Origin of the sequence: Streptomyces sp. NPDC051940 (genome assembly GCF_040680895.1) — a bacterium.
Lineage (GTDB): Bacteria > Actinomycetota > Actinomycetes > Streptomycetales > Streptomycetaceae > Streptomyces.
In genome coordinates, this window is record NZ_JBFAXR010000051.1 from 1 (window position 1) to 56366 (window position 56366).

Here is a 56366-nt window from a genome sequence, read left to right on the forward strand (position 1 = left end):
ACTCGTGGCCACCCTGGCGGCGGACTGCCTCGGACCCCACGAACTACACCTCGACCCACTCCGCGTGTATGCCCACACGGCCGGCGCATGAAGTCACCTTGCCTGCCGAAGGGCTGCTGCGATCTCGTTCACCGTGCGCTCGGTCAGGGCCCACCATGGGCAACGATCACCGGGCGAACGGGTAATGATCCTCAAGCCCTCGCATTGCAACTGATCAGACGCACTCGTGAACACCCCAGGATGCGATGCACGGCGGCCGGCGCGACCGTGACGCCGTGCAGAGGCTGAAGATCGGCCGCGAGACGGGCGGGCCCGTGCTTGGCCCCTACGCAGCGCCTCCACCAGGTCGGCGATGTCCTCCGCGGTGCGGGCCGGGATGGTCGCCGGACGGGAGGAGTGGTCGCGCAGGCGAGGCAGAGGAAGGAGACGTTGAAGGAGCTCCGCAGGGGGCCGAGCACCGACCGGGCTCGGATGATCTGGACAGGCTCTGATGAGGAGGCTTTGGAGGAGCTCAACTGGAGCTGCCTGCCCGAGGATGAGCCAGGCGCGGAGCCAGCCGACGGCATCAGCTCCCACGCCGTCGTTCCGCGAGACACGGAGCACCCGCCCGAGGTCCGCACCTGTGCGGATCTTCGCAGCGAGAGCCGGTCCCGGCTGACGGCAGCGCTGACGCGGCTGGCCGCAGACACGGCAACCACCGGTGTGGCCACCGTGGAGATTGCCGACGCCCTGCGGCATCACGAGGCGCACACCCACGATCCGCACGACATCATCTTCCGTGGCTCGCTGACCACGCTGAAGACGTGGCTGGATGAGTACGAGGAGCGGGACGCGGGAGCTCGGGAGCAGGTGGAGGTGAAAAGGCAGGAGCGAGAGGACGAGCAGACCTACCTCCACGATCTCGTCGAGGAGTCACGCCAGGCCCTTGCAGAGACCCAGGAGTCCATCAAGGAACGCGTGCACAGTACGCTGGAGCGCATCAGTAACCAGCTCAACGTGCTGCACACAAGAGATGGGTACGCGGCGGACCTGCTCTACAACGTGAGCGCTCGCCGAGGGCCAGTGGATCTGCCATGTCGTGCCCCGGTGGCTCCTTGCTGGCCTACGATGCGCCCACCAACACCGCCCAGGAGAAGCTGTTCTCCATCCACCTCGTCCTGGCTGCCCTGCTGGCTGCGCCCGACGCGCGGGGCCGCGTCAAGCTCACCTTGAATGACCTCGTGGCCAGCCGATCCTGAGCGAAGCGTGCGCATCCGCCCACTGTCGCTGGCCCGACTTGCCTCTGCAGTAGGCGCGTCGACACCACATCCGACAGTGCCGGGTAGCCTCAGCGACACCACGTGTGACTGCAGGCGTAAGCCGGGGAGGACGAAGTATCCATGCTCGACTTGGAGGACCGCGTCAACCGGGTGTTCAACCCCGATGTCCGCCCCCTGGTACTCGAGGCGCACCGTTGCTATGCCACTGGCTCGACGCGGGCGGCCATTGTGCTGACCTGGACAGCCGTATGCGCCGACCTGATCCACAAAGCTCAGATCCTGGCCGACGAGAACGAGCCGGACGCCCGCGCGCTCGTCGCCGATGTCGAGCGCGCGCAACAACCCGCCGAGCCCAAAGCTGTGTCGATCATGCTGGAGGTGGAAGGGGCAATCCTCGAGACCGCGGAGAAGCTGGAGCTCATCGACCGCACCCAAAAGACGCAGCTGCAGCGGCTCCGCGAAGACCGGAACGTGGCCGCCCATCCGTCGCTACGGCTGTTCGGCGAGCTCTACGAGCCGACGCCCGAGTATGCCCGCGCCCACCTGGTGGCGGCCCTGGACGCGGTCTTGATACATCCGCCCAGCCAGGGTCGCACGGTCGTGACAAGCTTTTGCACCCACGTCGCCGATCCGAACTTCACCTTCGACCAGCAGTATCTGAGCTACGCATTCTTCGATCGGGTACGCCCCTCTGTCCGGTCCAAAGTCGTCGGCTTCGCCGCCAAGTTTGCGTTGCTGCAGATCGCAGATGACAGGGTGACGATCTCTCCGGCGGAGCTCGCCGACCGGATGGGCCGCTGCCTTCGCCACTTCGCCGAGCGCGACGCCGACACCGTCACCCAGGCGCTGAAGGCTCACATGGATCGCCTGGTGGAGGCCGATCCGACCGTCCAGCTGGCAGCACTGGCACGACTCGGCAATCTTCCTGCCTTCTGGGGCCCACTGCCGGGCCCCCTGCGCACCCTGTTCAACACCCGACTGGGTGCAATTGGGCGGAGCGACCAGGTAGGACGGCTCACGCCGGACGAGGCCCGCGCCTTGTCCCTGGTGACGCACCCCGAAATCCGCGCCAGCCTGCCCGCCCTCGAGGATGCCTTCGCAGCGCTGCATGCCAGCCATCGAGCGCAAGTGATCGGGCTGCGTCCGGACCAGTACTACACAGCCCACCTACCGACGCTGCTGACGGATGTAGGCGGCTTCGATCAGGGAAAGTACGTGGCACGCACGGCAGTTCTCCCCTGCGCCGCTCTGCTGAGCCTAAGTGACCTCACCGACGTACTACGGGCCTGGTACGACAACAATCAGTGCTGGGGCCGTGGCATGACTCGCTACCTGGTGGACTTGTATCAGGACACAGCCCACCTGGGTCCCGAGCGCGACGCGATCTGGCGGGCCTTCCTCGAAGAGCTACGGCCCTACGAGAACCCGTTCAACGAGATCGCCACCGGTACCGGCCTCCTCGCCCCCACTGCCGAGCCGAACTCCGAGGACTCCAGCACCGCCCGCCCGGCCCAGACCCCAGTCCCCGCGCCGGAATGACTGCGGCTGCGCACCTGCCGTCTCCTACCTCGCCGTGCCGAGCCTCACACCAATCCGACCGGGCCCAACAGGCGGGTGATCCGGCAGGTGGGTCTGCCTCAGTGGAGGTTAGTGTTCGGTCAGCACGCGTCATCCAGGGGGGATTGTGGGCGTGGGTGGCATCGCTCGACAGTTGATCGGTAAGGCGACAGCCCTGGTGGGGCTTCTAGTCCTCGCAGTGGCCGGTGCGCTTGTCGTCGATATCCAACAGATGCTGTCACCCACCCTGGTGGTGACCCCCTGTGAGGATCGGAACAGCCACTGGATGGCGAGAGACTCCCAGACCTCCTGTGTGTGGGAGAAGGCGCTCCGCCAGCAAGACAGCGGGCAGGAAGGCGGCGCGTCAAGCACAACCGTCCAGATCGACGTCAAGGAACGGAAGCGGCTGCTTGAAGCCAGCGTGGCAGTAACCCTGCCGGCCAACGGGCCGGTAGCCGATGCGGTACGTAGGGGCGAGGCGGCTCGCCGTCCGGACGAGTTTGTCTATGAAGTTGTCGGCAGCATTGCTTTTGCCAACGTGTACGTCGCCTGGGGCGCTCCGACCATGAGGCCTGGCGGCGATGGTGAGGTGGTGGTCGCCCTAACCGGCAGCCCTGCCCCCTACGGGTGGGGCGGAATGCGGTCGGCGGCCGCGGTAAAGGTGGAAGTCAGCCCGGCCCGCTACCCGACCAACCTGGCCGTGACCGCCACCGAGCGGGTGGTCATTGCCTCGCGCATGCCCCGGGCGGGGACAAAGGTGGACGGCACGAAGCTGACGGCTCGTCTCCCTGGGGACGGGAAGCTCTGGACTGTAACCTTGGGCTCCTCGCAGCCGCGCGCAGACATCGTCGACACAGCCCTGACCACGCCCGCCTGGTGGAAACGGGCAGAACCTGTGGGACAGGCAGTTGTCACAGGATGGGGTGCGTGCGCGAGCATGCTCCTGGGAGCCTTTCCCTGGATGCTGCTCCTCCTCGCAGGACACGCTAAAGCCTTCCGGCCGTTGAACCGACGTCCCCAGTGGGGTCGGTATGTGCGTCTCACCGGGCTGGTCTTGGCCGTTCACCTGTCGGTCGCTGTGGTGCTCACGGCTCAGTTCGACTACCCCGTCCAGCTCGCGTTCAATGCGGATGGGGCCTTCTTCCAGTTTGCGGACTCTTGGTTGCCCTGGTCACCGGACAGGAACGTCGGCGTCGACGGCATGACTGTCCTTCTCCTCACCGCCGCCGGGACACTGCTTCCGAGTGCCATCCGCCGTACGAGGCCAGCCCTTCTCGCCCCGAAGCGAGCATGGATCACTTCAATGTGGGGTCTGCCGTGGCTGATCCTCCTCCTAGGCTGCGCCGTGCTCGTTGCGACAGCCGGTCCATTCCCGAGCGGCCTGGCCGAGACAGCTGTCGGCGCCCTCACTCTGTACGGGGGCACTCTGGCCGCCCTCGCCGTTCTTACCGGCTTGGCACGCCCCCTTCTGCGTGTAATCCGCGCCCCCGACGGCCCCCCGCCCCCTCCTCTGGGCAATCTCGTCATCTGCGCGGTCGTCGTGGCCGGATTGGCGACCTACCACCACTACTTCGGCTACATTCCGTGGGCGTTGCGCTGGGTACTCCTGCTGCTGGCGGGTGCTACAGCACTCCTCTGCCTGGCCTCACTGTGGTTCCAAACCGTGACCGGGCGCCCTCTCGGTCGGCGCAACCTTATCGGGCTGGCGCCAGCCGCTCTCGCTCTTACCGTGCCGTGGTATCAGGCGGACTACTCGTACACCGGCTGGGAGCTGTTCGTCTCCTTCGCTCAGGGAGTCGACGGGCTGCTGGCACTGCTCCTGGTTACCGCCGGGGTGCTCACGTTGCGCCGCATCGGGCGCGGCCCTGTCGCCTCGATGGCACAGTTGCAAGGCCACCGTGCCATCGGCGTCGCGGTCGCCGTGATCGTGCTGTCTAACGCCTACTCCTTCTACCGGGTACCCACCCTGTGGGGTCTGCTCGCGGCCGTGATCGGCGGCTTGTTCCTCCTGCCGTCCGGGCAAGTCGCCCGGGCCGCGGCGGTAGTGAGCCAGGATGCCGCATCCCATCGTCGGGCACTGGGCGGCACCATCATGGCCGGCGCTGCACGGCGCCAACTCCATGTCGCGCGGCGGACCTCACGCGAGAAGACAGCAGAGGAAGGCGGCAGCCTGGCCGCACAACAGCGGGTGATACGCCGACTGGAGCTTGTGGCGTGGCGTGACCGCGATGCGGCGACCGGAGGATCGTCGCCCACCACACGTGAACGGGCGCTGGGTGCGCTCGCCAGCCGCAGCCCCTGGCACAGGGGCATCTGGGGAGCTCGCTGGGGACTTGTGTTCGGACTTCCGTGGACGGCATTCGACCTGGCAGGAACAGCAAGCCTGACCCACGGCGACCCCTATGCGCTTCTGACCGTGGTGGGCACCCTCCTGCCCACAGCCCTGCAGTGGACGGGCGTGGGACTGTTCTTCGGGTACTTCTTCCCTCTGCTGGGCGGGCAAAGCGGTCTTACCAAAGCAATGCGGCTGACGACTGCGGCCGTGGCACTCACCGTGCTGGAGACGGCACTGGTTGCACACACCGGTTCCACCTGGCCCACGACCACGCTTGCTGTCGCTCAACTCCTGGCCTTCTGCATGAGCCTGGGCCTGCTGGCCGATCGCGACTCGCTGGCCCGGGCACGCTACCCCTGGGCACGTCTGGCGGATGTGCACAACCTCGGTTCACTCACCGCCTGGGCATCGTCGGTCGCAGCCGCACTCGCCGCGGCAGTGGCAGCTCTGGTCCTCGCCGGGGTGCAGCCCTTCGTTACAAACCTGGTCGAGCCTCCCGCCACTAGCCCACAGCCGAAACCCCCCGCGAGTACCGCCTCGCCCTGACACACACGCCGATGGCGCTCACCTGTCATGCCCGGCGGGGTCAATCAGCCAGCACCGCACATCCCGGCCAAGGACGGATGAGCGCACGGCACACTCACGAAGCTCAGTAGGACAGAGAGACGGACGAGCCTGACTCGATCCTCTCAGGGAATCGAGCCTCCATGACCCGGAACGTTCATCACACGCGTTCGCTGCGGCCGTCCACGTTTCACTGATCACAAGGGCTGCCATGCTGTCCACACAGCAGTTCCGCACCGCCAACCGGGTGGCGGTTATCGCACCTCTGACCAGCACAAACTCTGAACCGCTCCGGGTCTGGTGGAGGCTCCGGACTGCCCCGAGTTTCGTGGAGTTGGCTTGCTGGATTTCTTACGCTACCGGCGCCTGGCGGAGTTCGTACTCGACCGGGCTGAGCACGGCCACACCATTCCAGCCTCGACAGCCAGGTTCCGCACCCCCGCCGACGTTGCCACATTCCTCGCGAACAGCAGACTAGGGTTTGCCCTCGTTTGTGGACATCTCTTGAAGATCGGATCGTGGGGTCCGAGAAGGAGGTGTCGAGGTGGGTGCTGTCCGGTATCCGGAGGAGTTCAAGCGGGACGCGGTCGAGCTGGTGCGGTCCACCGGCCGCACGGTCGGATCCGTTGCCAGGGAGCTCGGCGTCAATCCGGAGTCGCTGCGGTTGTGGGTGCGCAAGGCGGAGGGGCCGGCCGGCGGTGGGGACGGTGAGGTGGTGACCCCGTCGGAGCGGGCCGAGCTGAAGCGGTTGCGCAAGCAGGTGAGGGAGCTGGAGCTGGAGAAGGAGATCCTGCGGAAGGCCGCCCAGTATTTTGCGAAGGAGATGGGTCGATGATCGGCCGCTGGCGATTCATCTCCGACCACCATTCGGAGTACGGCATACAGCGGCTGTGCAGAATTCTCGGCGTTTCCCGGTCGGGCTTCTACCGGTGGCGTCGGGCGGCGCCGGTCCGGCAGGCGCGTGAGGCCGATGAGGCGGCGCTCACGGAGCGGATCCGGGCCATACACGGTGAGGCGAAGGGCGCGTACGGGGTGCCGCGCATCACCCGCGAGTTGCGCGCGGACGGCCCGGTGGTGAACCACAAGCGGGTTGCTCGTCTCATGCGGGCGGCGGGGATTTCTGGTCGGCATCTGCGGAAGGGCAAGCGCACCACGATTCCCGATGCCCGCGCGCCGAAGGCCCCCGATCTGCTGGAGCGGGACTTCACCGCGCCGGCGCCCAATGTGCGCTGGTGCGGCGATATCACCTACCTGCCGGTGGGGAAGACGTGGATGTATCTGGCCACGGTCATCGACATTCATTCGCGCCGGGTGGTGGGCTGGTCGATGGCCGAGCACATGCGCGCCGACCTGGTCGTCGACGCGCTGGAGGCCGCCGTGGCCACCCGCGGCGGGTCCGTGGACGGCGTCGTGTTCCATTCGGACCGCGGAACGCAAGGCGGATTCAACCGGTCGTCGCAACACCTCGTGATCAGCGAGGTGTTGGATGGTTCGTCGTCAGCAGGCCGCGGATCGGGCGGTACGCCCGAAGCTGAGGTCCCCGGGGCATCCGAAGTATCAGCGTCACGTGGAAGCGGCGTTCTGGGACGAGATCGCCAGGGGGCTTCTCGCCGAGGAAGCGGCCGGGGTCATCGGTGTGGCGCCGGCGGTGGCCACGCGCTGGTACCGGCAGTGTGGCGGCATGCGACCGTTCGATCCGAAGCCGCATACGGGCAGGTACCTGTCGTTCTCTGAGAGAGAGGAGATCGCGCTCCTGAAAGCCCAAGGCAAGGGCGTACGCGAAATCGCCCGGGAAGTCGGCCGTGATCCGGGGACGATCTCCCGTGAGCTGCGCCGCAACGCGGCCACCAGATGCGGGAAGCTCGACTACCGAGCATCGGTCGCGCAGTGGAAATCGGACATGGCCGCACGGCGCCCGAAAACGGCAAAGCTGGTCGACAACCCCCGGTTGCACGCATACGTCCATGAGCGACTGTCCGGACGGATCAGCACGCCCGGCGGCCAGGCGATCGCAGGGCCGGCGACGGGCGAGTGGACAGGGCGGAACAAGCCGCACCGCAAGGACCGCGCGTGGGTGCAGGCATGGAGTCCGGAGCAGATCGCCAACCGAATCAAGCTCGACTTCCCGGATGATGAGTCCATGCGCATCAGCCACGAGGCGATCTACCAGGCGCTTTACATTCAGGGCCGCGGGGCACTGAAACGGGAGCTGATCTTGTGCCTTCGCACGGGCCGCGCGCTACGCGCCCCGCGTGCTCGTTCGCGTCGCAAGACCTGGGCGCACGTGACGCCCGAAGCGTTGATCAGCGAACGGCCTGCCGAGGCCGAGGACCGTGCCGTTCCCGGCCACTGGGAAGGGGACCTGATCATCGGGCTGGAGCGGTCCGCGATCGGTACGGTCGTCGAGCGGTCCACTCGCTTCACGATGCTGATTCACCTGCCGCGCGAGGAAGGCTACCGGCACAAACACACGATCAAGAACGGTCCTGCGCTGGCCGGTTATGGCGCGATCACGATGAAGAACGCACTCGCCAGCACCATGTCGACGTTGCCCGAGCAGCTAGCACGGTCACTGACTTGGGACCGAGGCAAGGAGATGTCGGCGCACGCGCAATTCAAAGTCGAGACCGGCATTCCAGTGTTCTTTGCCGATCCTCATAGTCCGTGGCAGCGCGGCACGAATGAGAACACCAACGGGCTCCTGCGCCAGTACTTCCCGAAAGGAACCGATCTCTCGAGGTGGTCCGCCGAGGAGATCGAGGCCGTCGCCCACACCCTCAACACCAGACCCCGCAAGACACTCGGCTGGAAGACACCGGCCGAGGCGTTCGACGAACAGCTAATGTTGCTCCAACAGGCCGGTGTTGCAACGACCGGTTGAATCCGGTCAATACACGTCCGCGGCTTTCGCGTCGGCCTGCCGGAAGCGCGGCATACGCCGGTCGATGGGTCGCGTCGGATCGAGTTACGACAATGCGATGGCCGAATCCTTCTTCGCGAGCATCAAACGGGAACTCCTCTACGGCGAGCGGTGGCTGCGGAGTTGCGAGGCCCGACTGGCCGTGTTCTCGTGGATGGCTTGGTACAACAATCGCCGACGGCATTCCGCACTCGGCCACATCAGCCCGGTCGAGTTTGAAAGGCGCTCGGTCACGTCAGGTAGCCTGAACCTGGCTGCATAGTTCGCGGATGTCTACGTAACGGGGCGAAGCCCAGACCCACCGAGATCAAAGCAACATGTTGATTCTCTGCGAGCCCTTGGACCGCACACGCAAGTGCCCGGGCTTGCCCGCAAACACCGAGGCCGACCTCGATGGCGACGTGGCCGCACACAATGCAACGCTCGGGCCCCTCGCCCCGCACCCTGCTGGCGACCGCGGCGCTCGAAGGGATGCCCGAGGCCGTAAGCGCAGTGCGTAAGGAGGAGCTGATGCAGAGTTCCGAGGCTGGTACACACCGCTTACTTCACCAATCCAGACGTACGCAGACTGATGCTGCTTCATATCGGCCGGACACAGACATCGGCCCACCCCGATGCGACACCCGAGGACGACGGGCTGATCGCATGGCTCACCGACCGGCAGACCGTGATCCAAGAGCGCTTCGCGGACCTCCTGACCCGTGCCTTTGGCCCAGCCCCTCACAGCACGGTGCTGGGCGCCACACCTGAGGACTAGACCGGTCGTTCGATGCTGGGCACCCCGCCGAGGGGGGCCCTCGACGAAGGGCCCGGGGCTCCGCCTTGCGACAGCGGCGTCCCGGGCCCTTCGTCTGTTTCCGGGCCCTCCGACGCCGTGATCCGCTACGGTCCGTACGAGCAGGAGCACTGCCGGCCCGGTCGCCCAACAAGCCGGGGCCCGGCGAGGGCCACGCTCGGCGAAGCGACGACATCCGGGGGGTGTGATGGCGTCCGAAGCCCTATTTGGTTTCGTGGGCGTCGTGCTCGGATCCCTGACCACTGCCGTGGTGACGATCTACAGCGAGCGTGTCGCAGGCAAGCGCGAGCTGGCGCTCCGCACGGAACAGCACGAGCGTGAACGCCAGACCGCGCGCGACACCTTTCAGCGCGAGAGCGTCCTCGCCCTGCAGACGGCCGTCAGTGACATGATCAAAGCGTGCTACGACGAACTCGACCGAGTCCTTGCCGTTATGGCCGACACCGGCACTTGGCCGGCACGTGAGTGGGCGACCCCGACCGCCGTGGGCTGGTCGGATTCAGTGCTTCGCCTCGAGTCTTCCCTGGGGCGTGTCTTCGACGAGGAGCTCCGCACACTTGCGGCGCGCCTGCGCGACGCTGCTGGGCAGTCCGTCTGGGCGCGGACCCTGGATGAAGCGAAGTCGGCTGGCGCGCAGATCGAACCGATGCAGGTCGAGTTCAATCGCGCGGTGACCAGGGTACTGACCACGCTGTACTGACCTACTAGTGATGAGGGCAGCGAGTCATCCCCACCCGCGGCCGAATCCGCTCTGGTTGCCACATGGTCGGGAGACTCTCCCGAACGCATATGCGGTGCGCTCGCCTCGGCCGCCACTGATCTCAACGAAGTAGGTCAAGCACAGGCCAACGTGCCGAGCCGGCTGCAGACGTCACAGCCGACCAGGCCGAACCGTCGCCCGCGGCTTGAGCGGCCAGCTCTGTAGCGCCCAGCACGACGATGGCACCACCACTGACGCCCACCGGAGCGATCCGCACGTCCCCGCACCCCTGGACACCCTCGCCGACCTCATAGACAACGACCGCCCGGCGACGGCACCGGCCGCAACTTCTCCCCCGCCCTTTGCCCCGCCTCATTGCCCAGGAAGGCCGCGGCCGGGCGGGGGAGGTCTGGTTCCTGCGTGACTGCAAATGCACCACTCCCCCGCTGCAGATGCATGGGCGCAGTACGAAGGGAGCGACATCATCAAAGGGCAGGTTCTCGCTCGCGAGTTGGTGGTCGGCATGAGAATGACACGGCCCTTCGTCACTCGTGCCAGCAACGACGAACGCTGGGTTCTGCCATCGAAGTTTGATCGCGCAGGTCGAAGGATCGGGCGAGCGCCGGATTGTCAGTCCAGGGCTGCGTTGAAGGTCGTGCGGTTGGTCGAGGTGTAGGTGTGCTCCCGCTCGGACCACCGGATGCGCCCGGTGATCTCGTGGTCGTCGGCGAGGTGCGGGGACGGGCGCGTGAGGTGGCTGCGCCACCACCGGGCGTTGCGCAGCTGGCGATCGAGCGTGGCCTCGATGAGGCGGGAGCGGGAAGCGGCGTCGAGCCCGTAGGCGTCGGCGAGGATGCGTACCTGTGCGGCCTGGACGGCGGTGGGTGGAGCGTCGGGCTTGGAAGAGATGCACCAGGTCCACGCCATGTAGCCGAGGTCTTCCAGCGGATCGCCGGGGGCGGCGGTGTCGAAGTCGATGAAGGCGACCGGGACCTCGCCTGCGAAGACCGTGTTGTTCGGGCCCGGGTCGTGGTGGCAGACCACGGGGTGCTGACCGGCCAGGCGACTCGCGCGGGTGGCGTCGTGGAATGCGCGGAGCAGGGATCCGGCGGCAGCCACCTGGGGGTCTGTCCAGCGCTGGAAGCGGGCGGGCACCCGGCCGGGGAGGTAGCTGAGGACATCGCGGCCGGCTCTGTCGAACCCGAGATGACGGGGAGCGCCAGTGAAGCCCTGCCGTCGAAGGTCGCCGAGCAGTTCGGCGACGAACGCGGACGAGGCGGTGGCCGGCCGACGGACGGTATCGCCGACCCTGACCACACCTGGAGTGATGCGTCCGCCGGACAACGGCACTTCGTTCTCCATGGCCATCCCCTTCGCGCGCGGACCATCGGTCAATCTTCAGTGACAAACGGTCAAGGTTCGGTGTCAGAGGACAAGCGGATGGGCTGGCCTGGGGCTTCTCGGCCCGATGCGGGCCCGTGCTGCGTCGGTTCAGTCACTGCGGCCGACGTGCTCGATGTGGATGGTGAGGGCCTGCTGGTCGACCCGGTACAGCACGCACCAGGGGCCGCGGTGCAGTCGGTAGTGGTGGGTGCCCCAAGGCCGGGCGCCCTTGGCGTCCGGGCCGTCGGCGAGCGCGTCGGTCGCAGCGAGCAGGGAGCGTATGTTGGTCGGGTCGTTCTTCGGGTAGTCGGCCGCCTCGTCCAGGGCGCGCGGCTCCCACGTCACCGACCAGGTCGTCACCGATCACCCTCGGCGGGGCCGGCCGCTCGCAGCAGCTGCACCCGGGCGTCGGCGTGTGGGACGGGCTCGGCGGTGATGCCCAGCGCGCGGTCGCGCTCCAGACAGGCGATCGCGAGGGCGTCCTGCAGCTCGGCGAGTTCCGCCGGCGAGACCAGCACCGCGGCGGGCACGCCCCGGTCGGTCAGGGTGATGTGCTCGTGCTGGGCGGCCCGGCGGGCGAGCTCTCCCAGCTTCCCCCGCGCCTCGGCGATCGGATATTTAGCAGACATGCATCTACCGTACAGCTGCTGTACACAGGAGGGGCCGGGTGGTCAGGGAGGAGCGGCACGGGATGCCGTGGGATGACCGCAGCCGAAGCCCGCGACCCCGGCCATGCCCGCACGTGGGTGGTGCTCGTCGACGGCTCCCGCCACCAGCTCGACCTCATCCACGCCGAATCGTCGGCGCCCGCCGCGCCCATGGCCGACAGCTAGACAACGAGTTCGCGGGGGAGGCGGTCTAGGTTCGGGGCGACGATACCGGCAGGCTTCTTGTCTCCGGTCCAGGACAGGGTGGCGGCAAGCTCTGGGCGACCGTCTGAGACGACGGTGCTGGAGACGACCTTCTCCACGAAGATCTTCACCAGGCGGTGGCCATACTCACGCACCCAGCGCCGAATGTTGCGGGTCTGGTCCTCCAGCCCGCAGCCTCCTCAGCTTGCTTCGCGGTGGATACCCGGACATCCACCATCATTCGCAGGTGATCGCCTCCAGCGCTGTGACCTGCTCTGTCACAGCTATTGGCCTGGCCGTTCTCGTTCCTTTGAAAGGCGAGGACTCGTCCGGGCACCGGGCCCGGCTCATGAAGTTCCGCTGGAAGACGAGGAAGATTCGCAGCATCGTGGTGCCCCTGCACGCAACGGCGGGACCTCATCTACCAGTACGCATTCAACTCACACGGCAACGCGTCCCACAGGCATGCCAGCCGACCGACTGCACCACCCTGGCCGGACACAGCACAACGGACGGTTGCTGCAGCGCAGTGGCGGCCGCGGCGTCATGTCTGAGGACGGAGGGCGATTGATGGCGCCGGTGTGAAACGGTCATCATGCGACCAGAGTTGTGAAACAGCGAGATGACCGACAAGAGCCTCTGTATCTATGTAACTCCCCCATGATGCGACACCTCGGCTGTCATCATGTGCCGAGGGGGCCGGTGGATGGCACGATGCCGCTGGCCGGGGGGTATGGGGAGGCACGATGGCCGCCGAGTCTTCAGCGGCGTTGGATGTGGGCGCGTTACTCACATCGGATCTGTTGATCACGGATCGGAAGATCGCCGGGCATGCACGCCGCGCCCTGCTCTCACCAGAGCAGCCTGCTCTCGTTTACCTGCAGAAACGCGTTGCTGCTGAGGACGTCGAGGTTCTGTTCACCCTCCGCGACGAGGAGACGGACGTCCATCGGCTGCTGGCCCCTCGAGGTGCTGCGGCATCCCACGTCCGTGCTCTCGGGGACCTTAGCCCGCACGGCGTGGATGAGCCGGCCGCCGCCCAGGCGCTGCGGGCCTCTGCTGCTATGGCACTCGCGCTGGTGGGCGATGTGGAGGACGCCCCGCGCCAGTTACGAACCGGGCTGCTGTGGTTACGGCACTGCCAAGCCCACCTTCCGCTCGACGGATTAGAGACGGCGGGTCTACTGGGCCAAGCTGCGCCTGGACATGCAGCACGGATCCGTCGGCTGCTGGCGGGGCTCGGTGAGGAGGAGCGGGACCTCGCCCTGCCGGTCCTGCTGTGGCTGCTGACCCTGGACGGGGCGTTGCCCGAACCGCGCAAGGTAGCCGAGGCAGGCGTGCTGTTCGACACCCGGCGCGGCCACGGAGCATCTGGGACCCTCACGGTCGCCGTTGTGCCCGACGGACCACCCGCACTGATACCCGACCCCCGAACGATGTCCGGCTTCCGGGCTGACGCACGGTTCCAGCAATCTCTGCGGGATGCCTGGACGGCGGCGGGACACCGCGTTACCGGGACCGTGCTGTGGTCCCTGACAAACGCGGAAGGAGTCGTGGGGGCGGTAGCCGACCGGTCACTGGGCTGCGCCTTCGGCGTGCTCATCAAAGAGGCTGGGCGCCGAACCCGCACTCACCCGCGGCTGTCGGGTGAACTGAACCCTGGCGCCAGGCCTCTACAGCGCCTCCGTGCCCGGTTCTCTCTGCCGGCGATCCGCCGTCTGAACTCTCGTACGGCGCTGGTCGGTGCGCTTGACGGGACGCCGGCTGGCCGGCTCGTCACCGTGGGCGGTTACGCGGGAAAGCTGAAGGCGGCGCACAACGGGCAGAACGTCATCATCCCGGGGGCAGACGAAGTCGACGCCCGCCATGAATGGAAAGGCGACAAGTCTGCGAAGCTCCTGCCCGCCTCTACCATCGGCGAAGCCGCCCGCCTGGCCCGGACCTGGGACGGACCAGCCCTCGCGCGCTGGGCCAAGGTGACCGGGCCCGCCCTTCTGGTCGTCCTCGCGGTGGTCGGAGGAATGGCGTACTCCTTCGCCAAGGCGGGCGATGAGGAGGCGGACAAGGCGCTCGCGGCGGATCTCGCCGCGCAGGCCATGACTCTCCGGCAGACCGATCCCCGCCTCGCGGGGCTGCTCGGCCTCGCTGGAAGCCGCATCCGACCGGATACCCCGCGGGCAGTGCAGGCGATGCGCGACGTACTTGACGCCAACTCCGGCGTGCGGCGCTCGTGGCAGGCCAGCCCTACCCGGGTGGACGGCGTCGCCGTGGACGATAAGCGTGACCGTGTCTACACCACGGGCGACGACTCGGGTGTTAAGTCCTGGGACCTGCGCACGGGAGAGTTCCTGGGGAAGGCGCCCGGGGAGGTGAGCGGCCTGGTGCTCAGCGACGTGAGCGGGCTGCTCGCCGCTCGCGACGCTAGGGTCGTCTCCCTGTATGAGGTGTTGGACGAGAAACCTGTCCTGCTGGGGACGTTGCCGGTGCCGACCTGCGCACGGGCGGACAGCGAGACCGTGGCGACTGCCTTCACCGACCGGGGTGTCCGCCTCGTGGAGGTACGCGACGACGGCACGATGGCGCAGTACGACACCACCACCCGCCAGCAGACAGACTGCCGACGGCTGGATGCGATGGATGTCCCGGGGCTGCCGGGTGGCCTGCGCGTGGTGGTGGATGCCTCCGTGGCCCTCAGTCCCGCTCCTCGGGCCGACCAGGAGCCCGCCGAGGAACGGGTGGTCGTGCTACTGACGAACAACCGCGTGCTCTCCGTCGGCCTGGACAGCCACAAGGTGGCGGTGGAGATCGAGGAAAACGACGTCCAGGATGTGCCCTCGCACATCGGGGCGAACGACGAGCTGATCGTCCTCGCCACCCCGGGAGGCGTCCAGGCCTGGGACCGGGTTCGGCGCCGACAGCTCAGCTTTCCCGTGGGTGCGCTGGCGATGGCCCCCCGCGCGATGGTCGAGCACAGCGGCAGCGTCGCCATCGCCGGCGACGCCGGCACTGCCCTGGTTCCGCTCGGCACTGGCTACGATGCCGCCGCGAGCCGTGGTCTGGATCAGCCCCGCGGTGGCCCGGCGACCGCCGTGGCCGTAGGGGATGAGTTCACGGTGGTGGCGGCGGGGCGCGGCGGGCGCGTCAACATCCTCGATGACAAGCCCGGACCGCTGGGCCGCAGCACGGCACCGGCGACCAGCGCCGCCGCCTTCGCTGGGGACGGCCGGCTGCTCCTCACCGCCTTTTCGGATCTCGGCAATGCCTCCGACGGGCTGTACACCGTGCGTCCGGAGGCCGCAGAGAACCCGTCCAGCCCCATCGCAAGGGACTGGCCGCACGAAACGGACTACCCCTCCCGCGCGTTCTTCGTCAACGACGTCGCAACGAGCCCAGAGTTCGTGGCGGGCGCTGGACAGTTCAACGGGCGGGGCACGATCGTCCTGTGGCGGCCGGATGGCACCTGGCTGCGGGACCTGCGTCCGTCCGGGGTGGACGAGACGGGCCGTCCTAGCGACGAACGGATCGTCATCGACGTCGAGTTCCTTCCCAAGGCCCATCTGCTCATTGCCCGGCACGTCACCGGGCCGGTGACGGTGTGGTCCACGCAGACCTGGAAGGAGCTGGATACCGTCCCCCTCGCCGAGGGCATCAGCCTCCGGGTGCACGGCAGTCGTGCTGTCGTCCTCGAACGGCCGGGCGAGGACGGTGCGCGGGTGGTCACCATCGATCTGACTACCCCGCGGAACGCCCATACTCGGGCGGTGAAGGCCCCGGGGGCCTATCGGCTGGACTGGAGCTACGACGGCTCCCGCCTCGCTCTTCTCAGCGAGGGAAATGTCGTCCGCTACCTGGACGCGGAGCTGCGTGACACCGGATCTCCGCTGCGCCTGCCCGAGGCCGCCACCGTGCCGACAACCGTGGCCCTGTCGCCCGACGCACGCCGGACGGCCGTCGCGTTCGCCGACCAGGTCCTCGTCTACGACACGGCAACGGGCCTGCAGTCGATGCCTGCCCTGCGTCGCGTCGGTGCCGGCGACATCATCCACCTGTCGTGGTCGCCGAACGACCACAGGCTGGCCGCCGTCACCCGTTCGTTCCGCACGGACAACGCGGCCGGGCCGCTGAATCTCTGGCAGGTGGGCGGCATCGACTGGCGCCGGAGCATCTGCCAGTGGACCGACGGGAAGGGGCTCACCCGCGAGGAGTGGGCCCGCCACATCGGCGACCGTCATCCGTACATCGATCTGTGCGCCGAGGAGAAGTGACCGACGCATGACTCAAACCCGCATGCACATTGCCATCCGCGCCTCGGCGGCCGTCTTCCTGGCGACCCTCGTCGCCGCCACTGCCTGCACGGCAGACCCCACCGACCAGCCCGCCCCAGACGGCAAGGGCGCCAGCCCGACCTCGTCGGTAGCGGGCCGTCAGCGGCCAGTTCTGGCTTATGTACTACCGAAACATCAGGCCGTGATGGTGGCCGACGCCGCCGGCCGCACCTGGCGAGCAACCTCCACCAAGGTACAGGTGCCGGACCAGATCAGCTGGTCCCCCGGCGGCCGTCAACTGGTCTGGACGGACCCGGAGAAGGACGACACCGACACCACCGGACGGATACACATCCTCGACGTGACCACCGGCAAGATGGTCTCCCACCCCTGCCCCTGCAACGGCGTCGGCTTCCTCGGCGAGGACCCCGTCAGCCTCGCCAGCGACGGCAGCGCCCTCTTGGTGTTCCCAGTGACGGGCGGCAATCCGCAGCGGATCGCGCTGGGCCACAGCAAGGGACGGTACGGCCGCCTCGTCACGGGAGGCTCCGAGGACGTCACCCTGTTCACCCCGCTGCCTGAAGGACCGAACGTCTTCCGTGGCCAGGGCACTCTCGACACCGTCGACCGGCAGGGACACATCCGTGCGCTTCTCCCGGCGACACAACCCTCCACACTCGCCCAGGCATGGCGTGCACCCGACGGCAAGGGCGTCGCCTGGAGCAGCGCGGACAGCGGCGGCGCCTGCTGGACGGTCTCCACGCTCTTCGAGCACCCCGGCGGAACCGGCCGGCCGACACGCCTGCTGCCTGACGATGACGCATTCCACCGGTCACTCATCGAGGACCAGCGCTCGATCAGTTCCGCCGCCTGGGCCGGAGCGGGGTTAACCGTCACCTACGCCGGTCTCGCGGGCTGCCAGGCCCGATACCCTGAGCGCTCCGTCACCTACTACGTACACGACGGGAAGTGGGCCTACCTCGGGTCCGGCCTGCTCGGGTTGGCCCTCGGCGCCCATGGGCGGGTCGCACGCCTGCGTGGTGACGCTGGCGGGTCCGACGACGCGCCCTCCGGCGAGTTGAGCCTCACCTCTGGCGGTAAGGAACATGTGCTGGCAGACGGTGTGTCCACGTTTGCCTTCACTCCCGCGGAGAGCGCCGCCGCGCAGCCACCCGCCGCCCGGCCGCAGCCCGCTGCCGCAGCTGTGACGACGGTCGACGACCACGGAACGGCGCTGCCCGAGGCCATAGTCCAGCTCGCCCGCCGTATCGAGCGCGCTGCGGCCGCGGGCGACACCGAGGCTCTGGTGGGGCTGTGCACCGAATGTAAAAACGGAGTGGCGCAGTGGGTTCGGCGGGCGGAAGCGCCGGCGCAGATCCTCAGGACGATCCGCACCCATCCCGGTGTGAACGGCCCGCAGGGATTCATGTACCCGGGCCTGATCACGTGCGTTGACGAACCGGACCAGGACATCACGTGTACCCCGCAGCATCTGAGCGACGCCGTCGCGCTGGCCCTGAAACCGGACCGGGACAGCGAACACTACGGATCGGTCTACTCCTCATGGGAGACCGGGCTCGTGCCCTTGATTATGCGCATCGGGGAGAACGGAGAGGCCCGATGGACCGGACTGGCAGCCGGATGACCGGCTCCGGCGACCCTGGGAAACCACACCTGCGGGCCGCATTGCAAACAGGCGCTGAACCGGAACCCTCGCCAAGCCGCGATGGAGCCTCGCATCCGGCTGTCGGCCCCGGCACCGACCCGGGTCGTCCCTCTACGCGCAACAGCGACGCGCCAGCCGCATACGCTCCGGGTGCCCGGCCCGGGCCTGTTGGCCCGCTCGTCGGCGACCTTCGGACTGTCGGCGGTCCGGTCATGACCGGGGACCTACTCAACGGCAGACGGGTCATCGGCTTCGGCTGCGCGGCCCACGCCGCACCGACATCGGCCGACGACCGGCTGCTACTCGAAGGCGACGAGCACAGCGGGCAGCCGCTGCGCAGCACCGACCCCAGTCAGCATCCGGAGCTGGAGCGGGTCGGCCTTCGTCCGTACGAACAACTGGAGCGCAACCGGGTCGGTGCCGTGGACGAGGCCGAACGGGTCCACGACATTGACGCTCTCGCCCCCGACCTCACCAAAGCCTTCGACGAGCTGATCCACGGGGTGCATGGTCCTCGGTTCCTCCCCTCCCTCATCGACCGGTTCGCCGAGTCCGGACACGGCTTTTGGCTCGCCGGGGGTGCTCCGCGCGACCTGCTGTCGGGTTTCCACCCGGACGAGGTGGGCGACCTGGACGCCACGGGCACCGCCCCGGCCGGCGCCTTTTGCGACCTGGCCGAAGAGGTCCTCCAACGGGACGGCTTCAGCGCCGAGTGCCCGCGGCGATTCAGTCCAGACAGCCTGGTCTGCTCCATCCTTTCTCCGCAACGCGACGGCCACGTCCTGGACTACCGGGGCCTCGGCGTGAGCGGGCTGCCCTACCCTGCCACCGGCACGGATGTGAACCAGGACTGCCGGCAGCGCGACCTCACCGTCAACACCCTCCTCTACGATCCGCTCCACCGGGTCGTCCTGGACCCGCTCGGGCGGGCACTCGACGACCTGCCCCACCGACGCGAGGGCCCCCGCCGATTGGTCCTTGCCGGTGAGCCGCAGGATCCCGAGATCTGCGCGGAACTGCTGCTGCGAGCCCTGAAGTTCCGGGTGCGCTGGCAGCAGCCCGGCGACGGCCCCTCGGAGCACGCTTTGGGTGGGCGCCCGGAGGGAAAGCCTCGCCCGCAGGCCAGCCCTGGGGGGCAACGCGGCCTGGACGACAGCGCAGTGCGGGCGTGGGCCCAAGCCCTCCCTGCGGATCTCGCGGCGCGGCTGGATGAACGGGGGGAGGCAGCCTGGCGGCGTCTCCGGGCGCAGGCAGACACCTGCCTGCCAGACGGGCCGGACACTGTCTCCGCCGAGTCGGTCCACGCCTACGGCGCGGTCGCCGTGGAGTTGCTCGCCCGGATCGCCGGGACCGGAACTTGAGGAGCGTGGCCGGGCAGGAGGGTGTGATGACCGTGCATCGTCCGCTGAGCAGCTGGATCGCCCGCCTGGTACCGGGTGCGCCGAATGAACCCGCATCCCTGGGACGGATCAACGACGGTGACGAGCGGGCGGACGCCCGGGAGATGAACCGGTTCCGTACCGCCGCGTGGGCACGGACGAGCGTGACCGTCAGCCGAAACGACGCGCCCGCCCGGGCCCTCGCCCTGCAGGCTCCGGACGGCTCCCGCGTAGTCGAACTGGACGACCTCGGCAGGCCGCTGCCGGTCACAAAGGACGGCGCGGACCTGGTCGCGGAGCTGGAGACGTCTTGGACGACCGTCCCGGCCGACCCCCGGACCGTGGCACGGCTGAGGGCGCAAAGCCTGGAACTGCGCTACCTCCTGCTCCACCGCCTTGACCGGGAGACCGCGGCCCCCGCGGCCCTCTTCCACTGCCTGCCATGGCGCCGAGTCGAGGCCGCCGCGGACTCCGTTGCCGCCCTGCTCGACCCCATCGGTACGCCCCCCTCACCAGCCAACGGCGCCGCGGGGACGCCAGAGGCGCGGGAGCTGCGTCATTGGTTTACCCCGGCCGCCACCTCGCTCGCCGGTCCACTGTCGGTACTCGAAGCCGGACTGCGCGGCGCACGGGACGGCCGCTGGTTCGGACGCGAGGCGGCCGCCTTGCTCACAGGGCTGATCGCGGCGAACCCGGCGCGGCTGCCCACCTCCACTAGGTCAGCGCTGTCCGCGCTGGCCGAACGACTCAGTGTCGACCCTGCCCTGCGTCACAGCGCCCGACTGGCCGCCACCCACCTGGCGGGCGCCGGTCCCTCACCCACCACGGGGCCCGCGTCCGCCACCAGCCCCGCCACCACGCCGAGCCCCAGGCGCTCGACGGCCTTTGTGGATCTGTCTCTGACAGTGCGCCTTGACTCCGAGTTCGTGCTGCTCGCCTCCTCGGGAGAGCTGGAGGATGAGGACGAGAGCGTGGTCACCTTGCGGAAAGATCCGCTGACCGCCGAGGTGGCGGTGGCACGGGACGGCATGGTGGAAATCACCCTGGCTATCGAGGACGACGGGACCGCACCCGCCAGAACCGTGACGCAGGACGGACCGCTGTGTTATCCGGTACGGGTGAGCCCCGTGCGGGGGACCGCCGCAGTGGGCGCCCCCGCCCGATACTGGATGGTGCTCGACCGCACGCGCTCCGGATGGAACGGCTTCCTCACCGCACCCGCCCCGGAAGGGCAGTTCGACATCGGCCTGGATGCCCCGCCGCTCGCCTTGCCCTTCCTCGACCGGATCCCGCTCGCGGAACTCCGCGCCTCGCTGGATGCCAACGAATGGATCGGGAGCACCCGCTGGCACGAGATGATCGACGGGCTCCACCAGCACCACCCCGCGCACGCGGCGCTCGCCGCATACGACGCTGAACTCCCCGGGTAAAGCCCGGACATTCGACTCCAAAGGACCAAGCCCGGCGGATACCGTGTGCAGGTGGACACCGCCGATACATCACCCGTCACCTCAACGGCGCCTGACACGCAGGCGATCTCCCGGCACGGCACCGGTGGCGACCCTCGGCGCCGGGCGCTCGCCGCGGAGTTCCAGCGCCTCGAGGAGAGCGCGATGTACAGCGCCCAAAGCCAGTTCGAGGAAGCCAAGCGCTGGAGGGCGCTGCACTGGCTGCTGGGCGTCCCGGCGACGCTGCTCGCGGCGATCGCCGGAACGACAGCGCTGGCGGAGTCCACGGGCAGCACCGCCGCCGGCATTCTCGCCCTGGCCTCGGCAGGCCTGGGCGCGGTACTCACCACGGTCAACGCGCCACAGCGGGCCAGTCATGCAGCAGCTACCGCAAACACCTACCTGGAGATCCAGACGGCCGCACGACAGCACCGCGAACTCGACCTGCCGGACTGGACTCCCGGGGAGGCGCGCGAGGCCCTTGCCACGCTGACCGCCCGCCGCGACGCGCAGAACACCCAGGCGGACGTGCCCAGCCGCCGCGCGTACCGCAAAGCACAGGCCAACCTGCGCGCAGGAGCCCAGACCTATGCCGTGGACACGGACACCCGCTGACGCCTCCCCGACGACGCCCCGGCCAGGCCTGCGTCCAGAACGTACATGCCGCACCGCCCGTGTCTCGACGGTTCGGACACCACCGCCCCCGAGCTGGGAACCGACGAAGGGCGGCTTCGGCCTGGCAACAACGGTGGCACCCCGGCCCCAGTCGCCCACCGTCAGGCGCGCGCCGCCCCGTTCGCGAACGGGGCGGCGCCGGGGTCAAGCCGGGTCGTTGGTGTCTACGTCGGGGCCGGCTTCGTCATCGGGGGATTGCTCGTCCGCCGAGTCTGACGGTACGAGACGATCTGTGTCCGAGAGCTCCAGGGTGCGGTGGATGCCGTCGATGGGCGGCGAGTCGTTGTCTGTGACGATGATCTGCAGACGGTCGACGTGTTCGGTGGCGGTCTCCAGCAGGGTGGCGTACATCTTGCGCAGTCGTTCCAGGTCGATGCCCTCGTGGCCGACGTTGCTGCTGATGCCGTCGATGATCAGCAGATTGGGCAGGGGCCTGGCGTCGTCGTGGAGCGCCACCTGCTGGTGTGCGAGGACGTGGGCCACGTTGACGAGAACCTCGACGCCCTGGGACTGCAGGTCGGAGAAGGAGCGCCCGTCGACGACCGGCATGTAGGTCTCCCGGTTGATGCGGGAGCCTGGCTGGTTGTCGAAGCGGGGGGCGTCGAAGCTGCGGAGGGCGGCCTCGAAGGCTTCGTCGAGCCGGTCCAGGCGTGCATGGACGTCCGGGTTGCTGTGCCGGGAGGCGGCGACGCGGTTGTTGAGATCTTCTTGTTCCCGTTCCAGTTCCGCGATCCGTTCGCTCTGCCCCTGGAGGCGGTTGTGCAGGGTGAGAGCGTCGTCGATCCGGGCCAGGTGTTCTTCCAGCCGGGCCTGCTCAGCGGCGATGGCGCGAATGCGGTCCGTCTGGTCGGTGATGTAGGTGGCCGTAGCGCGGTCGAGCTGCTCGCCGAGCTCGGTGCGGCGGCGCGTTTGCGCGGATCGGACGGCCTCCAGTGCGTCGAGGCGGCCTTTGCTGCGCTTGATGAGTTCCTCGGTCTCGGTGACCTGCTCGATGATGCGGTCCTGCTCGGCGACGAGCGTGGAGGGGGCTGGGTCCTGCGGCGGGGTCTGCAGGCACAGTCTGCAGGTGGCTTCGTCGCCGCGTTCGGGAACGCCGGCGCCGCAGCGCGGGCAGGTGTGGAATTCGAAGTCGTTCAGCAGCCGTTCGGCGACCAGGGCGCGGGTGAGGCGGCGGCTTTGGGCGATGAGCTGGTCGCGTAGTTCCTCAAGCCGGGACATGGAGACGGCTTCGGCGGCTGCCCCGTCCGAGATGCGGGCGAGTTCGGCCTCCACATCTCCGATCTGCTCGCGCAGCGAGACGGTGGCGGGGTGGGTGAGTTGACGGGCCAGGGCCTGGTCGGCCTCGCGTGCCTGAAGCAGCTGTTGCTCGGTTTCCTGCCGCTGGACTTCGAGCTGTGCCCGGGAGGCGAACGCAGTCGTCTCCAGGATGCGTTCCAGGGTGGTCGCGTCTGCCGTCAGGGCGTTGAGTTCGGTGGTGACGGCGCGCAGGCGCTCGCGCAGTCCCGCAGCTTCGGGATCGTAGAGGCCGTAGAGGATCTCAAAGACGTACTTGCGCTTGATGTTCTTCTGCGCGTTGTCCGGGGTGCCGAAGACGGAGGTGTCGATCTCCTTCTGCCGCAGGACGCAGTACATCAGGTAGTCGCTGATGGTGACGGGGATGAGCGGGCTGGTCTCGTCCGTGGGGGCGCGGGGGACGCGGATGCGGGGCAGTCCGAGCATGCTCAGCCACCAGTCGCGGAAGGTCTGGTCGTAGCCGGCCTGCAGTTGGCTGGCGGGCAGGCGCCATACCTCGTGCTCGCCGCCGATCTCGGCGATGTCGACCTTGGCGGTGGAAGTGCTGACCAGCTGTCGCACGATGCGGAAGCGGCGCTCGCCGATGAGTACGGTGCCGGAGATGGACCGGCCGCGTAGCTCGGGCACGACGCTCACTTCGGCGCCCAGCAGGGCGCGCAGGCAGCTGATAGTGGCGGTTTTGCCGCCGCTCATGGAGCCCACGATGGCGTTCATGCCGGGCTGGAAGCGTACGGTGCGGCTGGTGTTGACCAGGGTCAGCGCTTCGATGCGCAGTCTCACAGGTGGGTCCCCCAGTCCGCCTCGACGATGTCGGGGAACGTCTCGTAGATGAGGTCCTTCAGCGTGGTGCCGCTCAGGTTGAAGTGGCGGCGCAGCAGCAGGGCCCGTTCCCTTACGGGGCGCCAGCTCTCGGTGTCTGCGAGGGCGCGGGCGACGTCGTGTCCAGCCTGGGTGGTGCGGTAGGTGGCGACGGCGTCTTCGTGTTTGGGTTCGATGAGGCCCTTTCCGGTGAGGGCGCCAAGCAGGGCGTAGTAGGCGGGGTCCCATGGCCCGTAGCGGTATCGGATCATGCTCTGTTCGATCGCGCCGGTCAGCCAGGGGTCCTCGCCGATGTCCGTGCCGGGCCGGCGGACGGACATGAGCTTGTGGAAGTGCCGGGGGTAGCGCAGCAGGAAGTCGAGCTTGGCGAGTTTCATCCGTCCCTCGATGCCCTTGCTTGCCCTGGTCTCGGAGAAGACGTCGATGAGCAGCAGCAGGCGTGCTTGAGCGTCGGCGGACGGTGGCCGGCCATCAGCGGGCCGGTCCGCCGGCGTGGGTGTGGCGGTGTCAGGAGGCGTCACGTGCGTCCCCCCAGTCGAAACGGCATTCGTCCGACACGGCGCACGCTCGTCCCATGAGCAGCACCCCGTCCTGCGCGTACAGCGGCGAGCGGTCGTAGGCGCCGGGGTTGTTTTGCAGTTCGACCTGCAGGGCGTCGAAGATGGCGTTCGCCGGCCGGGGGTTTTCTTCATGGGCGCGGCCGACGCGGCGTGCCAGGAACAGCAGCCGCTGGTCGAGGTCCGCCTCCACGGCCGGGTCGTCGGGCCAGGTGCCGAGTGCTGCTTCACGGAGCCGGTGGTGGTCGGCGTTGGCCCGCATCATCTGCGCGTCCTGCATGACGCCTCGGGAGGCGGCTCCCTGCCGGAGTTTGCGGACAAGGCTGGTCTCGGAGCCGGTCAGTTGCTGAGAGAGGTCTTGGAGCAGGACGTGGTCGGGGCGTGTGAGCCGCTGCCACACGTCGGCGATGACCGCGGCGGAGACCCGCTTGTTCAGCACGGCGGCCGGCGGGTTGTCGACGGCGAGCAGCTCGGTCCACCGGGCCACCGGACGCCCCTGCATGGCTTCCCGGGTACGGCGCAGCAACTCCGTGTAGAGGGCGTCGATCGTGGACATCGAAAGCCCGGGCCCCAGGTCGCCAAGTACGCGGGTGTTGTGTGCTTCGACGCTCTCCCGACGGACGAAGGTCCGCACCCGGACGAGCCCCAGGAACTCGCACAGCTGGTCCTCATCGGTGACCTTCAGGTGGGCGGCGACACGCTTGCGGCACGCTTCCGGGCCACTGCCCTGTCCGCGCGATAACGCCATCACGAGCGCGTCGGCGGGGTCGAGGTGCCCCTCGACGCCGGCGGTCAGCTGATAGACCTGCCCGGTACCCCTGACCGCCGTGTGGGTGCGCCACAGGCTCTTGAGCGGCTTCTTCGAGATCACGTCCGTCAGCGTCCAGGGCTCCACCGCATCGCGGGTCTTGATCTGCTGGTAGTCCCAGAACAGTTCCCCGGCGGCGCATCGGGAGTCGTCCCTGCGTGCGACGACGATGTCCTCGATGTGCTCGCACGTAACGTGCTCGACCGTGCCGCCTGCGAGCATCTCCAAGACCGCCTGCACAGCGACATGGACCTGGTACTCGTACCTCCGCAGAGTGGGCGAGCCCGTATCGTCCGGTGCTTCGATCTCGATCGGATCGGCCATTCGCCCCCCATTGCTCGTTACTACCCGAGCACGCAGCGTAAAACTTTTGCGATCTTTCGTCGACGGCACAGCGCAACAGAGTTGGGAAGCGGAGCGCGGTGATCACTAGTGCACGAAGGTGCTCACCCCGGGGCCAGACACGGTCCTGTCAGGCTCCCCCACCCGGTCAGCACAACGATTCGAAGTACCGCTCGGCCGAGATCTGCGCACGGATCCCCAGGCGGTCCGCCTGTATCAGGACCAACTCGCAGAGCAGCGGCGAAAGAAGGCGGCCAAGGCTGAAAAGAGAGCTGTCGTTGCCAGCCAAGGCCAGCTGCACGCCGTGGGGTAACCATGCCCCCGGATTCGCAGAGCACCTGCCTGCCCGAAGGTGACACAGCCTTGCGGCGGTTCGGTGCTGCGCGGCCGAAGGGGGTGGCTCACGGCCGAGGCCGGGTGCCCGGTCGCAGTTCGATGCGTAGCGTCTCGTCGTCTTCGATCACAAACGTCGGGTCCTGGTCCTTCTGCCAGCCCAGGGGTAGCAGGTAGTAGCGGTGGTCGCGCTCCACAAGTAGGCGCAGACCGCTGTAGCGGTAGCGGTACGGTGCGCCGGCGCCCAGATCCTCCGACTTGAGCTCGGGCGGGCCGGAGATGCTGAGCCGCTCCTTGCTGTAGACGACAACGGCGACCCGCCGCACCAGGCGGTCGGCGTCCGCCTGGGCGTCGCGGCGGCCGAGTTGTCCGGCTGCCAGAGCGACCACCCACAACAGGAACAGGGCGGCGACGACGGCGGACACCGCCCGCTCCCATCGGGGCTGGCCACGTTCCTCACCAGCGTGGGCCGCGCGAGTCAGCCCCAGCAGCAGGCCACTGGCGATGAGCAGCGGGGGCAGCCAGCGCACCGGCTGGATCGAGCTCCACCACAGCAGCAGCAACAGCCCGCAGGCCACCAACAGCGGATAGCCCTGGGCCGCGGCCCGGGCCCAGCGCCTCGTTTGGTCCAGCGCCTGGACCGGCACGTGGAGCAGCTTCAGCCAGTGCGGCAGGTGCGGCAACAGCACCAGCAGGACCAGTGCGATCAGCACGGGGAAAGTCGCCAGTCGCAGGCTGCGCACGGCGAGTTCGAACGAGTCGAAGCCGATGGCGAGGGTGTCGAGGTGGTAATAGCCGTAGTAGCTCTTGCTGTAAATAAACCCGGCGTACAGCATCACAGCCAGGATGAACGAACCCGCCCCGAAAGCGGAGTTGATGATATCCGTCGCTCCGGAGCCCGCGATGTCGGAGGGCTCCTGCGGTGGCGCTGGTGGTGCCGCAGGCGGGCGGGGCGTGTCGGGCACCGCCGGGACGGCTGGTGCCTGGCCGGCGGCCGGCGAGGTACGGGACCGGGGAAAGAGCCGTGGCCGCCGTGGCGGTGGTGTCGGCGGGGAGGTGTGGTCTGGTGTGGAGGCGCCCGGGCGCGAGGGCCCTTGGCGGTCCGTCATGAGGATTCCGGCCCGGAGCTCTCGTCGGGGTCTGGGACCGCCTCGGTCGACTCGGGCACGGCAGGTGTGTGCCTGACGCTGCCGTCCGGCTCGAGGCACGGCACGTGCGTCGGGTCGACCTCGCTGCAGGACGGCGTTACTCGCGGATCCGGGGACGGCGATCCGGTGATTCCGGGTCCGGGCGCGTCTGGGGTTCCCGTGTCCACCGGTGGAGGCTCGATCGGATCGATGTCAGGGTCGCCGCCGCCGGATGACACAGATGGCGCCTGGTCCGACACCACGGGCTGATCTTCTCCGCCCGGAGTTGCGGGGTCCGTACCCCCAGCGCCGCAACCCGCCAAGGCGGCCAGCGCCGTCACTGTGATCACCAGCATGCGCAACGTCGCAGGCCCGTGCGGAATGCGCATGTCGCCCCCTCAGATCTGCTTTGGTTCAGAGTGGCAGTACACGAATGGTCTACGCACAGCAAAGCTGTAGATTTCCATCTATCACGCACAGTGTGGCTGGAACCCAACGCAAGCCAGGGCTCGCCGTGATGGTCGGCTTGAGAACGGCCCGGCCCTTCGTCACTCATGCCAGCAGCGAGTGAGCACCACCTGTCAGTGAGCTCTTTCAGCGGTGCCGCTCGAGGGTGAGGACGGCCTTGGCCATTGACGTCATTCGATTCGGGCTGCAGCGGGCCCGGCGGAAGATCCGCCAGGACTTCAGTTGGGCCACGCCTCGGTCGCGGCCGGGTGGGCGCCGACGTGCTGTTGTTACCACGGACCCGCTCCGATGTAGGCGCGGTCGGCCAGAACGGGGACGCCCTGGCGCTCGCAGATCCGGATGATGCGGTGGGTGCGGGCTGCGGTGAGATCGTGGGCCCGGCCCGGAAGCGCGGGCGAGAGCCACAGCAGCCGGCCGCCCGGATCGGTTACGACCTGCACGTTCACTCCGTGTCTGCGGTGCTTGTGTGAGTAGTCGGCGCGGCTGTCGCCGATCCGGTCGCACTCCACGAGGGTGCCGTCGAGCAGCACGTGGTCGGGGTCGGTCTCGCGCAGGACACGCAGCAGGCCGGGTGCTTGGTCGGCGAGCAGGTCGATGACCGCGGTCGTGTAGGCGTGGGCGGTGCCGACCGCGATACCGAAGCCGCCGGCGATCTGCGTGAGGGGGTCGTGCCGGCGCAGGTACACCAGAGCGACCAGGGCGCGCTGGTGCGGTGGCAGCTTGCAGCGCCGGTCACCCTCGCGGGTGACGATGAGCATCGTGACCCACTCGACCAGGGCATGCGGCAGGTCGAGTGCGATGCCCCTATGGAAGCCAAGTGGTGGTGGGCTCGGGGTTGTGCCGGATGAGGATCTTGTAGACGGTGCGGGCGAGGTAGCGCTTGAGGCAGCGGATGGCTTCCCGCTTGCTGAGCCCGTCGGTGATGCGCCGTTGCACGTACTCCTGGGTGGTAGGGTCCCAACGCAGCCGGGAGAGGACTGCTCGGAACAGTGCGGCGTTGGCCTGCCGGTTGCCGCCGCGGTTGAGGCGGTGTCTGCGGGTCTTGCCCGAGGACGCCTCGATCGGGCAGACCCCGCACAGCGCAGCGAAGGAGGCTTCACTGCGCAGCCGCTGCGGGTTGTCGCCGGCGGCGATGAGCAGTGCGGCTGCCGAGTCCGGCCCGATTCCGGCAAGTTGCAGCAGCTCCGGGGCCGCGGCTTGGACCAGGGTCGCCAGCTGCCGGTTGGCATCGCGGATTTCCTGATCCAGGTAACGGATGCGCCGGGCCAGTCGGGCCAGCGTCAATGTGACGGCCTGTCCCTGACCCTCCAGGTCGGTGCATCGGGTGAGTAGCCTCGACAGGCTCAAGCCCTCCAGCGAGTCGCGCACCGCCGCCTCCGCAGTAATCAGGACGTTGCGCAGCTGGTTGATGGCCTGGACCCGGGCCTTGGACGCGGAGTCCTTGGTGAGTTTCACGACGCGGATCGCCTCGATGGGCCCGACACCGAGCTTGGGGACGACCCTCGCGTGACCGGCCAGCACGGCGCGGGCGGCGGCCTCGGCATCGACGGCGTCGGTCTTCCCGCGCCGTCGGCGCATCGCACGGTTGGGCCGATTGACCTCGACGACCTGCACCCCCTGCGTACGCAGCCAGCGGGTGAGTCCAGCACCGTAGCTGCCGGTTCCCTCCACGCCCGCCTGACCCACGGGGCCGAAGCCGGATGCCCAGGCCACCAGCTTGCGATAGCCATCGGCCGTCGCCGGGAACGTCTCACCGTCCAGCAGTACGCCAAGACCACTGAGCACCACAGCCACGTGGAAGTCCTTGTGCGTGTCGACCCCGAGTACATTCGCAGGCTCCACCGGCGACACCAGCGTCCGCGCCATGACCTGTCCCTCCCTGAACCGAGTTCCACAGTGCCGGTCGCCGGGAGGACGTGGCCGGTCAGACCTGTGACGGTGCAGCATGCACGACCGCGAAGGCCCCTATTTGGACACGGTCACCGCTCCCGACGGGAACGCTCCGCCAAGGCCCGGGCCGACGGATCGCACTGAGGACACCGATGAGGGCCAGGCAGGATATGAGTCAGACCGCACGCCGAAGCGGAGCTCCCTCATCCTCACAGGCAGGATAGGGAACCAACAGGGCTCCTGTGCCGGTGGGTTGAGACCTCGAGCACCTCCCTCAACGGCACGGGAGCCCTGTGCGTTACAGCCGCCATCCTCGTCACTCGATCAGTGGCCACGCTGAAAGAGCTCAGCGCAGTAGGCCTTTGGACACCTGACGGATCCGTGACGCGCGCCGATCGTGGCGGCACCGTGCGCCAGACCGGTCCCACCGGACTGTGGGACGTCGTCACCGAACTCCACGAGCTGTTCCCCGAGGCGCCGGCCCGCGCCGACTTCGGTATCACCGTCACCCCCGGCAGGCAGAAGGCCTGGTACCACAGCCCCAAGGGACCGCCCTGGACCCTCCCCAACCCGGCAACGTTCGGACTGCAGGAGCACCACCGCGCGGGAGGGCGACCAACCCAACTGCGCACGGCGCAGGGCCGTGGCGAGCGCCACGGCCCTGCGCCGTACCGCGGCGAGCGCACACGGCCAGCATCCGAGCCTGCTCCAGCTCGCTCGGCGCGGCCGGGTGCACCGCCGTCCGGCGCGGTCCGGTCGGCTTCGGCCTGGGGGTGCGCAGCGGGTAGACCGTGGCCCGTGAGCGGCCGGTCAGCTCGCAGGCCGGCTTGACGCCGACGACCGGCTCCAGTGCAGCGCGTGCCTCGGTGATCACTTCGTCCGCTTGGTCGCGGAGTCCTCGCTCGCAGAGCAGTTCCAAGAGCTCGTGTGCTTTTCCCAGGATCGCCAGCGCCTTCTGGGACTTGGCCAGCTCCGCGGCCAGCCGCTCGTTCTCCGCCCGCAGCCGCTCGGCCTCCTTGGCCTCGGCACTCTGACCCCGTGGCCCGGTGTGCTTGGCGGCCAGGCCATCCAGGGCGCCGGCGTCCCGGGCGGCCCGCGGGTCGATGATGTGCGAGTGATACATCCCCTCCCGGCGCAGGGGCACCCTTGGCACCAGGCTCGGTGAGCCGCTCGTACTCCTCCACGATCCGCAGCTTGTACTGCGCGGAGAACTGCCGCCGCTTCGGCCCACCCGCGCGGGGACCGCGCTTCTTCTTGCCCACGGCCCCGGCCACCACCTCGACGTCGAGCTCGGCATGCTCAGAGTCAGGCTCAAAAGATCCGTTCTCGCCCCACTCGCCGCAGAAGACTCTGTTGTCCTCATGTCTCACAGGAGTCTGCCGGGGAGGGCCTGTGCGCCTCACAAGCGACGTAACGTATGGACAAAACGCGCCGATATGTCCGTTAGAGGAGGAAAGGGGTGGCGGACGGGCTAGGCTGGCGAAACCTACGACGTGGGGGTGGCTGGCATGCGACGGTGGGCCGAGTTCGTTCTGCGGCATCGCAAGATGGTCGTGGGATTCTGGGGCCTCGTGCTGATCGCGGGCGTGCTGCTGGCCGGCCGGACAACGGACCGGATGACGATCGACTTCTCGTTGCCGGGCCAGCCCGGCACCGTGACGGCGCACAAGATCAAGGACGCCTTCGGCAGCGGCGGCGACACCAGTCCCTATCTGGTCTCGGTCACGCTCCCGGCCGGGCAGACCGTCTCCGGTCACGAGGCCGACATCGACCGGGTGTTCACGGCCGTTGGCGACGCGGTCCCAAACGTGCGGGTGATCAGCGAGGCGAACACCGGTGACAAGGCCTTCCGGACAAAAGACGACCGTACTGCCTATGCACTGGTGTTCTACCGCTTCAACCCGTCACCCGATCAGACGTTGTTGACGGATCCGATCCGCTCGGCGGCCGAGAAGGCCCTGCCCTCCGGTGCGACGGTCGGGGTGACGGGTGAGGAGGAGCTGGCCTCCGGAGGCGATGACGGTGGAGGGCCGGGCGTGCTCGGGGAGACGCTCCTTGGTGCCGTCGGCGCCCTCGCCGTGCTCGTTTTCGTATTCGCGTCGTTCCTCGCCCTGCTGCCGTTGCTGGTCGCCGCAGTGTCGATCCTTGCGACCTTCGTGATGCTGCTGCCGCTCACCTACGCCATCGATGTGTCGTTCATCGTGCAGTTCCTGGTCGCCCTCATCGGCCTCGGCGTCGCTATCGACTACTCGCTGCTGTTCGTCACCCGCTGGCGCGAGGAGCGCGACCGCGGCCGAGACAACCACGAAGCGGTCGTGGTCGCGATGGAACGGGCCGGGCACGCGGTGGTGTTCAGCGGCGTGACGGTGGCCATCGGCCTGCTCGCCCTGGTCGTCCTCCCGGTCCCGTTCATGCGCAGCATGGGCTACGGCGGCGCGCTCATCCCGCTGGCAAGCGTGATGACGACCCTCACCCTCACCCCTGCGATCCTGGGCGGCATCGGACCACGGGTCGACTGGCCCAAGATCCGCCACGAGAACCGGGCAAGCCGCGCCTGGAGCCGGTGGGCCGCCGCCGTGGTGCGGCGCCGCTGGATTGCGGCCGGCGCCGCGCTGGCCGCGCTGGCCGCGCTGGCCGGCGTCTTCTCCGGTGTCAGGATCGGCCTTGCTTCCTCGGAATCGCTGGCCAAGAGCGGCCCTGCGTATGAGGCCCTGTCCACTCTGGAGCGTGGCGGTGTCCCGACCGGCGCGCTGACCCCGATGGAAGTCCTGGTCAGCACCGACCAGGCTCAGTCGGCTGCCGCCGAACTGTCCAAGGTCGACGGCGTGAGCAGTGCGTTCGTACCCTCCGGACCGGCCGGCAACCGGGACGGACAAAGCATCGTGGTGATTGTCCCGGACTACGAAACGGTGAACTCCAAGAGCATCGGCGTGGTCAAGCGGGTCAAGAACGTCTCGCAGGACCTTCCCGGGGTGGTCGGCGTCGCCGGTATCGGGGCGGCACAGATCGACTTCATGCACGCCGTCTATGGCAACTTCCCGCTGATGCTCACGATCATCGCCCTGCTGACATATGTGCTGCTCGTCCGCGCCTTCCGCTCACTGCTGCTGCCACTCAAGGCCGTGCTACTCAACCTGCTCTCGCTCGCGGCGACGCTCGGGCTGATGGTGATCTTCTGGCAGGAAGGTCACGGCTCCAATGCGATCTTCGACATCGAGGCCACCGGCGCCATCACGTTCTGGATCCCCCTCATGGTCTTCGCCTTCCTGTTTGGCTTGTCGATGGACTACGAGGTGTTCATCCTGTCCCGTATCCGCGAGGAGTACGACGCCGGGCGATCAACCGACGCCGCCGTCATCGAGGGTGTCGGCCGTACGGGTCGGCTCGTCACCAGCGCTGCGCTGATCCTCTTCCTCGCCTTTGCCGCCCTGGCCTCCGGCCCCGGCACCGACCTCAAGACCCTGGCGACCGGCCTCGGCTTCGGCATCCTCCTGGATGCAACCATCGTGCGGATGCTGCTGGTTCCGTCCCTCGTCTCGCTGTTCGGTCCATGGAACTGGTACCTGCCGGGCTGGGCCGCCCGTCCACTGCGAGTGCAACCGTCCTACCCGCACCCGGAGCGGGCAGAGCCCGAGCCGAAAGCACCCAAGCACGGATGAGTTCGATCCACGATCTGCGTCCGATTCGATGACGGACCAAGATGACTTGGGCCCGGCAAGTGCAGCGCAGCTCGGGCGCACCACAGGAGTAGGGAGCGGATCGATGGACCGACCAACTGCGAGCACGCGCCAGGCCGGGTGACGCAAGGGTCACCTTCGAGTGGCTCGCCACGGGGCACATCCGCTGCAGCGTGGGACGGCCGAGATGCCCGAGGCACTCGAGAACGTCTCCGTCATCGGATGCACGCCGCCAACGGGACGTACTTCCAGCCGTACTCCGACGAGCGCGGCGTCTGCCGCGTCTACGAGATGAGCATCGGCAACGGCTGGTCGAGGCTCCGGCGGGAGGGCGAGCCGTTCTCTCAATGCTTCGAAGCGACCTTCAGCGACGACGGAAACACGATCACCGGACGTTGGGAGATCGCCGAAGACGGCACCAACTACACCACCGACTTCGAACTCGTCCAGCGCAGAGCCAACACGTAACACCGGCTCCGGTGGTGTGCAATCCGGAGAAGCTGTCCATGACGAGCGCGGCCCGGGCCGGGCCGCCGTCGTCGTCGATGTGCTTCAGCACCAAGCGGTAGTCGCGGATCGGGGCCTTGTCATCTCCCGCTCGGCGAGCCGGATCCCCCAGCTCCTCCGCCTTCGCCGCGAAGTCGGTGATCTTCCGCGAGGCGACGCCATCCGTCCTCATCGCAAGGTCGCCGAGGGCGTCGCCCCAATCCGGGGGCGTGATCAGGTGCGGTGATCAGCCGGGGTGGGCTGCGACTTGGCGTTGGGCTGAACGGGTGACCAGGCGGGCTGTCAGGGCTTCATCGAGATCGCCCCATGGGCTCCTACGGGCTTACCTCGGCGATACCCCCCTCCCACTGAAAAAGCCCAAGTTGGAAGGACGCCCCGTCCATCACCGCAGAGCTGGGCGCTGCCCCGGTTCCGGGCGCCGAGCGGGCGCTCTCCTCAGGCGATGGGCTCACCGATGCCCAGCAAGTTCCCCTCGCTGTCACGGAACCATGCACCGCGTTCACCCCGTGCGCCCTTGCTCGGGTAGTTCCCTTCGATCTCGCCGATCCCGTCCACCGTCCGCAGCCCCGGCAGAACAACCTCCTCGAACATCACGCCGCGCCGCCTGAGCTCGGACACGATGGCCTCGATGTCGTCGACCTCCCACCCCATCGGAGTGAACGTGCCAGGTGAGGCGCCCCTCGATTGGAACACCGCGAAATCCACGCCTCCGCACCGGTACAGCAGTCCACCAGGCCGTTCGTCGACGGGCTCCAGACCGAGTACCTCGGAGTAGAAACGCCGCGCCCGGTCCAGGTCCTGAGCCGGAAGTCTGGTCGCCACCCGTGCCCCGGCCAGAGTGTTCCCGTCGTCTGCGTTCATGTCTCCACTGTGCGCTGAGCACTGGCCGCATGGCCGAAGGCAACGGGTGCGAGCGACGAGGGCCGCCTCACCGGAAGAGCGGGATGAGCCGCCGCACCGGTGAACGGCCCTGAGAGATCACTCGGCCGCCCGGCCGATTCCTCGGTCCGGATCACGCAACGCGCTGGCGTGCGCCACTCAGGACCGCCGGGAGAAGATCATTGGCGACTGGTCGTGGGGGTTACCGCGCAGGAGCGGGGCAGTTTGCCGGCGTCTCGCATCTGCGGCCGATGCCAGGCGGAGGGCTGGGGCTTCGCCTCAGGCCGTTTCGTGATCATCCCCGCCGGACCTGCGGCAGCCGCCCCCCGAGGCCGGTGACCGCCCCACCTCGGCGGGCTCATCCCACCGTGTCCCGTCGCCCACGCAAAGCGGCCGGCATGCGATCGTCAGCGCCGAATGTGACGCTGGATTCCTGAAGGATCTACGGAAGGAAAGTCATCGCCATGATCACAACTGACTTCGGCCCCGGTTCCCCCTGCTGGCTCGACCTCGGTGCGCCCGACGTCAGCGCCGCCGCGTCCTTCTACAGCGCCTTGCTCGGCTGGGACTACGAGTCCATGGGTGAGGGAGAGGGCATGGAAGGCGGCATGTTCCGCAAGGACGGCAAGATCGTCGCCGGGCTCGGCAAACTCACCGAGGAGGGCGCGCGCTCGGCCTGGATGATCTACTACAGCGTGACCGACGCCGACGCCACGACCCAGGCCGTTCAGCGCGAGGGCGGCACGGTGCGGGTGGCGCCGATGGACCTCGACGACTGGGGCCGGATGGCGCAGTACAGCGACCCGCTGGGGGGCCAGTTCGCCGTCTGGCAGCCGGGCACGAACAAGGGCGTCGAGCTGGTGGACCAGCCGGGCTCGCTGTCCTGGACCGAGCTGTACACGAGCGACGCCGCCAGCGCCAAGGAGTTCTACGGCGGCATCTTCGGGTGGCAGTTCAGCGACATGGAGCTGCCCGGCGGCGGGGGCACGTACACCCTCATCACACCCGCCGGGCTTCCCGAGGAGTGCATGCAGGGCGGCCTCATGGAACTCCCCAAGGAGAACCTCGCCCTGGCGAACGGACGGCCGTACTGGCACCCGGTGTTCAACGTCAAGGACTGCGACGCCGCGGTCGCCAAGGTCAGCGAGAACGGCGGCAGCGTGCAGATGGGACCGCAGGACGCGGAGGGTGTGGGCCGGCTTGCTGTCTGCCTCGACCCGTCGAACGCGGACTTCGTAGTACTCACGCCGGTCCGGAGCTGAGCCCCGCAAGGCGGGCCGGCGGCCGGTCACAGTCAGCTTCCTCAAGGAACCCCGACCGAGGAGGGCCAGGCACATCGCTACCGGAGCGAGGTGGCCGGGGGTGCATGTACGTCGAGGAGCCGTCCGGGGTTCCGATGCCAGCCCGATGACCGGGGGCGGATCGGACTCGTTCTCGGTGGACCCTCCTGGTTGTCGGCTATGCAGTTCGTGAGCGGCGCGATATGGACCCATGCCCGGCCCTCCCCCGCCATGCTCACCGCCTACGCAACCGACCCCACACTCGCCGCCCTGCGCATGGACTTAACCACCACCGGACGGCGGGAAGGCAGCCCCCGCGCCTCGACCTCAGATCAGCAGACGCGCAGGTGCGGTCTGGCGACGGCGCCGCCATCTCAGTGAATCTCGTGGCGGCCATTGGCGCGGTGAACTGCACAGACCCCTTGATCAGGGAGTATGCGCTCATCGAGCCTCAAGGATCGGTGCCTGACCGTTGGGGAGATGTGATGAGGACTTGCCGTCTGGCCGCCGTGGGGACGGCCGCGCTTGTGACGATCGCTGCCGTGAGTGGCTGTTCCGATGATGAGGGGGGTGGTTCTTCGTACGCGACGACAGCGGCACCGTCGAGCACGGCCCCGAGCAGCGCACCGGCCAGTACACAGGCCGTGGTGGAGACCGCCTCGGCCGGTGATCTCGGCACCATTCTGGTCGACGGGAAGGGTAATACCCTGTACCTGTTCGTGGCGGACACGTCGACGACCTCGACCTGTGAGGGGGAGTGCGCCACGGCCTGGCCGCCTTTGCTGACGTCCGGTGCACCGTCGAGCGGCGGCTCGGCGAAGTCCGATCTGCTGGGCACGTCGAAGCGGTCCGACGGCACGACGCAGGTCACCTACCACGGGCACCCGCTCTACCGATACGAGGGAGACACCAAGCCGGGCGATACGAACGGACAGGATCTCGACGCGTTCGGCGCCGAGTGGTACGTACTCGATGCCGACGGCAACAAGGTCGACTAGGACTGACCGGTGGCGGTCGCATGAACAAGCAATCGACGTGACGCCGAAGACCAGCCACCGTCGGCGCACTTCGGCGCGGGTCACCGCTGTTGCGCTCGGCGCCGCCCTGCCGGTGGCTACGGCGGTGGCAATCTGGGTGACAGGCGAGCACCACAGCCCCCAGTACACGACGGCCCTCTTCGGCGCCCGGGGCTCCGCTGCGGTCACTCTCAAGGCCCGCCTGGGCTCAGTCCTGTTCGGCATGGCGATCGTCCAACTTCTGTTGGCCTTGTGGATCTACGGGCGGCTTCCCCGCCTCACCGCCGCGTCCAGCAGCGTCCGGGCTTCGCACCGCGTAGTGGGATGGGCAGCCTTCCTGCTGTCGGTGCCCATCGCCTTCCACTGCGTGCGCACCTACGGCGTGGCTACCACGAGCACCCGGGTCTTCCTGCACTCGGTCGCCGGCTGCGCGCTGTACGGAGCCTTCGTCGCCAAGGTACTGGTGGTACGCAGCCGCCACCTGCCCGGCTGGCTGCTCCCAGCGGCGGGAAGCGCACTGTTCGGCGCAATCGGGGTGCTGTGGTACTCCGCGGCGCTATGGGCCCTCAATGGATTCACTGCTCCCGCTCTTTGACTCACGTGCTTCACCACCAGCCTCAAGGCTCATGCACCGAGCGTTTTCCAATCTCAGTCCGCACAGGTCAGGTGCAGGGTGAGGGCGGCTTGGACGAGGCCGGTGACGCGGGTGGTGGAACAGCGGTGCTTACGCAGGAGCCGCCGGCTCTCGAGGGTGGCCATAGCCTGTTCGACAAGGGCGTGGATCTTCGGGTGCGAGCGGTTGGCAGCCTTCTGACCTGCGGAGAGCGTCGGCCAGCGACCCAGTACGGCGTTCGTACGGTGCCCCCGGCGCCGCGGTAGCCCTTGCCCGCCCAGCACTCCACGCCGGCCTCCCACAGGGCGTCGATCACGCCGTGGAACGGGCGGCCTTGATGTCGAGGACCGCCCCAGGAAGCGCGGGCGATGTCCACAGCGGCCGGCCCGCCGGGCCGGTGATGACCTGGACGTTCATGCCGTGACGTTTATGTTTCCCCGGAGTAGGAGGGTCGGTCCACCGCGATCCGGTCGATCGGCAGCAGGGTGGCTTCGGGAAGGACGAACAACTTGGTGGCGGCGGTCTTCATCGCCCCGATGAGGTCGGGCAAGGGCGGCCAGGGCTTCGACCCCCTCGGCGACGTAGCGGTGGGCGGGGGTGGTGCCGACGCCGAACCTGGCGGCGAGCTGAGCGTAGGTGGGCCCACAGCCGGGCGGTCCAGGCCGGACGCGGCGAAAGCGTCGACGAGACGGGAGACCGTCGGATCGCAGGCCACCGGAGCGAACCCACCGGCTTGGCCCGCAGCATGGCGACGTCGGCCAGACAGTCGCCGCCGAGCTCGACGTCCAGGGCCACATCCAGTGTTCGCGAGGATCGTCGGGCGGGCTGGCATCGCGGAATCACAGGAGGTGCTGGCTTCGCGTTGTTCCGTGGCTCCGCTTTGACCCTACTCAGCCGTACCGGTCGTGTGTCTATCACTCGGGCCGACGGCGGGTGCGCGTACTGCCTCGGCGTCCTCGATGAACTGGCGCAGCTTCGCGACGAACCGGGCGGCGGGTGCGCCGTCGATCACGTTGTGGTCGAAGGTGACTGTCAGGTCGAGCACGTCACGGACCTCGATCCGTCCGTCCACGGCACGGGGGCGCGGGGTCGCACCGCCGATGACCACCTGGAGAGGCATCAGACTCGGCGGGGCAATGCCGAATCCGCCGCCGGCGCCGAACATTCCCACCGCTGTGACCGCGACCGTCCCGGTCAGCCGGCGGAGCCGGACGGACCTGGCCAGCACTGCGTACATCATGGGAACAAGGCCGGGGAGGCGGGTCATCGTGGTGCCGAAGCGGTTAAGGAGACGCCCCGTGCCCGTCGTGGCGTAATCGCGATTGGCGGCCACTGGGACCCGGTGCGATGCTCGGCAGACCGGCCTCAGCATCGCCCTCCTGGGAGCCGCGGCGGCGATCCGGCTGGGCTCGACCTGGGTCTGACCGGCCCGCATGGAATCCTCCATACGTCTGACCGTCCCCGGGCCGCCCGCTTACCTCCGAGGTCATCGACTCCCGTTCAGGCCATGTGGAACGATCGTCCGCATACGGAGCCCGACCGACCGGAAGGACACCATGCCCGCCTACGTCATAGCCAATCTCCAGGACGCCACGCCTCACCCCGAGATCGCAGAGTACATCGAGCGCCTCCCCGGCACCTTCAAGCCGCACGGCGGCCGCTACCTGGTGCACGCCACGGACCACGAGGTGAAGGAGGGCAACTGGTCCGGAAGTGTGGTGATGATCGGCTTCCCTGGCCTGACGGAAGCACAGACGTGGTGGAACTCCCCCGCGTACCGGGAGATAGCCCCACTGCGCTCCCGTCACATCAAGGGCGACATCATCCTGATCGATGGCGTCCCGGAGAACTACGACCCAAGTGCCCTGGCCAAGGCCATAAGGGACGCCGCATCGACCGATTAGACCTCCTGCGGCCCGGGAGTGCCTCTATGCCTTAGACCAAGCCAGGGACCGTCCTAGATTTGGGTCGTACCGACACTCTCGGTGGGCGTTCCGCGAGCCTTCGCGCGCTTACATTGACAGGGGCGTTGCCGGCCGTGGATCACCGGGTCGGTGGCGTCTTCGCGCTACTCGCCGCAATAGTAGTTACACCGTCGTGTACGGCGGGAAGCCATGCGGCAGGTGGAGCGCCGCCCACACCCCCAGCCTTGCTCGCAAACAGGGGCGCGACGGCGATCCGCGGCCCGGCGCGGGTAATCCCTTGATCAATGGGATGGGCGGCCTTCCTGCTGTCGGTGCCCATCGCCTTCCACTGCGTGCGCACCTACGGCGTGGCTACCACGAGCACCCGGGTCTTCCTGCACTCGGTCGCCGGCTGCGCGCTGTACGGAGCCTTCGTCGCCAAGGTACTGGTGGTACGCAGCCGCCACCTGCCCGGCTGGATGCTCCCGGCGGCGGGAAGCGCACTGTTCGGCGCAATCGGGGTGCTGTGGTACTCCGCGGCACTATGGGCCCTCAATGGATTCACTGCTCCCGCTCTTTGACTCACGTGCTTCACCACCTGACTCCGGTAGCGGTTCGTGGGGTCTGGCGCAAGTTTCGTGACCCGTCACGGTCAGTTGCCGACGCCCAGGAAGCGACGGCTAGGCTCTCCGGATGCCATCCGTGCATCTGCGTCACTCAGCGCGCGCGATCATCCTCGACGAAGATGACGGCATCCTCCTGTGCCGATTCGCGATCCCCGACCCGGAGGAGACAGTCGTGTGGGCGGCTCCCGGCGGAGGAATCGAACCAGGCGAGACGCCGCTTCGCGCGCTGCGTCGCGAAGTGCGCGAAGAAGTAGGTCTCATGATCGAGGCAGACCCGCTGCACGTGTGGCACCAGGAGGTCGTGGCGCCGGGGCACGCAGCAGGCTACGACGGCGTGGTCAATGACTACTTCCTCGTGCGCACTGAGCTGTTCGAGCCTCGCGGGGAGCTGTCCGACGAGGCGCTTGCGGCAGAGCACATCACCGAGCTGAAGTGGTGGTCCCTGCCAGACATCGCCCGCTATCACGGCCCAGAGCTGTTCTCCCCCCGCGACCTCGCCGGACCCCTGGGCGCATTGATCACCTCAGGGGCTCCGGCAGGGCCGGTGCCCCTCGGCCTGTGAACGGCGAACCCGGCCGTAACACCATTCCCGGTCCGGTCGTGCGGCAAGGCACCGCACCTGCCGTTTGAGCATGTTGATCCGATTTGACGGCGCCTTCGCCCGGGCCGGAGATCCAGCCGGTGGTCAGGCCGGCGGCGACCACGTTGAAACCACCGAGCAGTGCGGGCCGCTGGGCCCATCCGTGGCCGCCGTCAACGCTGACTCTGGGGTAGCCCACGGGTGCGCGGTGGCTGGGTCAGTAGCGCAGCACCGCTGCGATGCGGCCCCTGCCGTCCAGAGTCCCGTCGTGCACGAACCGCACATCGGCTCCCGTCTCCAGGGCCTGCTCGACGATCTCGTCCACAATGTCCTCGCGCGAGTCAGGATCGGACGCCTCTGCGGGTTCCAGGTGATCGCGGTAGTCGCGGACAACGGTGCGGTAGTGCTCCTCGACCGCGAGGAGGCGGATGCGGCCGTCCTTGGCGGCATGCCAGGTCTCATCGACCCCGCCGGCGAACTCGCGCCGTCCGCGCGCCGCGTCCAGCTCCGCCACCACCGTCACGGCCAGGGCCTCCTCTCGGGCCTGGTGTACGGGTTCGACAGCCCGGCCAACGGCTTCGGCCGGCCCGTGGGCGAGCCCGCCGTGCGTCACGGTCGGTGTGCCCTGGGGCAACGGGCCGGTCTCCTCCAGGAGCGACAGCGCGGGGGCCTCGCCGATCACGTACAGCGGTCCGGGCGTGGCCGTCAGGACACCGCGCAGGTCTTCGTGTCCCCGGCGGAAGAAGCCACGGGTCGCCTCGTCGCGGAAGACGCTCGGGAGGTCTCCGATCCGTTCCTTGCGCTCCGCGTCCGGGTCGTCCAGGCTCCGGGTGAGCGGGAAACCATCCCCCGTGTGCTCCGCGACACCTCCCGGTCCGCCCTTCCACAGCGACATACGGTCCGCCGCCACGACCAGCACCCAGTAGGGCCGTCCGGCGGCCTGCGCGGCAACCAGATTGCGGGTGAGGAAGGTGTCGGCGAGAACGACCCGTTCCGGGACCGTCCGGGCCACGGACCACACCTGGTGCTCGCCCGCATCTGCGTAGATCACCAGCCCGTCCTGCGACTGTGAGAGGTCGGTCTCGGCAACGGCCTGCCGCAGCTGCTCCAGCACCTCGGTCCGTCGTTCCTCGGCCACGTCCGGGTCGTCCCGCAGCGCCTTGTCCGCATCGGTCAGCAGGTTGCGCAGCCGTACGGGGTCTTGCGTGTTATCCGGCTGACGGCGGTGGGTCGGCATGAGGAGTGACACCGCAGGGTAGGGGCGGGGCCGGCGCAGCTCCGCCAGGATGTCGGAACCGAGTACGGGTCCATGAGGGAGACCTTTCGTCAAGTGAGCGAGGTGGCTGCCGGAGGGCCGGGGATAGTGTGGTCCGGCGATCTACTCGGCCAGTTCCTTCTCGTCCTCGCCGCTGAGCGACGTCCTTAGGACGGTGCCACGTGTGGCTGCATCGCAGCCGTGAACTTGTCATCCGTGATCTTCGACGCCATGCTCACGATCGCGGCGGCGCCAGCGCCAGCAGGTCCTTCACCTGGCCGCGGGCCTGGTCCTCGATGCCGGACTTGCCGAGCTGACCTCCCACGACGGTCCCGGCCTGAAGGCCCCCCGGCATCAGGAACAGAGCCGACGATCGCACCCCACAGAGCTCCCGCGGCAGCGGTGGTCCCCACGATCCGGCCCGACGCGTCGACGTGGGTCCTGCCGTCGGTATCCAAGGACACAACCGCGCGCCCGTTCAGCTGCACGACGCGGTCGCGGTGCACGTCCTGCACCGCCGAGAACGCCCCCTCCGCGGCCTTGGGGCTCGCGTACCCGATGCCGATCGGCTCGGACATTCCCGCCTCCAGATGGGTTATCCCGCTGGTTGGGCGGCGCGGCACCCACCGAGCCGTGGGTCCTCTGGGTTCCCCATAGGAGAGCGTCGAACCAGGACCTGCCATGGGACAGTCTCACCCAAAAAGGGCGGCGTCGCGATCCGGTGGCTCTTCACAGGCTTCCCTCGCGCGATCGGAGCGTAACGATCTACGGGATCCCCAAGTCGATCGCGAAGCCGTTGGCCTCGCCAGCCGGAAGCTCCTGACCTACTCCCCCACGGCATCGTCCGAGCCGGCCATGAAGTCCGCCATGATCGCTGGTATCCGAGGTGCGCGCCGAAAGCAAGCTCTGAACACTGACACCGATCGCCTCGTGCACCGCACTACTACGGCACGGAACGGGGTGGTGATCGTGGGCTGTGGGACCGCGCGGCCGCCCGTGCCGTCGAAGGTTGATACATGCGGCAATCCGGCGTGGGGCGGGCCTCTTGGGAAGGAGTGATCCACAACACCCGTGACGCCGTCCCACCCGGGGTGGCGACTGCGGCCGCGTGCACGGGGCGGCTGCGCGGCGCCGACGAAGTCGAGCCAGCGCTTTTCGCCGCATTCGAACGCTTCTGCGAGGACAAGCCACCGCTGGAGTGGTTACCCCCTGCGCAGAGCGCTGAGTGACCGACCATCGACCTCTTTGCATCCGCCCATCCACCGCATGGACGATCAGACATGTGGTGCGAACGATTGGACATCCATCGTCCACCCCGTCGGCATACCCTCCTGGCAGAAGCTGATCCAACGGAGGAGTCCTCATGAACGTGGCTGTGCTCGGCGCGACCGGTAAGACCGGACGGCCGTTGGTGGACGCGCTGCTTGCACGCGGTGTGGAGGTTCGAGCCGCCAGCCGTCAGCCGAAGGACATCCCTGGCGCCGAGACCGTGCACTTCGACTGGGCCGACCGCGACACCTGGGCCGGCGCGGTCGCAAAGGTCGACGCGGTCTATGTCGTCGGGCCGGTGTGGGAGCCAGATGCCGCCGCGGTGTTCGAGGACTTCCTGGGCCAGGCTTCGGACGTACGCCGGGTCGTGCTGCTGACGTTGATCGACGCGGAGCGTCTGCCGGCCGACGTACCCCTGGCGGGCTGGGAGCGGGCGGTACAGCAGTCCGGCAAGGAATGGACCATTCTGCGCCCGAACTGGTTCCAGCAGAACCTCGGCCACGGCGCCTTCACCGAGGAACTGCGGGACACCGGCCTCCTCGAGCTTCCCGCAGGCGCCCGCGCCCTCAGCTTCATCGACGTACGCGATGTCGCCGAGGCAGCCGCGGTCGCTCTCACCGAGGACGGCCACTCCGGTCGGACCTATGTCCTGACCGGGCCCGACTCACTGACCTACGCCCAGGCAACCGCGCTGCTCGGCCAAGCCGCCGGGCGGGCACTGCGATACGCAGCGCTGAGTCCCGCCGACTACGCGGACCGCCTGCGTGCAGCCGGCGCGCCCGAGTGGGCGGTGATCTGGCAACTCGGTCTCTACGAGCTGATCGACGACGGCGCGAACACCCCGGTGACCGACACGGTAGAACGCCTCACCGGACGCCCACCTCGGCGGCTCGGCGATTACGCGACCGAGTACGCCGCGGTATGGCAGACGCCATGACACCGCAAAAGCACCATCTCGTGCCGGAATTCCCGCGGCGCCTCTACAGGGCCGTGCCCGCGTGACGGAGCCCCTCCCGACAGGTCTTTGACCGCCTCGGGGAACGCTGGACTGGCTAGGGCGTTCTCTAGCGGCCCCGTTGAGGCGAGTTGAGCTGGCCCCACCAGAAGGGGCGTTCGGGGGCACTCGGGGGTTGTGGCGAGGCGAAGTGGCCCCACCTCGAGCCTTGCGGTGGAACGGTGGTTGTGGTCCGCCGAGGGTGGGTGCTGTGGATGGCCTTGTCGAAACAGGAGTTGTTCGACCGGATCCGTCGAGACAGCTGGCAGTTGAAGCTATCGATCCGGGCGTTGTCGAGGAAGTACGGCGTGCACCGTCGGCTGGTGCGCGAGGCGTTGGCCTCGCCGGTGGCCAGGCCGCGCAAGGAGCCGGTGCGGATCTCGCCACGGATGGAGCCGTACAAGAAGATGGTCGACGAATGGCTCCGGGCGGATTTTGAGGCCCCGCGCAAACAGCGGCACACGGCCAAGCGCATCGGTACGCGGTTGGAGGAGGAGTTCGGGGTCACGCTTCCGTACACCACGGTGCGGGACTTCGTCACCGCCCGCAGGCGCGGGTGGTCGCGGCGGAGGAGGCGGCGCCGGCCGAAGGTTATCTGACGCGACACAATGCGCCGGGCGCGGACGCGGAGGTCGACTTCGGGGAGGTCTGGGTCGACCTGGCCGGAGAGCGGGTGAAGTGCTTCTTGTTCGCGTTCCGGCTGGCGTATTCGGGCCGGGCGGTGCACCGGGTCTCCCGCTCCTGCGGGCAGCAGGCGTTCTTCGAGGGCCACGTCCACGCGCTGACCACGCTGGGCGGAGTGCCATGCGGGCAGGTGCGCTACGACAACCTCACCCCGGCGGTTCACAAGGTCATGTTCCGCAGCCGGCTGCGGGAGGAGAACCCGAAGTGGACGGCATTGCGGGAGTTCTATGGGTTCAACGCCTTCTACTGCGAGCCGGGACTGCGCGGGGCCCATGAGAAGGGCGGGGTGGAGGGCCAAGTCGGGTACTTCCGGCGCAACTACCTCACCCCGGTCCCGAGCGTGGCGACGCTGGAGGATCTCAACCAGCAGATCACCGTCTTCGAGGCGCGCGAGCTGGACCGCCGTATCGGATCGCGCATCCGCACGATCGGCCAGGATTTCGGGTGGGAGGCCGCCTTTCTACTGCCGCTGCCGGTGGACCCCTTCGAGACGGCGATGACCTTCCAGCCCCGGGTCGACCGCTACAGCCGGATCACAGTGAAGATGTGCTCGTACTCCGTCCCGGTCCGGTTCATCGACCGCAAGGTCACCGTCCATCTGACCGGCGACACGCTTGTCGTCTTCGACAATCGGCGCGAGATCGCCCGCCATCACCGACTGGCTGGGCGTGGTCTGGAACACCTGGTTCTGGACCACTACCTGGAGGTGCTGCTGCGCAAGCCCGGCGCCCTGGACCGCTCCGAGGCCCTGCACCAGGCCCGCCGCCAGGGCACCTTCACCGCCGAGCATGAGGCGTTCTCGGCCATGGCCAAACGGCAGCTGGGTGACAGTGAGGGCACCACCGCCCTGGTCAGGGTCCTGCTGCACCGCCATCTGCAGCATGGTGACGTCCTGGCCGGGCTTCGTGCCGCCGTCGATCTGGGCACCTGCAGCGAGGACGTCGTCGCGCTCGAGGCCCGCAAGGCCGCCCAGGCGGCCGGCCGGGCTCCTACCGTGACCGCGACATCCCCCTCCCCGGATCCGCCGGAGCACCCCGGACCGGAACTGCCGCAGGTCAGCCATCTCACCTCGCGCCGCCTGGCCCAGCCTCTGCCCGATGACGCCCGACCGCTGCCCCGTCTGGAGCAGTGGGACGAGCTGCTGCACCTTCGCCGGAAGGAATCTCCGCCATGACCACCGCACACCATGCACTGACTGCCCAGGCTTCCGACGCCGCGATCGACACGGCATGTCGGATGCTGCGACTGCCCACCATGCGGGCGCAGGCCACCGACACCATCGCCCGCGCTGAACGCGAGGGCCTCTCCTACGCCGGGTTCCTCGCCGAACTGCTGATGGCCGAGTGCGAGGACCGCGATCGCCGCCGGGCTGAACGCCGTATCCGGGCCGCCCACTTTCCCCGGGAGAAGTCGCTGCGAGAGTTCGACTACACCGCGAACCCGAACGTCACCCCGGCGGTCATCCACGGTCTCGCCTCCTGCGAGTGGATCGCCAAGGGCTACCCGCTGTGTCTGATCGGGGACTCCGGGACCGGCAAGTCACATCTGCTGATCGCCCTGGGCACCGCGGCCGCGATGGCCGGCTACCGCGTCCGCTACACCACCGCCGCTGCCCTGGTGAACGAGCTGGTCGAGGCCGCCGACGAGAAGCAGCTGGGCAAGACCATCGCCCGCTACGGACGTGTTGATCTGCTGGAAATCGACGAGCTCGGCTACCTCGAACTTGACCGCCGGGGCGCCGAGATGCTCTTCCAGGTTCTCACTGAGCGTGAGGAGAAGAACAGTATTGCGATCGCCTCCAACGAGGCGTTTACGGGCTGGAGCAAGACCTTCACCGACCCAAGGCTCTGCGCGGCGATCGTCGACCGGCTCACCTTCAACGCCACCCTCATCGAGACCGGCACCGAGTCGTATCGTCTCGCCCGCACCAGGGCCAAGAACAACGGGGTTACCTGACCGCAGTCAAACGCCTTGACCCGAGGCAGGAGTCAGACCCAGTTCGCCCACCCGAAGGTGAACAGGTATGCCCGCCGCAGCGCGTCGACCCCGCGGATGCCTCGCAGGAACATGACCGCCAGTGTCCCGAGGAACAGCACAGCAAACGCTCCGCCGATGCCGGCACCGACCGCGGCATCCGCGGCAAGGCCCACGACCACGCTCACCACGAGCACAATCCCCAGACCGAAGTGCGCGGCAGGCAGGTCGGCACGCAATACCTCTCGCGCCTGCCTACGCGCCGCCCTCATGTCGGAGCGATACCGCTCTCGTGCTGCCGCCGGATCGGCTGCGGGACCTTCAGGCCACTGCTGCACGATTCCATCCCCCTCCACGTTCGAGACCGCGCACTCCGCCGGTCCCAAATCAAGCCGCCCTGCGGAGCCATACCACGACGCCTCAGCTTCACCAATTATCCACAGGCTGGGGCCAGCTCAACTCGCCTCGACGGGGCCGTTAGAGAACGCCCTAGCCACGCTGGACCCTCTTCGTCCTGGTCGCCCTGCGTGACGACAAGCAGCGCTTCTCCGAACTACGCAGACGCGTGGAGGGCATCAGCCAGAAGATGCTCGCCGACCGTCCGTCACCTCTCACTCCGATAGCGTCCGGGCGATCGGCCGTGCTCGCGTTTGAACGCCTTGCCGAAGGCGAACTCCGAGGTGTAGCCCACCCGCTGGGCAATCACCCCCAGCGGGGCATCGGAGGCGTGCAGCAGGCGGGCGGCGACCGTCATCCGCCACCACGTCAGATACGCCGCGGGCGGGGCGCCGACCAGGGCACTGAAGCGCTGCGCGAAGGCCGAGCGGCCCAGACCCGAACGCGCACCCAGCTCGGCCACCGTCCAGGGGTGGGCCGGCTCGGCGTGGATCGCCGCCAGCGCCCGCCCGATCGCCGGGTCGGTCAACGCCGCCGCCCAGCCACCGGCCGCGGTGTGCGCCTGTTCGCTCACCCATGCACGCAGGATGTAGAGCAGCATCGCATCGATGAGCGCCGGCAGGATGCCGTCCCGGCCCGGCTGCGGCTCACCCAGTTCCTCCCCGATCAACCCCACCAGATCACGCAGCGCTCCGGTGCGTGAGCGCGTCGGCAGATGCACCACCGCGGGCAGCTCCCCCAGCAGCGGATGCCGGGTGCCGCCGAACGGATACGCGCCGCACAACAGCACCGTCCGGGCACCTGGCCCCTCGACCCTGACCCGGCCGATCAGGCCAGGCGCATCGCCCTGCACGGGTGCGAAGTCGCTCAGCGCGCTGCCCAGATCGTCGCGCAGCACATGCGCGTTGCCGTGGCGCAGCAGCACCACGTCCCCGGCACCCAACCGCAAGGGACCGGTCTTCGTCGGGCTCAGCCAGCAATTCCCCTGCAGCACTACGTGGAACGTGGCACCGGCGATCGCAGGAAACCGCAGACCCCACGGGGCGTGCAGGTCCGCACCGGCCGAGCGGGGCGCACCAGTGCGCAGTGCGCTGAGCGCATCAGCGAGAACGTCCACGCTCCCCAGCGTAACCACTCACCCGCCGGACGAGCGAACATGGCAAGCGGACAGTCAGGCATCCATCGTCCAGACCTTCGACATCCGATCCGTCTCGGTGGGCGTTCCACGAGCCTTCGCGCGCGCGTACGTTGACAGGGGCGTTGTCGGCCGTGGATCAGCTGGTCGGTGGCGTCATCGCGCAACTCGCCCCAGTAGTTGCACCGTCGTGTACGGCGGGAAGTCATGCGGCAGGTGGAGCGCCCCCGGCAGCCCTGTCTTGCCCGCATACAGGGTCGCGACGGCGATCCGCGGCCCGGCGCGGGTAATCCCTTGATCACCTGAAGGCCGGCCGGAAGACTGTCCCGGTCTGCGTCTGCGCCGTCGCCAGCGTGCGGTGAGTTCGATGTCCTGGGGAGTCACCAATGCCACAACTCGTCCCGGCAGTGCCTGCCGGCTACCGCGTACGCCCGGCGACAGCCGATGACATCAGCACCATCCATCACCTGGTCTCGGCGTGCGAGCGTGCGCTGTATGGCCGCGAGCAGACCGACCCCGGGGGCATCACCGCGGTCCTCGCCCGACCGGGGCTGGTCCCGGAGCTGGACACCCTACTGATCCACGACCCGGCGGGGCGGCTCGCCGCTCGTGCATGGGTGAACCGGCGCTCCGAGGTCGACGTCCATCCCCGGCACCGGGGCCGGGGTCTCGGCGCCGCACTCCTGGACTGGGCCGAAGTCCGCGCCCGCCAGGCAGGGAGCGAACAGATCGTCCAGACCGTGCCCGACGACGACACGGAGGCGGTGGCCCTGCTGCGCTCCCGCGGATACGAACCGATGGTGACTGAGTGGCTGCTGGAGTTCGCCATGCCCGACGAACCGGCGGTACCCGAACCGCCTGCGGGCATCACGGTCCGGCCTTTCCTCCCGGGCGACGGGCAGAGCGCCTACCAGCTCATCGAGGACGCATTCGACGAGTGGCAGCAGCGACGCGAGTCCTTCCAGGAGTGGGCGCAGCACACCATCGAACGCCCCACGTTCGCCCCCGCGATGTCCGCCTTGGCGTTCGAGGGCGGACAACTCGTCGGCGCTGCACTGTCGTTGGACCTACCGGAGGCAGGCGAGGGCTACATCGAGCAGATCGCGGTGCGCCGTGACCACCGCAACCGCGGCGTCGCTCGCCTGCTGCTGCGTCACGCATTCCGCGCGTTCCATCGGCAGGGCCGGCGGGCGTGCACCCTTGGCACTCACTCCGATACCGGCGCGCTCGCCCTGTATCTACGCGTCGGTATGAAGGTTCGACACAGCTCCACGGTCTACAGGAAGAGCCTGTGCAAGCCCTGATACGCCAGCCGTAGATCGTGATCGCCATAGTGGGTAGGCAGACTGCCGGTCTGCGCCCGGTCGCCAACCGCTCGCCCTTCGCGCCCGCTCAGGCTGGCATCCGCTACCGGTCCGGCTCGGGATCCAAGCGGTCAGGGTCTTCGCCTGGAGGGCGTCCTCACGTGCGGGGCGAACGCAGTGGATGCCGAGGACGGCCATCACGTGGACGGCATGGCGGCATCCAGAGCGGTCCGCATGTGCGGATCACCGCCATAGCCTCTTCCGCCGCGGCCCGGTGTGCCGGAGTTCCCGCGTCACGTGCGCTCTGCTCGGTCCCAGGTGACAGGCGGAGCCTGTGCGTGGATCAAGAACTCCAACCCGGTCAGGTCGTAGGCCTGACCAGGCTGACTGTCCTCGGTCAGCGCCGCTGCCGCCACGTCGGCGCGCGTGTCGATGAAGCTCAGCGCGGCATCGCCGCCGGCGCGTCGGGACCTCCTGCCGGCCAGCAGGAACGGCTGCCACCGAGGTGCGCTCAGCGGGTAGAGCGGATGAAGTTCACGATCGCGCTGGTGAACTCCACTGCGTTGTCCTTCCGAAGGTGGGCGGCGTTCGCGACGGCCGTGTGCGGCTGGCCTTGTGCGCCGGGGGTGCGCTGGGTCAGGTACGTACTGTCCCCGCCCGTCACGTGATGCTTGGCGCTGAAGTCACACAGGAAGGGCGCCTGCAGGGTCTCAAGAAGAACGCCGCACACCATGAAGGTATCGATCATCCGGGAAGGGGGCGTTGTACGCGGCGCGCACGTCGGGAGCCAGCGGGGTTGCGGTGAAATCCTCCACCACTCGGCCCGGCTCGAGGTGCTCGACGCGTTGGGTGTACTGCAGCCAGTTCGCGGCGTACTGCCAGCCGGGCCCAGGCCCTCCCGCCCTCCTGCAGCTTCGTGTTCGACACCACCTCCCGGTGGAACCGGGTCGGGTTCTCAGCGACGAGCGCAGTCCGAGCAGGCCTCCCCAGCCGTGGCACACCAACGTCACATCATCGAGCCCGAGGCGGTCGAACAGCGTCGCGCGCAGCCAGTCGACGTGGGATCGGTAGGTGCACAGGAGGCCCTGTTCTTGAAGTCCGCGATCACTTGTTCCACCAGAGCGTGCCACCGGCAATCACGCTCGATGTCCCTCAGGGAGAGCGGAGAGCGGACGAACAGTGCCCTGTGGTGTGGTCACGCGCCGAAGATCGCGCGCGGGTCGCCGGTGAGCCAGGTGTTTTCGATGCGCATCCTGTGGATGAGCCAACGGCTGCCGTCGCGGACCAGGCCGACGGCATAGGGGTTCTTCAGGAGCGCGTGAGTGTCCGGATCATCGATGAGCAAGTGCTGGGCCTCGACCAGCGCGGTGAGGCGGGCAGTGTCCCCATTGATGTTGATGCGCGGATTGGTGATCTGGTGAGTGGTGTTCACCCTCCCCGTGAACATGGTCAGGATGGTGCTGACGATGACGTGCCGCCCGCTCATCACGGGCGGCTTGCCGCCCCACCGTGCGGCGGCCGGGCGGAAGTCCAGCTCCGCGTCGGTGGTGAACGCCGAGGCGAGCAGGTCTTCGTCCTTCAGATCCTGCCCCAGAGCGAACCGGTAGAGGGCATCAGTGATCTCAGCGCGGTCGCGCAACTCGGCGACAACTGCGGCGGTGTCGCCAGGCTGTGCGGACAGGGCGAAGGGGGTCTCGGCGTGCATGCCGTCCTCCGGTTGCTGGGTGACTTCGTGCTTTTCCACATCACCCACTCTGCGGCCGTACGAGCTGCCGACCAAGGTCCGCCTGTGAAATGATCGTGAACCCAGGCTTAACGATGGGAGGTCGGGGGTGATCGAGCGGTACGAGGTCGAAGCGTTCCTCACGCTCGCGGAGGAGCTGCACTTCGGCCGCGCTGCCGCGAAGCTGCACGTGTCCACCGCCCGCGTCAGCCAGACCATCCGGAAGCTGGAGCGGAAGGTGGGCGTGCCGCTGTTCCACCGAACCAGCCGTCGCGTTTCGCTCACCAAGGTGGGGCAGCAGCTCCTCGACGACCTCCTCCCCGCGTGGGACGGCGTAGGTGCTGCGGTACAGCACGCGATGGAGACGGGGCGCGGCTTGTCCGGCGCCCTGCATGTCGGCTTCGTTAGCGCCGCCGCCGCGGAGCTCCTGGCCGGCGTGATGCAGGTCTTCCGCGAACACGCGCCCGACTGCGAGGTGCGCATCCGAGAAGCGCAAGCCGACCAGATGCTGCGATGGGTTCGTTCGGGAGAGGTCGACGTCGGGCTCACACCCCTGCCCATTGACGACCCCGATCTGGCCCATGGCTCGGTCCTGGTGCGCGAGGCGCGGATGCTCGCGGTTCCCGTCGGTCATCCCTTCGCCCGCCGCGGCAGCGTCCTGGTCACTGATTTGACGCGCGTTCCCCTGGTACGGCTTCCGGGTCACACGGCAGCCCCACCCGGGCAGTCCGATAGCACTCCCGCCACAGATCCGACGGCCGGGACATTCCAGGAGGCACTCACCCTCGTCGGCGCCGGACAAGGCGCCCTTCCCGCTGGCGCCCACGCCCGCCGCTACTACGCGCGCCCCGACATCGCCTACATACCCATCAGCGACGCACCCCCGCTGGAATGGGTCCTGGTCTGGCCGGAAGGCGAATACACCGCCCGCGTCCGCACCTTCGTGGAGGCAGCTGACAGCTTGATCCACGGCCAGGCATAGCACAGCAAATGCCGTGGTACACCCCAATCAACTTCGGCGTGGCCCGGTGGTGACCTCCGTCGCCTCGAAGGGGCGCTCCGGCCGCGGGGCGACATTTTGCGCACATTGCGATCGGTAGGGTGCGCGAGGTCGACCGTGCCGTCGACGACCGCGGGTGCTGCCAGATAGCGGGGCAACACGGATCACCCGTCGCGGACACCTCCGCAGGTCGCGCACCAGCAGGACCGCGGGCTTCGCTGATGTCACATCCGCAGCAGCGGCATCCGTCGTACCGGCGACAGAGCACCACCGAAGCTGGCGGACGCCGATCGTGGACGCCGCTTCCCCTGTAGGAGCCCCACATGCAGGTTTTCGTCACCGGTGCCACCGGCGCGGTCGGCAGCCAGCTCGTGCCCGCAGCTCATCGAGGCCGGAAACTCGGTCGTCGCGGCGACCACCTCCGAGGCCAAGACCGCCCGGCTGCGCGACGCGGGGGCGACCGCGGTCGTGCTGGACGTGCTCGACGCCGCCGCGGTACGGGCGTGGTGGAGCGCTACCGGCCGGAAGACCGTCGCCGCGATCCTGCACCTGGAGGAGGCGGTGGCCGCGGCACGCGGCCCATGAACGTCCGCCGCTGGGTGGGCCGTCTGCTCGCGGGCGAGTTCATCGCCATGGCCTCGACGCAGATCCGCGGCGCCTCGAATGCGAAGGCGCAGAAGGGTCTCGGCTGGACGCCGCGGTACGCCTCGTGGCGCCAGGGCTTCACGGCGATGATGCGGCGGTGACCCGCGGACGTGAGATCGCCCAACCCGGTCATGCGGCACCCTGGTGGACTGCGCACCGCCCGCCAGATGCAACGGTCGGGACGGTCACGGGTGAACCGCTGCGGGATCGGTGGAAGCTCTCTACGTTGGCTCCAGCCACCGGTGTTGGGGCTGGTGTTGAGCGTAGTGGATGGTCTCCTGCTCGTGGGGCGGGAGGAAGTGCGGGGAAGCGCCCATACGCTTGCGAGGCCTTTGGTGGAGGCAATTCTCATGGTCGAAAGCCCTGCTGCGCCACGTTGGAAAGACTTCACGTTGTCCAAAAGCCGCCCAGTGTCGCGTCGTAGGGATGTGGGCCGTGCATCGTGGAGGAGTACGGCCGTCGGACGAGGCAGGGAGATGCGATGCCCCAGTACATGCTGCTGTTGTACGCACCGGACGCAGGCGAGGCCGGGGCCCGGGACCGGTGGGACGAGCTGCCGCTGTGGCAAGAGGTGACGGAGAGTCTTCGGGAGGCCGGGGTGCTGGTCGCCAACGCCCCCCTGCACCCAGCGAGCAGCGCGACGACCGTGCGTGTACGAGGTGGCGGGGCCGAGCTCACCGACGGGCCGTTCGCGACGACCAAGGAGATCCTCGCCGGCTACTACCTCCTTGACTGCGTCGACCTCGACGAGGCCCTGCGGCACGCCGCGCGGCTGCCCATGGCCCGGTACGGCTGCGTCGAGGTGCGGCCGGTCATGGACGCCGACGCGATCCGGCGGGCGGTCGCGTCGCAGTGAGCGGTCGGGATCCGGGCAGCGGTCCGGGCGATGGGATCAACCGAGCCGGCTTGGCCGACCACGACCTGGCCGCCGCGGCCGTCACGCGGGCCTTCCGCGACGAACGCGCAGCCGTCCTGGCAACGCTCATCCGGCAGGTCGGCGACTTCCAACTCGCCGAGGACGCCGTGCAGGACGCCTTCGCCGCGGCCCTCACCGCGTGGCGCCGTGACGGCGTCCCGCACCGGCCCGGGGCGTGGCTGACGGTCACCGCCCGCCGCCGCGCCATCGACCGCCTGCGCCGCAACCGCTCGCTCGCCGACCGGGCCGCACGCCTCGCGGAGCTTACCGGCCCGCACGAGGCGGAACCCGCATCCGAGCCGGGCGGACTCGAAGACGACCGGCTGCGGCTGATCTTCACGTGCTGCCACCCCGCGCTGGACCCGCCGGCCCAGGTGGCGCTCACGTTGCGCACTCTCGGTGGCCTCACGACCGGCGAGATCGCCCGCGCGTTCCTGGTCGCGGAGGCCACCATGGGCAAACGGATCGTCCGCGCCAAACGCAAGATCGCCGACGCGCACATCCGCTACCGCATCCCCGATGACGACGAGCTTCCGGAGCGCCTGCGCGGGGTGCTGCGCGTCGTCTATCTGATCTTCAACGAAGGCTATGCGGCCGGGTCCGGCGAGCGGCTGGTACGCGACGAGCTGTGCGACGAGGCCGTCCGGCTGGGTCGGCTGCTCGCCGAGCTGATGCCCGCCGAGAGCGAGGTCTGGGGGCTGCTCGCGCTGATGCTGCTGACCGACGCACGCCGCGCGGCCCGGGTGGACGAGCGTGGAGGCTTCGTCGCCCTGTCCGACCAGGACCGCGCCCGATGGGATCGGACCCGCATCCACGAGGGCCTGCGGGCGCTGCGGCGGGCGAAGGAGCCCGGCCCCTACCGCATTCAGGCGGCGATCACCGCGCTGCACCTGGTCCAGCCGACGGACTGGGCCCGCATCGCCGGGCTGTACGACGCCCTGCGCACGCTCGCGCCGTCGCCGGTGGTCGAGGTCAACCACGCGGCGGCCGTCGGATTCGCCCGCGGCGCCGAGGCCGGTCTGGCGCTGCTGCGGCCCCTGCTGGCCGATCCCGCCCTGGAGCGCTACCAGCCGCTGTACGCCGCCCACGCCGAACTGCTCGCCCGCGCCGGCGATCGCAGCGGTGCCGCGAGCGCGTACCGGCGCGCCATCGCAGTCTCCGCCAACTCCGTCGAGCACGCCGAGCTGCAGCGGCGCCTCGCAGCGCTGCAGCTCGGCTGACCAGCCGCCGTAGCGACAAAAGCAGTTCCCGCAGACGTGTCCAAAGCGACCGGAGTGCCGCGACGTAGGGGTGAGGCCGCAGCGCCTCGGCGGGCTCCGTGCCCGCCGACCCCCTAGGGAAGAGGACACGATGAGTTCACAGCCACCCCTGCCCCGCGCACTCGCCGAGCAGGAGCGCGCCGTCCGCGAGGTCTTCGACGAGGTGTCGAAGGCCTGGACCGATAACGACGCGGCAGCGTTCGCCGCGAACTACGCCGAGGATGCCACCGCAACGCTGCCGGGCTTCCACCTCCGCAGCAGCGCCGGAATCCAGGCCGCCATGGCGGTCGCCTTCGCCGGGGAGCTCGAGGGCTCCCGGCGCCTCCACGAGATCCGGCAGATCCGGTTCCTCGACGACCTGACGGCCATCGCGACCAGCCGCAGCGGCACCCAGCCGGCCGGCGAACCAGGCGTGGACGCCTGGTCGATGGCGACTTGGGTGCTGTCCCGGCACACCGGACGCTGGCTCATCGAGGCCTACCACGACTGCCCCGCGGCCTGAGGAGGCATCACATGTCACAGCTCACCGGAAAAGTAGCCCTCGTGACGGGCGGCAGCCGCGGCATCGGTGCGGCCATCGCCCGCCGACTCGCCCACGACGGCGCGGAGGTGGCCCTCACCTACACGCGCTCCGAGGACAAGGCGCGGGCCGTGGCCCGGCAGATCACCGCGGACGGCGGGAAGGCCCTGGTCATCCGGGCCGACAGCGCCGATCCCGACGCCGTCACCGACGCCGTCGACCGGACCGCCCGGGAGCTCGGCGGACTCGACATCCTGATCAACAACGCCGGCATCTTCACCGGCGGCCCGCTCGATGAGGCCACGGTCAAGGACCTCGACGAGATCTTTGCCATCGACGTACGCGCGGTCTTCCTCGCCTCCCAGGCTGCCGCCCGCCACCTGCCGACAGGCGGCCGCATCATCACGATCGGCAGCGCCCTGACCGAGCGGGTGCCGGCGGAGGGCATGACCCTGTACGCGATGTGCAAGGCAGCGTTGTCCGGCCTCACTCGCGGCCTGGCGCGCGACCTGGGCCCAAGGGGGATCAACGTCACCCTGGTCAACGGTGGCCTGATCGACACCGACATGAACCCGGCCAACGGCCCCACCGCGGACCTCTTCAGCAGCATCACGGCCCTCGGCCGCTACGGCACCCCCGACGAGCTTGCCGCCACAGTGGCCCACCTCGCGGGCGACGGCGGACGCTACATCACCGGAACGGCCATCACGGTGGACGGAGGGTTCGCAGCCTGACGCGGAGGGCATCGCGCCCCTGCCCGCTCCCGCACTGCGGG

General features: G+C 68.6%; 48 protein-coding genes and 7 pseudogenes. 35 read left to right on the top strand and 20 right to left on the bottom strand.

Translation table 11 applies throughout. From position 1 onward, the window contains the following. The first annotated feature begins 501 nt into the window (after positions 1 to 501). From AB0M28_RS20610 to AB0M28_RS20645, 8 genes are all read left to right on the top strand, one after another. Positions 502 to 1212, top strand: coding sequence for a hypothetical protein (locus tag AB0M28_RS20610; protein WP_365406616.1), 711 nt, complete (start codon positions 502 to 504; stop codon positions 1210 to 1212). Between the two features lie 167 nt (positions 1213 to 1379). Next, positions 1380 to 2798 carry a hypothetical protein gene (locus AB0M28_RS20615; protein ID WP_365406619.1) on the top strand — a complete coding sequence of 473 codons (1419 nt, stop codon included), beginning with the start codon at positions 1380 to 1382 and terminating at the stop codon, positions 2796 to 2798. Positions 2799 to 2949: 151 nt separating this feature from the next. Next, complete coding sequence (locus tag AB0M28_RS20620; RefSeq protein WP_365406622.1) at positions 2950 to 5697, top strand: hypothetical protein; 2748 nt, start codon at positions 2950 to 2952, stop codon at positions 5695 to 5697. Between the two features lie 562 nt (positions 5698 to 6259). Then, complete coding sequence (locus AB0M28_RS20625) at positions 6260 to 6550, top strand: transposase (protein ID WP_365406625.1); 291 nt, start codon at positions 6260 to 6262, stop codon at positions 6548 to 6550. After that, positions 6547 to 7449 carry an IS3 family transposase gene (locus AB0M28_RS20630; RefSeq protein WP_365406628.1) on the top strand — a complete coding sequence of 301 codons (903 nt, stop codon included), beginning with the start codon at positions 6547 to 6549 and terminating at the stop codon, positions 7447 to 7449. Before AB0M28_RS20625 ends, AB0M28_RS20630 begins: the two co-directional genes overlap by 4 nt. Further along, entirely contained in the window at positions 7397 to 8596 is a 1200-nt protein-coding gene (locus AB0M28_RS20635) for an IS30 family transposase (RefSeq protein WP_365406742.1), read from the top strand. Before AB0M28_RS20630 ends, AB0M28_RS20635 begins: the two co-directional genes overlap by 53 nt. Continuing rightward, on the top strand, positions 8577 to 8897 hold the full coding sequence (locus tag AB0M28_RS20640) for an integrase core domain-containing protein (RefSeq protein ID WP_365406631.1): 321 nt from the start codon (positions 8577 to 8579) through the stop codon (positions 8895 to 8897). Before AB0M28_RS20635 ends, AB0M28_RS20640 begins: the two co-directional genes overlap by 20 nt. Positions 8898 to 9618: 721 nt before the next feature. Next, positions 9619 to 10131: a hypothetical protein gene (locus AB0M28_RS20645; RefSeq protein ID WP_365406634.1), complete on the top strand. Its 513-nt coding sequence runs from the start codon at positions 9619 to 9621 to the stop codon at positions 10129 to 10131. 630 nt (positions 10132 to 10761) lie between these two features. Here the strand turns inward: AB0M28_RS20645 and AB0M28_RS20650 are convergent. The 3 genes from AB0M28_RS20650 to AB0M28_RS20660 form a co-directional block, all read right to left on the bottom strand. Next, positions 10762 to 11493, bottom strand: coding sequence for an aminoglycoside phosphotransferase family protein (locus tag AB0M28_RS20650; RefSeq protein ID WP_365406641.1), 732 nt, complete (start codon positions 11491 to 11493; stop codon positions 10762 to 10764). 129 nt (positions 11494 to 11622) lie between these two features. Further along, a complete protein-coding gene (locus tag AB0M28_RS20655; RefSeq protein ID WP_365406644.1) occupies positions 11623 to 11874 on the bottom strand; it encodes a type II toxin-antitoxin system RelE/ParE family toxin in 252 nt (83 codons plus the stop codon). Next, positions 11871 to 12143 carry a type II toxin-antitoxin system prevent-host-death family antitoxin gene (locus tag AB0M28_RS20660; RefSeq protein ID WP_365406647.1) on the bottom strand — a complete coding sequence of 91 codons (273 nt, stop codon included), beginning with the start codon at positions 12141 to 12143 and terminating at the stop codon, positions 11871 to 11873. The genes AB0M28_RS20655 and AB0M28_RS20660 overlap by 4 nt, the downstream gene beginning before the upstream one ends. A 72-nt stretch (positions 12144 to 12215) precedes the next feature. Between AB0M28_RS20660 and AB0M28_RS20665 the strand changes: the two genes are divergently transcribed. After that, positions 12216 to 12347 (top strand): hypothetical protein, encoded by a 132-nt coding sequence (locus tag AB0M28_RS20665; RefSeq protein ID WP_365406754.1) that lies wholly within the window; start codon positions 12216 to 12218, stop codon positions 12345 to 12347. Here the strand turns inward: AB0M28_RS20665 and AB0M28_RS20670 are convergent. Next, the gene (locus AB0M28_RS20670) at positions 12344 to 12553 is read right to left on the bottom strand and encodes a recombinase family protein (protein WP_365406745.1); all 210 of its coding nucleotides are present in this window, start codon (positions 12551 to 12553) and stop codon (positions 12344 to 12346) included. The genes AB0M28_RS20665 and AB0M28_RS20670 overlap by 4 nt on opposite strands. Before the next feature lie 558 nt (positions 12554 to 13111). Between AB0M28_RS20670 and AB0M28_RS20675 the strand changes: the two genes are divergently transcribed. The 5 genes from AB0M28_RS20675 to AB0M28_RS20695 all read left to right on the top strand — a co-directional run bounded on the left by AB0M28_RS20675 (position 13112) and on the right by AB0M28_RS20695 (position 21738). Then, entirely contained in the window at positions 13112 to 16630 is a 3519-nt protein-coding gene (locus AB0M28_RS20675; RefSeq protein WP_365406650.1) for a WD40 repeat domain-containing protein, read from the top strand. Positions 16631 to 16637: 7 nt separating this feature from the next. After that, the gene (locus tag AB0M28_RS20680; RefSeq protein WP_365406653.1) at positions 16638 to 18275 is read left to right on the top strand and encodes a hypothetical protein; all 1638 of its coding nucleotides are present in this window, start codon (positions 16638 to 16640) and stop codon (positions 18273 to 18275) included. A gap of 233 nt (positions 18276 to 18508) precedes the next feature. Beyond that, on the top strand, positions 18509 to 19657 hold the full coding sequence (locus tag AB0M28_RS20685) for a hypothetical protein (RefSeq protein WP_365406656.1): 1149 nt from the start codon (positions 18509 to 18511) through the stop codon (positions 19655 to 19657). A gap of 26 nt (positions 19658 to 19683) precedes the next feature. After that, positions 19684 to 21105 (top strand): hypothetical protein, encoded by a 1422-nt coding sequence (locus AB0M28_RS20690; protein WP_365406659.1) that lies wholly within the window; start codon positions 19684 to 19686, stop codon positions 21103 to 21105. A 51-nt stretch (positions 21106 to 21156) separates the two neighbouring features. Further along, entirely contained in the window at positions 21157 to 21738 is a 582-nt protein-coding gene (locus AB0M28_RS20695) for an SLATT domain-containing protein (protein ID WP_365406662.1), read from the top strand. 204 nt (positions 21739 to 21942) lie between these two features. Here AB0M28_RS20695 and AB0M28_RS20700 read toward each other — a convergent pair whose 3' ends face one another. The 6 genes and pseudogenes from AB0M28_RS20700 to AB0M28_RS20725 all read right to left on the bottom strand — a co-directional run bounded on the left by AB0M28_RS20700 (position 21943) and on the right by AB0M28_RS20725 (position 29411). Continuing rightward, a complete protein-coding gene (locus AB0M28_RS20700; protein ID WP_365406665.1) occupies positions 21943 to 23871 on the bottom strand; it encodes a hypothetical protein in 1929 nt (642 codons plus the stop codon). Further along, the gene (locus AB0M28_RS20705; protein ID WP_365406668.1) at positions 23868 to 24431 is read right to left on the bottom strand and encodes a hypothetical protein; all 564 of its coding nucleotides are present in this window, start codon (positions 24429 to 24431) and stop codon (positions 23868 to 23870) included. Before AB0M28_RS20705 ends, AB0M28_RS20700 begins: the two co-directional genes overlap by 4 nt. Further along, the gene (locus tag AB0M28_RS20710; protein WP_365406671.1) at positions 24418 to 25599 is read right to left on the bottom strand and encodes a dsDNA nuclease domain-containing protein; all 1182 of its coding nucleotides are present in this window, start codon (positions 25597 to 25599) and stop codon (positions 24418 to 24420) included. The genes AB0M28_RS20705 and AB0M28_RS20710 overlap by 14 nt, the downstream gene beginning before the upstream one ends. Positions 25600 to 26018: 419 nt before the next feature. Next, the gene (locus tag AB0M28_RS20715) at positions 26019 to 26786 is read right to left on the bottom strand and encodes a hypothetical protein (RefSeq protein WP_365406673.1); all 768 of its coding nucleotides are present in this window, start codon (positions 26784 to 26786) and stop codon (positions 26019 to 26021) included. Positions 26787 to 27671: 885 nt separating this feature from the next. Then, positions 27672 to 28303, bottom strand: a pseudogene (locus AB0M28_RS20720) (transposase family protein). A 46-nt stretch (positions 28304 to 28349) separates the two neighbouring features. Beyond that, a complete protein-coding gene (locus tag AB0M28_RS20725) occupies positions 28350 to 29411 on the bottom strand; it encodes an IS110 family transposase (protein ID WP_365406675.1) in 1062 nt (353 codons plus the stop codon). A gap of 1532 nt (positions 29412 to 30943) precedes the next feature. On the opposite strand from AB0M28_RS20725, the gene AB0M28_RS20730 reads away from it, so the two are divergent. Next, entirely contained in the window at positions 30944 to 33094 is a 2151-nt protein-coding gene (locus tag AB0M28_RS20730) for an MMPL family transporter (protein WP_365406748.1), read from the top strand. 240 nt (positions 33095 to 33334) lie between these two features. Then, the gene (locus tag AB0M28_RS20735; RefSeq protein WP_365406678.1) at positions 33335 to 33580 is read left to right on the top strand and encodes a hypothetical protein; all 246 of its coding nucleotides are present in this window, start codon (positions 33335 to 33337) and stop codon (positions 33578 to 33580) included. A 474-nt stretch (positions 33581 to 34054) separates the two neighbouring features. Here AB0M28_RS20735 and AB0M28_RS20740 read toward each other — a convergent pair whose 3' ends face one another. After that, on the bottom strand, positions 34055 to 34480 hold the full coding sequence (locus tag AB0M28_RS20740) for a VOC family protein (protein WP_365406681.1): 426 nt from the start codon (positions 34478 to 34480) through the stop codon (positions 34055 to 34057). A 482-nt stretch (positions 34481 to 34962) separates the two neighbouring features. Between AB0M28_RS20740 and AB0M28_RS20745 the strand changes: the two genes are divergently transcribed. The 4 genes and pseudogenes from AB0M28_RS20745 to AB0M28_RS20760 all read left to right on the top strand — a co-directional run bounded on the left by AB0M28_RS20745 (position 34963) and on the right by AB0M28_RS20760 (position 37389). Next, complete coding sequence (locus tag AB0M28_RS20745) at positions 34963 to 35760, top strand: VOC family protein (RefSeq protein WP_365406684.1); 798 nt, start codon at positions 34963 to 34965, stop codon at positions 35758 to 35760. Positions 35761 to 35973: 213 nt separating this feature from the next. Further along, positions 35974 to 36159 (top strand): annotated as a pseudogene (locus tag AB0M28_RS20750) (hypothetical protein); the annotation flags it as partial. Positions 36160 to 36425: 266 nt separating this feature from the next. Then, entirely contained in the window at positions 36426 to 36776 is a 351-nt protein-coding gene (locus tag AB0M28_RS20755) for a hypothetical protein (RefSeq protein WP_365406687.1), read from the top strand. Positions 36777 to 36813: 37 nt separating this feature from the next. Further along, positions 36814 to 37389 carry a DUF6529 family protein gene (locus AB0M28_RS20760; protein ID WP_365406689.1) on the top strand — a complete coding sequence of 192 codons (576 nt, stop codon included), beginning with the start codon at positions 36814 to 36816 and terminating at the stop codon, positions 37387 to 37389. A gap of 53 nt (positions 37390 to 37442) precedes the next feature. Here the strand turns inward: AB0M28_RS20760 and AB0M28_RS20765 are convergent. The 3 genes and pseudogenes from AB0M28_RS20765 to AB0M28_RS20775 all read right to left on the bottom strand — a co-directional run. After that, a pseudogene (locus AB0M28_RS20765) lies at positions 37443 to 38054 on the bottom strand (transposase family protein); the annotation flags it as partial. A gap of 14 nt (positions 38055 to 38068) precedes the next feature. Further along, positions 38069 to 38208, bottom strand: a pseudogene (locus tag AB0M28_RS20770) (IS1380 family transposase); the annotation flags it as partial. Positions 38209 to 38293: 85 nt separating this feature from the next. Further along, positions 38294 to 38647: a 2-oxo acid dehydrogenase subunit E2 gene (locus tag AB0M28_RS20775; protein ID WP_365406692.1), complete on the bottom strand. Its 354-nt coding sequence runs from the start codon at positions 38645 to 38647 to the stop codon at positions 38294 to 38296. 316 nt (positions 38648 to 38963) lie between these two features. On the opposite strand from AB0M28_RS20775, the gene AB0M28_RS20780 reads away from it, so the two are divergent. The 3 genes and pseudogenes from AB0M28_RS20780 (at position 38964) to AB0M28_RS20790 (ending at position 40499) form a co-directional block, all read left to right on the top strand. Further along, positions 38964 to 39311 carry a DUF1330 domain-containing protein gene (locus AB0M28_RS20780; RefSeq protein ID WP_365406695.1) on the top strand — a complete coding sequence of 116 codons (348 nt, stop codon included), beginning with the start codon at positions 38964 to 38966 and terminating at the stop codon, positions 39309 to 39311. Between the two features lie 305 nt (positions 39312 to 39616). Beyond that, positions 39617 to 39892, top strand: a pseudogene (locus AB0M28_RS20785) (DUF6529 family protein); the annotation flags it as partial. A gap of 112 nt (positions 39893 to 40004) precedes the next feature. Next, positions 40005 to 40499 (top strand): NUDIX domain-containing protein, encoded by a 495-nt coding sequence (locus AB0M28_RS20790; RefSeq protein ID WP_365406698.1) that lies wholly within the window; start codon positions 40005 to 40007, stop codon positions 40497 to 40499. 235 nt (positions 40500 to 40734) lie between these two features. Here AB0M28_RS20790 and AB0M28_RS20795 read toward each other — a convergent pair whose 3' ends face one another. Next, positions 40735 to 41754: a chemotaxis protein gene (locus tag AB0M28_RS20795; protein ID WP_365406751.1), complete on the bottom strand. Its 1020-nt coding sequence runs from the start codon at positions 41752 to 41754 to the stop codon at positions 40735 to 40737. Positions 41755 to 42007: 253 nt separating this feature from the next. After that, complete coding sequence (locus AB0M28_RS20800; RefSeq protein ID WP_365406701.1) at positions 42008 to 42151, bottom strand: hypothetical protein; 144 nt, start codon at positions 42149 to 42151, stop codon at positions 42008 to 42010. Between the two features lie 984 nt (positions 42152 to 43135). On the opposite strand from AB0M28_RS20800, the gene AB0M28_RS20805 reads away from it, so the two are divergent. The 3 genes and pseudogenes from AB0M28_RS20805 to istB all read left to right on the top strand — a co-directional run bounded on the left by AB0M28_RS20805 (position 43136) and on the right by istB (position 46675). Then, positions 43136 to 43978 (top strand): NAD(P)H-binding protein, encoded by an 843-nt coding sequence (locus AB0M28_RS20805; RefSeq protein ID WP_365406703.1) that lies wholly within the window; start codon positions 43136 to 43138, stop codon positions 43976 to 43978. 272 nt (positions 43979 to 44250) lie between these two features. Continuing rightward, positions 44251 to 45893 (top strand): annotated as a pseudogene (gene istA / locus AB0M28_RS20810) (IS21 family transposase). After that, positions 45890 to 46675 carry an IS21-like element helper ATPase IstB gene (gene istB / locus AB0M28_RS20815; protein WP_365406706.1) on the top strand — a complete coding sequence of 262 codons (786 nt, stop codon included), beginning with the start codon at positions 45890 to 45892 and terminating at the stop codon, positions 46673 to 46675. The pseudogene istA and the gene istB overlap by 4 nt, the downstream one beginning before the upstream one ends. A 32-nt stretch (positions 46676 to 46707) precedes the next feature. Here the strand turns inward: istB and AB0M28_RS20820 are convergent, their stop codons facing one another. After that, on the bottom strand, positions 46708 to 46932 hold the full coding sequence (locus AB0M28_RS20820) for a hypothetical protein (protein ID WP_365406709.1): 225 nt from the start codon (positions 46930 to 46932) through the stop codon (positions 46708 to 46710). Between the two features lie 269 nt (positions 46933 to 47201). Between AB0M28_RS20820 and AB0M28_RS20825 the strand changes: the two are divergent. After that, a pseudogene (locus AB0M28_RS20825) lies at positions 47202 to 47282 on the top strand (winged helix-turn-helix transcriptional regulator); the annotation flags it as partial. 15 nt (positions 47283 to 47297) lie between these two features. Here AB0M28_RS20825 and AB0M28_RS20830 read toward each other — a convergent pair. Further along, positions 47298 to 48206: an AraC family transcriptional regulator gene (locus AB0M28_RS20830; RefSeq protein ID WP_365406711.1), complete on the bottom strand. Its 909-nt coding sequence runs from the start codon at positions 48204 to 48206 to the stop codon at positions 47298 to 47300. Positions 48207 to 48610: 404 nt separating this feature from the next. Between AB0M28_RS20830 and AB0M28_RS20835 the strand changes: the two genes are divergently transcribed. Continuing rightward, positions 48611 to 49528, top strand: a complete 918-nt coding sequence (locus AB0M28_RS20835) for a GNAT family N-acetyltransferase (RefSeq protein ID WP_365406714.1) — start codon at positions 48611 to 48613, stop codon at positions 49526 to 49528. A gap of 511 nt (positions 49529 to 50039) precedes the next feature. Here AB0M28_RS20835 and AB0M28_RS20840 read toward each other — a convergent pair. Both AB0M28_RS20840 and AB0M28_RS20845 read right to left on the bottom strand, forming a co-directional pair. Beyond that, positions 50040 to 50276 carry a hypothetical protein gene (locus tag AB0M28_RS20840; RefSeq protein ID WP_365406717.1) on the bottom strand — a complete coding sequence of 79 codons (237 nt, stop codon included), beginning with the start codon at positions 50274 to 50276 and terminating at the stop codon, positions 50040 to 50042. A gap of 447 nt (positions 50277 to 50723) precedes the next feature. After that, positions 50724 to 51272 (bottom strand): nuclear transport factor 2 family protein, encoded by a 549-nt coding sequence (locus AB0M28_RS20845; RefSeq protein WP_365406719.1) that lies wholly within the window; start codon positions 51270 to 51272, stop codon positions 50724 to 50726. Positions 51273 to 51360: 88 nt separating this feature from the next. On the opposite strand from AB0M28_RS20845, the gene AB0M28_RS20850 reads away from it, so the two are divergent. The 7 genes from AB0M28_RS20850 (at position 51361) to AB0M28_RS20880 (ending at position 56325) form a co-directional block, all read left to right on the top strand. Next, positions 51361 to 52233, top strand: a complete 873-nt coding sequence (locus AB0M28_RS20850; RefSeq protein ID WP_365406722.1) for a LysR family transcriptional regulator — start codon at positions 51361 to 51363, stop codon at positions 52231 to 52233. Between the two features lie 360 nt (positions 52234 to 52593). Then, positions 52594 to 52836, top strand: a complete 243-nt coding sequence (locus tag AB0M28_RS20855) for a hypothetical protein (RefSeq protein WP_365406725.1) — start codon at positions 52594 to 52596, stop codon at positions 52834 to 52836. Then, a complete protein-coding gene (locus AB0M28_RS20860) occupies positions 52833 to 52997 on the top strand; it encodes a hypothetical protein (protein WP_365406727.1) in 165 nt (54 codons plus the stop codon). The genes AB0M28_RS20855 and AB0M28_RS20860 overlap by 4 nt, the downstream gene beginning before the upstream one ends. Positions 52998 to 53377: 380 nt before the next feature. Further along, a complete protein-coding gene (locus tag AB0M28_RS20865) occupies positions 53378 to 53752 on the top strand; it encodes a YciI family protein (protein ID WP_365406730.1) in 375 nt (124 codons plus the stop codon). Between the two features lie 50 nt (positions 53753 to 53802). Beyond that, the gene (locus tag AB0M28_RS20870) at positions 53803 to 55032 is read left to right on the top strand and encodes a sigma-70 family RNA polymerase sigma factor (protein ID WP_365406733.1); all 1230 of its coding nucleotides are present in this window, start codon (positions 53803 to 53805) and stop codon (positions 55030 to 55032) included. Positions 55033 to 55162: 130 nt separating this feature from the next. After that, on the top strand, positions 55163 to 55573 hold the full coding sequence (locus AB0M28_RS20875) for an SgcJ/EcaC family oxidoreductase (protein ID WP_365406736.1): 411 nt from the start codon (positions 55163 to 55165) through the stop codon (positions 55571 to 55573). Between the two features lie 11 nt (positions 55574 to 55584). Then, on the top strand, positions 55585 to 56325 hold the full coding sequence (locus tag AB0M28_RS20880) for a 3-oxoacyl-ACP reductase family protein (RefSeq protein ID WP_365406739.1): 741 nt from the start codon (positions 55585 to 55587) through the stop codon (positions 56323 to 56325). Positions 56326 to 56366 lie beyond the last annotated feature (41 nt).

What these genes read in the sequence shown, in the direction of transcription:
- AB0M28_RS20615 (WP_365406619.1), top strand. Translation starts at nt 1,380, where the DNA reads ATGCTCGACTTGGAGGACCGCGTCAACCGGGTGTTCAACCCCGATGTC.
- AB0M28_RS20630 (WP_365406628.1), top strand. Translation starts at nt 6,547, where the DNA reads ATGATCGGCCGCTGGCGATTCATCTCCGACCACCATTCGGAGTACGGC.
- AB0M28_RS20635 (WP_365406742.1), top strand. Translation starts at nt 7,397, where the DNA reads ATGCGACCGTTCGATCCGAAGCCGCATACGGGCAGGTACCTGTCGTTC.
- AB0M28_RS20645 (WP_365406634.1), top strand. Translation starts at nt 9,619, where the DNA reads ATGGCGTCCGAAGCCCTATTTGGTTTCGTGGGCGTCGTGCTCGGATCC.
- AB0M28_RS20650 (WP_365406641.1), bottom strand. Translation starts at nt 11,493, where the DNA reads ATGGAGAACGAAGTGCCGTTGTCCGGCGGACGCATCACTCCAGGTGTG.
- AB0M28_RS20660 (WP_365406647.1), bottom strand. Translation starts at nt 12,143, where the DNA reads ATGTCTGCTAAATATCCGATCGCCGAGGCGCGGGGGAAGCTGGGAGAG.
- AB0M28_RS20665 (WP_365406754.1), top strand. Translation starts at nt 12,216, where the DNA reads ATGACCGCAGCCGAAGCCCGCGACCCCGGCCATGCCCGCACGTGGGTG.
- AB0M28_RS20675 (WP_365406650.1), top strand. Translation starts at nt 13,112, where the DNA reads ATGGCCGCCGAGTCTTCAGCGGCGTTGGATGTGGGCGCGTTACTCACA.
- AB0M28_RS20680 (WP_365406653.1), top strand. Translation starts at nt 16,638, where the DNA reads ATGACTCAAACCCGCATGCACATTGCCATCCGCGCCTCGGCGGCCGTC.
- AB0M28_RS20685 (WP_365406656.1), top strand. Translation starts at nt 18,509, where the DNA reads ATGACCGGGGACCTACTCAACGGCAGACGGGTCATCGGCTTCGGCTGC.
- AB0M28_RS20690 (WP_365406659.1), top strand. Translation starts at nt 19,684, where the DNA reads ATGACCGTGCATCGTCCGCTGAGCAGCTGGATCGCCCGCCTGGTACCG.
- AB0M28_RS20710 (WP_365406671.1), bottom strand. Translation starts at nt 25,599, where the DNA reads ATGGCCGATCCGATCGAGATCGAAGCACCGGACGATACGGGCTCGCCC.
- AB0M28_RS20715 (WP_365406673.1), bottom strand. Translation starts at nt 26,786, where the DNA reads ATGCTGTACGCCGGGTTTATTTACAGCAAGAGCTACTACGGCTATTAC.
- AB0M28_RS20725 (WP_365406675.1), bottom strand. Translation starts at nt 29,411, where the DNA reads ATGGCGCGGACGCTGGTGTCGCCGGTGGAGCCTGCGAATGTACTCGGG.
- AB0M28_RS20730 (WP_365406748.1), top strand. Translation starts at nt 30,944, where the DNA reads ATGCGACGGTGGGCCGAGTTCGTTCTGCGGCATCGCAAGATGGTCGTG.
- AB0M28_RS20735 (WP_365406678.1), top strand. Translation starts at nt 33,335, where the DNA reads ATGCACGCCGCCAACGGGACGTACTTCCAGCCGTACTCCGACGAGCGC.
- AB0M28_RS20740 (WP_365406681.1), bottom strand. Translation starts at nt 34,480, where the DNA reads ATGAACGCAGACGACGGGAACACTCTGGCCGGGGCACGGGTGGCGACC.
- AB0M28_RS20745 (WP_365406684.1), top strand. Translation starts at nt 34,963, where the DNA reads ATGATCACAACTGACTTCGGCCCCGGTTCCCCCTGCTGGCTCGACCTC.
- AB0M28_RS20775 (WP_365406692.1), bottom strand. Translation starts at nt 38,647, where the DNA reads ATGATGTACGCAGTGCTGGCCAGGTCCGTCCGGCTCCGCCGGCTGACC.
- AB0M28_RS20780 (WP_365406695.1), top strand. Translation starts at nt 38,964, where the DNA reads ATGCCCGCCTACGTCATAGCCAATCTCCAGGACGCCACGCCTCACCCC.
- AB0M28_RS20790 (WP_365406698.1), top strand. Translation starts at nt 40,005, where the DNA reads ATGCCATCCGTGCATCTGCGTCACTCAGCGCGCGCGATCATCCTCGAC.
- AB0M28_RS20795 (WP_365406751.1), bottom strand. Translation starts at nt 41,754, where the DNA reads ATGCCGACCCACCGCCGTCAGCCGGATAACACGCAAGACCCCGTACGG.
- AB0M28_RS20805 (WP_365406703.1), top strand. Translation starts at nt 43,136, where the DNA reads ATGAACGTGGCTGTGCTCGGCGCGACCGGTAAGACCGGACGGCCGTTG.
- istB (WP_365406706.1), top strand. Translation starts at nt 45,890, where the DNA reads ATGACCACCGCACACCATGCACTGACTGCCCAGGCTTCCGACGCCGCG.
- AB0M28_RS20835 (WP_365406714.1), top strand. Translation starts at nt 48,611, where the DNA reads ATGCCACAACTCGTCCCGGCAGTGCCTGCCGGCTACCGCGTACGCCCG.
- AB0M28_RS20840 (WP_365406717.1), bottom strand. Translation starts at nt 50,276, where the DNA reads ATGATCGATACCTTCATGGTGTGCGGCGTTCTTCTTGAGACCCTGCAG.
- AB0M28_RS20860 (WP_365406727.1), top strand. Translation starts at nt 52,833, where the DNA reads ATGAACGTCCGCCGCTGGGTGGGCCGTCTGCTCGCGGGCGAGTTCATC.
- AB0M28_RS20865 (WP_365406730.1), top strand. Translation starts at nt 53,378, where the DNA reads ATGCCCCAGTACATGCTGCTGTTGTACGCACCGGACGCAGGCGAGGCC.
- AB0M28_RS20875 (WP_365406736.1), top strand. Translation starts at nt 55,163, where the DNA reads ATGAGTTCACAGCCACCCCTGCCCCGCGCACTCGCCGAGCAGGAGCGC.
- AB0M28_RS20880 (WP_365406739.1), top strand. Translation starts at nt 55,585, where the DNA reads ATGTCACAGCTCACCGGAAAAGTAGCCCTCGTGACGGGCGGCAGCCGC.